Consider the following 57,671-nt stretch of genomic DNA (forward strand, 5'->3'; position numbering starts at 1 on the left):
GTCCCGCCGATCCCGCCTGCCATCCAGAAGGCAATATCCTGGGACAGATGAAACAGAATCGCGATTCCCTGGCTTACCGCCAGCAGCATAGCACTTACAGCGGCGCCGGCAAGGGTCAGACGCAGCGGGGTTAAGCCGCTATGGGAGAGCGAGCCAATCCCGAACACAAGAATGGCCGCTGCTGCTGCGCCGATGAAGCAGTACAGCATGATGTAGAGAAAAGAAGCGGATGGCGCAAAAGCAAAAGCTAACGCCAATCCTGCGCCGGCACCGGCATTCAGACCCAGCAAGCCGGAATCTGCCAGCGGATTGCGGGTCATGCCCTGCATAATTGCTCCTGCGACGGCGAAACAAGCACCAACCAGCGCTCCCGCCAAAGCACGGGGAATCCGCAGTTCCCGAATAATCTGATGCTGCTGCAGATCCGGATTAAACCGGAAGACTGCCTCCCATACCGTCACCAGTCTAATATCCGCGGCACCCACCGAAACGGAAAGTGCCAGACCAAAGACGACAGCGGCAAGGCCGAAAATCAAAATAACTACCGCAGCAACCGGCCTTGTCTTCAGCGGTTGATCTCCTGACGGATTTGTATTGTTAGCTATAGAACGTGTGGATGACACCATAAGTCTTCCCCTTAATAGGATGAGTTCAATGTTGTAATGAGAACAACTATCATTCTCATTATCGCAAATATCTGAATTATGTACAAGCTTTCACAGCTCGCACTTTCACTGTGAACGATTAAGTCAATGTCCTAAAAAAAGGTGCAGGTCTTTGTATCTCAAGATACAAGAACCTGCACATCCCTCCACCGCTGAAGAGTTCTCTCTACACACAGTTAAGGCTGATTATTTCACGAGAAAACTCAAGACATCATCAATGGTTTTGGAGTTGGCAATGGCTCCGCTGTACAGCCAGCTGCTTGCCTCGCTAAGTTCATGAACATTTCCAGCCTTAACCGCAGGGATCCCCTTCCAGATTGCTCCGTTAAGAATGTCAGAGGCTTCGGTCTTGTCACTGTTCACCAGGAAGATATGATCTGCGGTCAGTTCAGCCAATTTCTCCAGCGTGATCGGATTCCAGGTCGCTCTGGATGCCGCAGGAATTTCTGTAACCAGGTTGGGTTGCTTCAACCCCAGATCCCCGTACAATACAGCACCACTGCTGCGTGTTTCATCTACTATAAAGAAGTTCTTCGACACCAGCCACAGAATGGCGACCGAATCATCACCAATGGAGCTGCTGATTTTGGCTTTTGCATCTGCTGCTTTTTGATCGTAATCCGCAATGGCTTGTTCAGCTTCAGTGCTCTTGTTCAGGAGCTCACCGATTTTGAGCAGCGATTTGCGCCAGTCTTTGCTAATCTTGTCACCAAGGACATAAGTAGGTGCAATTTTGTTCAACTGGTCATACAGACCGTTCTGCACACTAGACTCAGACTGCACAATGTGGAAATCCGGGGCAAAGCTGGTCACAGCCTCCAGCGGAAGATCATAGCTGATGGTTGGCACATCTTTAAGATCAGCAATCAGATATTCCTGGGTTCCGTTTGTCACGGACCACTGCGCTACCGGGGTAACGCCCAGTGTTACCAGGTAGTCTTCCATATAAGAAGCAAGTACGCGCTGCGGATTAGCCGGTACCGTGACTTCATGTCCCATGGCGTCTGTCACCGTTTTCTCTGTAGCCGGTGCAGTTGTTTTCGTTGGCGCTGCCGTTGCTTCAGCAGTAGCCGTAGCCGTAGGTGCAGCGGTAGCTTCCGCTCCAGAATTTGCAGCATTCTCATTATTGCCATTGCCGCAAGCGGACAAGAACAAAGTCATAGCCATACATCCGATCAATGCCAGCTTCATGCTGCCTGATCTCTTATTGTTCGAAAACATTAAATACCCCTCCTGTATTTACAAGCATTAATGGTCAAAGGTGTCCGAGGCCTTCGCCTTACTTTTTAAATGATATTGATTCTCATTATCTCTGTCAACAAAATTATTCGTTCTATAAAAAAAGGTTGCCTCCGCAAGCTACGGAAACAACCTCTGCTAACCATATTTATCTGCCTATTTGTGCAAATGATAGGGCACTGTTGCTACAACTATATCTTTTTGATTCATTAGATAAGAACGAATGAACAGGCTGGTCTGATTATGCAGGATCGCCTGCCACCAATGTTTGGTAATGAACTGTGGAATTAATACGGTAATATGGTCTGTAGTAGCGGTCTTCCACTCTACGGTATCGATAAATTTCACCAGTGGGCGGATAATGCTGCGGTAACGGGAACGAAGCACGATCAGGCGTACACCCGGGTTCCATTCCTCCCATTTTTGCTCCATCTTGTGAATTTCCTCTTCATCAAAACCAACGTAGACTGCCACCACATTATCTGTTAACGACTTCGCATAACTGATCGAATGCAGTACAGCGCGTGTCACACCCGCAACCGGAACAACAACGGTACTTCCTTTAATCAGCGGTTTATCCGTAGCAGGACATATGCGAAGCTGATCAGCTATATTCATATAATGGCGGTGAATGCGGTGGAATACGAACATGACAACCGGCAGGAAGATGAAGGCCATCCACACGCTGGAAAACTTGGTAATGATAAAGATAAGCGTAATCGTCAGGGTAGTCAGCATACCGATTGTATTGACTACAAATTTATTCTGCCAGCCTTTCGGCTTCGTTTTGAACCAGTGCACCATCATGCCAAGCTGCGACAGCGTAAAAGGGATAAATACTCCGACTGCATACAGCGGAATCAGCCCTTCTGTATTTCCGTGGAAAGCAGCTACAAGCACAGCCGACAATACTCCGAGAAAGATAATACCATTAGAGAAGCCCAGGCGGTCTCCCCGGACCATGAAGGCATGAGGCAAATATTTATCTTTGGCGAACATGAACGCAAGCAGCGGAAACGCCGAGTAAGCTGTATTCGCCGCCAGGAACAAGATGACGGCTGTTATCCCTTGGATGAAAAAGTACAAACCGCCCCGGCCAAACGTAGATTCGGCAATTTGCGACACGACGGTGGATTTCTCATTAGGAGTAATCCCATACCAGTATGCCAGCAGCGTAATGCCGGTGAACATCAATCCGAGGATGCCTCCCATCAGCATCAAGGTTTTGGCGGCGTTTTTTTCCGCTGGAGCTTTGAAGTTCGGAATGGCATTCGATACCGCTTCTACCCCGGTCAGTGCCGAACAACCGGAACTGAAGGCTTTGAGTAATAGGAACAGGCTGACATTGGAAACGGCGGAACCGATTTCCGGGATTTCGGCATGAGCGCCGCCTGTAATATATTTGTACACCCCGGCAATGATGAGTACAAAGATAGAGACCACGAACAGATACACCGGGATGGCAATAAATGAAGCGGACTCCGTCACCCCGCGGAGATTGATAATCGTCAAGATCAGAATGACGGAGACTGCAATAAGGACAGTATGATTATGAAGACTCGGAAAGGCCGATGTGATCGCATCCGTTCCCGCTGAAGCACTAACTGCAACCGTAAGAATGTAATCTACCAATAAAGAGCCGCCAGCCAAGAGGCCGGTAGGAACGCCCAGATTGCTTTTTGCCACGATATACGCTCCGCCGCCTTGCGGATAGGCAAAGATGGTCTGGCGATAGGAAAAAATAAGGATGGCCAGCAGGCCCAATACGGCTAATGCAATCGGCAATGAATACCAGATGGCGGTGAAGCCAGCGGCCACCAGTACAATCAGAATTTGCTCCGTTCCGTAGGCCACAGACGAGAGTGCATCGGAAGACAGAACAGCCAGTGCTTTCACCTTGGATAACTTTTCATGATCGAGTTCGTTCGACTTCATCGGACGCCCGATCAATAGTCGTTTTACCTTGCTTACCATTGTAGTAACAGTTCCTCTCTTTGTTGAGTTGAAACGGTAATACCGCGCGCCGTTTTCATTGGCAGGTTTCATAAATGCAGGCACAAAAATAAGCATACGGAAATGATCCGCATGCTTACGCATGCTCATTATCCCACCCTTGCTTACGAGGTTAGCTGGCGGATTCGGGCTGTGGTAGCCCTACGGTTCCGGTCATACTGACCTGCCTCCGATTCACCCCATTGACGTTGCCGTCAAGTTTGGTTCCCCCGTTTTTCCTTGCGGAAAATTCAGCGCATATTCAACTTCTCACAAGGACTAATAATAGTCTACAATAGCTTTTCAGTAAAGCGGTGAAAAAAATGAAAAAAGAATGAAAAAACATCCAAAAAGCTCAAATCCAAGATCGGGGATAAGTGGATCTTTCATTCTCTTTCATTATCCCAGCGTTCCGTGATTTTTGAGTGTTTTGGATGTTAATTGTGACAGAAATTAAGGAAATATTTTTGCTCTAAATTCTGCTTAGCCTTTTCTTATTCTGCTGGCTCTTCTTGGCGCCCGGTCCAGAGCAAAATTGCGATTAGAGCAAAAGCAATCAACGCAAGCAGAGGTACCGTAATGAACCCTAAAAAGTTCAAATAATCCTCATTGCAGGGTACACCAATTTTGCATGGCAAAATTTTACTGAGTGCAGGAATTTTCTGCTCTGCGTAATGGTACAGGGAGATGCTCCCGCCTATCAGACATAAAGGCAGCACATAAGGAATGATGCGTTTATCTCCCCGGTACGTGGCAATTCCGAGCAGAATCAGCTGAGGATACATAAAGATACGCTGGAACCAGCATAGCCTGCAGGGTTCATAATGCAGCACTTCACTAAGATACAAGCTTCCTGCTACTGCAATTACGGAAACAAACCAGGCCAGATACAGGCAGTGGCGTCTGCAGAAGGTAGAGAATTTCATCATTTGGCATCCGCCGAATCAAGGGCGATTTGCACCTGCGAGTCGATGGCTTTGATATCAAAAGCCTTGTCTACCTTGACTCCATTAACAAATACAGTAGGAGTAGAGGTCACTTTGCTGTCTTCGGCCAGCTTCATATCTCTCTGCAGTTCACTTTCATAGGTGCGTTCCTCAATGTCTTTACGCAAGAGGTCAAAATCTATCGGCAGGTTCTCTTTCTGCGCCAGGCTTACCAGGTAATCAGCGGTCGCCCACTCTTCGCTCTCCTCGCCCTGATTAGCATAGATTGCGTCATAATAGGTCCAGAAAGCTTCACTGTTCTGATGATAGACAGACAAAGCTGCTAATGAAGCTGTTTCGGAATCCGGTCCGATAAAGGCCATATTTACGAAGTAAAAGGCCGCTTTGCCCGGAGTTACGTATTTTTCAACAAGCTGAGGTTTGATGGTACCGGTAAAGTCTGAACACGCCGGACATTTATAATCCCCGAATTCGACAATTTTGACTGGAGCATCCTCTTTTCCAAGTCTGTGCATCTCGCTGTAATTAAAGTCAGAGTTCCCTTTTGGAATCAGCATGATTAGAGCGACAAAGATAATGATAACTGCTGCTACTGTGCTGAAGATCAGAATTCTCGTTTTTTGCTTCTGCTTTTCCTGTTCTGCCCTGCGCTTCTCCTGCTTGCTCTGTTGGGGAGCCGCGGCACTGTTTCGTTTGTTTTTGCTCAAAGAGAGTTCCTTTCCGTCCACTCAGGACCCGGGTAATGAAAGTCATATAATTTAAAATTATATAATTAAAGTTCTCTCTTTGGCAAACTTCCATAACAAACTTCAGCTCACACCGCCTTTGTTTTCAACTTACTGTTCGGAGTCTCTCCTTCCTTGCTGAAAAGCTGTTCCTTAGCCTGGTCCATCGGATGCAGGGGGATTCTAAAGATGAATTCCGTCTTTCCATCCTGCGGGGAATCGACCCATATCGTACCGTTCATCAAATCAATCAGCTTCTTGCAGATAGCTAGCCCAAGCCCCGTTCCGGGGTATTTCCGGCTGTGAGAGGCATCCGCCTGTGAGAAGGGCTGAAACAGCAGCGGGAGCTTGTCGGGTGGAATGCCGATGCCTGTATCCTTCACTCTAAACTGCAATTGTTCTGAGTTCCCCCCCGTACGGCACAGTTCCACTACTACGTTAATCTCACCTGTATGGGTGAATTTAACGGAATTTCCAATCAAATTCACAAGAATTTGCCGAATTCGAGCGCTGTCTCCAACTAAATAGTCAGGGATGGCCGGTGCAACCTGGAGTGTGAGATTTAATGCTTTCTCCTTACATACGACCTCGTACAGATTCATACATTCCCTGAGCAGCACTGACAGCTGAAAAGGCTCCCTATGCAGCTGCAGGCCGTCAGCCTCCAAGCGGGAAATATCCAGAATATCACTAATCACATTGAGCAAGGCATGACTGCTTCTATTTTGCAGCTTCAACAGATCCTGGTGCTCCTGATGATGAATCTCGTCAGCGAGCAGCTGATTTATTCCGATGATCCCGTTTAACGGCGTTCTGATTTCATGGCTCATAGTAGCCAGAAATTCGCTTTTCATCCGGGCAGCACTTTCAGCCGCTTCTTTGGCAATAATCAGCTCCTGCTGAAACAGGGCAAGCGCAGTCACATCTTCGGCAACGATATAGACAAACCGCTCCTTCTCATTTACCAGCGGAAAAACCGTTGCACTGCAAATTAGCCTGACTCCATTTTTCATTCTCACCATGAGCTCCAGCTTCGCCGAATGCCCTAACGATGCCCGCTTCACTGCCTCCTTAAGTGCAATTTCATCTTCAAGGCTGTACATTATATTTTTGTAGTCTCTCAGTTCTTCTTTACCGTAACCAGTCGTCTGCCGTAATGCCGGATTTGCGCTTACAATCTTCTTGCGTACCGGGTCGATGCAGAGCACTATATCCGGACTGAACTCAAACAACGCTACATAACGTTGCTCGTTAAATTTTGCCGAGATGATTACACGCTTCCGGTCCCTGTACAAAAGTGCCAATACAACCGCTACAATGGCTATAAATGAACCACCAAGAATCATCCCGAGCAGTGAATCCTCCAGAAACAGAGCATCCCCGGCATAGGTAACGCGATCTGAGGAAATGAAAGAAACACCCGCCATCGCTGCATAATGTGTACCGGTCAATGCTCCAGTCAGGGTAAGCACAAGCATTATTTTTTTGGCTGAAAAGATGTTATAGGCATTCTCCAGCCACTTTGGATCATAAGAGGCTGTAATGACAGGAACAACAAGCGAGAACAAGACAGACATTATGATGGAGAACAGACTTTGCTCATAGATTGCAGAATACTGCATAGCCATAATTCCGCTGTAGTGCATGATGAGAATCCCCCCGCTAAAGAGCAGCCCGCCTAAGCCAAGATAGACTCTGCTGCGTGTACGCGGGTTATTAAACAGTTGAAACAGCACAAAGGAAGCCGCGATTGGAATGAGCAGCGAGACAATCATCAGGGGCAAATAATAGGACACCGCAGTTTCCAGCCTCATGGCACGCATACCTATAAAATGCATACTCCACATCCCGATTCCCAGAACAGAAGACATCAATATTATAAAAGGCAACCTTCTTCCGCCCCGTACCAGCCGTTCCGCCAGATCTAGGGCCGCAAAGCAGGATAGAAATGCTATCGCAATGGAAAAGAGAACCAGCATATCATTATAATGATTCTGATGATTTAGCATTTGGACCTCTCCTTTCTCGGTTAGATAAGTACAAAGATGCTAATTACACTTTCTTACCCGACAAGAAACGACTCGAATCGGTCTCCCAATGCTAAATTGTGGTATTGAATTACACACCAAAAAGGCACTGCGCTAATTCTGCGCTAGTGCCTTTTTGGTGTAATGCTTAATAAGTTTATGCTCCAGCTTCCTCCGTCAAAAACTGCAGCTTCAATAACTTAATTCGGGAAATCCGCTTGTTCTCGGTTTCCTCTACCACGAACAGATGGCCGTCGAATTCAACGGTTTGCCCTTTTTGCGGCGGATTGACTTCTAACTTGGAGTATAGCCAGCCGCCTATAGTATCATAGTCTTCCGTCTCCATATGAAGCCCCAGTGAGTCGTTGATCTCTTCGATCAGCATGAGGCCGTCAATGGAAAACTCATCCTCCCCCAGTTGCTCAACACCGGGACGCTCCTCATCGAACTCATCCTGAATTTCTCCGACAATCTCCTCCATAATATCCTCAAGCGTAACCATGCCTGACGTACCGCCGTATTCGTCAATCAGAATGGCGATTTGAGTCTTCGCCCGCTGCATCACCTTCAGGAGCGCACTGATCTGAATGGACTCTGGAACGGTAAGAATCGGACGAATCAATTCATTGTACTTCGGCGCCTGATCCCGGATGAGATCCTTAATGTGGATAAAGCCAAGAATATGGTCCTTATCGCCATCACAAACCGGATAACGTGTTCTCATTCCGTCAAAGGCAATCTCAAGGTTCTCTTCTGCTGTCAGGTGACTGTTTAGACAGATCATTTCGGTTCGGGGGATCATAATCTCTCTGGCCATCGTATCGGCAAATTCAAAGATATTGTCCACCAGAGTCATTTCTGTATTGTCGATCAGCCCGCTCTTGTTGCTCTCCTGCATGAGGATGCGGATTTCTTCCTCTGTATGCGCCGTGGCCAGCTCTGAGGCCGGTGCCAGACGGAAGAAACGCAGCAGTCCGCCTGCTAATCCATTGACGATCCAGATAAATGGATACATGATCCGGTAGAAGACGTTCATCGCACCTGCCGTTAGCAGAAGCACCTTCTCCGCTTTGTTCACGGCAATTGTCTTTGGTGCCAGCTCGCCTAGTACAATATGCAGCACCGTGATGAACATAAAGGCAATAATGAGGGAGATCACATATACGGTTGTTTCACCGAAGCCTAGGCTTGTTACAAGCGGCCCCACAATCGTAGCTATGGCCGGTTCACCCAGCCAGCCGAGTGCGAGCGAGGCAAGCGTGATGCCAAGCTGGCAGGCGGACAGATAAGCATCTAGATTGTGGACAATATTTCTTGCTGCGGGTGCTCTTTTACTGCCCTCCTCAATCAGTGCTTCAATGCGGCCGCTTCGTACCTTGACCATCGCATATTCAACCGAAACAAAAAAGCCATTAAACAGCACAAGCAAAAGAATAAGACCTACATGTAATATACCGGGTAAAGGGTCGCTCAATTTATACTCCTATCCACCGTTCTTCGTATCGGGTGGATAGGCCCACCTCCTTCGATTTTTCAAAATGTTAGCTTGTGAAACGCCAAACGTTCCTTTCAGTATCAATTTCCCAATGCCTTCAACTCCTGACTAGAATCACGGATTATAAATATATACATTATTATATTATTACTCACTCCATAAAAACAGGTGTAAACCGGAGTAAAAATATGATCTAGTTTTCCTTCTTATGGACATACTCCGTATAAAAGGTATAAAACAAGGTTAACGAATGCAAAAAAAGTTGTAGATGCGCTTTTATATATGTTAAATCTTCCGCACCCTCTCCGTCAAACTTGACGCGTTCAGCTTTGCCCTTCTAGCCATGTTTGGCTTAAATGCTACCTGGTAAGACAATGCCCCGCCAGATTCCGGCAGGGCACTGCTTATAGTACAAAAAAACAGCAGCCCCCATTTCCAGGCGGACTGCCGTTTACAAAATGTCTTCTATGGATAGTTGTTCAGGGGGATTAACGGAAGTTGCGGGCGACCGGTGGATTTCCGATGACTCCCGGGTACTGGTAAGTAAGCGGCTCATCGAAGGTGGCATAATCGAAATAAATCATCAGCAGCACAGTTCTCTGTCCGGTAGCTGGATCACTGATAATGATATGATCCCGCCCGGCTGCTTCCAGCACGCCTTTGTAAACCTTGGCATTCCAATCCTTATTGTTCTCATATGTGAAATAAAAGGTCCCGATCTTGCCCAGGTTGAGGCGGAAAATGTTCTCAATGTAGGATTGTTCAAAGGCCGGGGCTGTGGTCGGCATCACGCTTCCTGTAGGCGTCATGGGGCTCCCGCTGGTGACTTGAGGCGGCATGCTGCCCATGAAGCCGCTGGCGGGCATTCCGCCTCCGTTCATGCCAGTGGAAGAAGAAGTACTGCCAATCATATAAGTAACGGGACGGTAAGGTTGACCTATCATTTGTGTAAAACCTCCTAAAAGTTTTGTCAGCATTTGCTTCCTTGATTACACTTCGTGTAGAACATGGTGCGACATCACAATTTTCGCTTGCCATTGTCAGCGCGGGGAGACAGACCACGGAAACACTCTGTCTCTCCCCGCAGGCCGGCTGTACTAATATACAGCCGGGCAATCCGCGCTGGTTGGAGTAAAGAAGCAATGAGCTTTGTAGCGGCCGGTGTTCTGCTGGTTATACCAGGTGGCAGGACAATCGCCTACAGGACGGAAGAACCATAAGGCATTAGAGGCCGGCCAGCGTCGTTCTCCGGCGATGACTCTTTGGGCCAGGCGAATGTCGGCTTCCCGGGCACGCTGATAGAAGTACCCCTTCTGGGGTGCTTCAAAGCCACCTGGACTTTGAAACACCATATCGTTCATATTGCGGATATTGTTGAAGTCCAGGCAATTGCCGAGAATCCGGTTAACCCCGACATTCCCGACCATAAGCATGCCGGCTTCTCCGTCCTCTTCGGCCTCCGCCCGCATCAGCCGCGCAAGCACCTTCACATCTTCCGAGTTCGCTTTGATGACGGCCACACATTCTCCTCCTTTTGCTTCGTAGCAGTTCTGAAGGCATCCGCTTCTTGCCGGACTTCTTGCAAAACCTGCTTCGCAAGCTTCCACATCTCTTGACTGCTCGCTGTATTGTATGTGCATTCGCCTAAGAGGTGACAGTTCACGCCTATTTTCTTCCTGTTATTTGGATTGCATAGTTATGGCTCATAAATCATTTTGCGCGTCATGCCACCGTCAATGATAAGCTGTGCTCCTGTAACGAAATTATTATCCGGTGCCGTTAAATAGAGACAGGCTCTGGCGATGTCCTCCGGTCTGCCTACCCGTCCCGAAGGATGCTGGCTATGGTCAATCTCACGCAGCTCCGCATAATCTCCCGTCTCGATCCAGCCCGGACTGATGCAGTTTACCGTGATGCCATCTTCCCCCAGCGTAACCGCCATGGCATGGGTCAGGGCAGCGATGGCTCCTTTGGACGCCGCATAGGCTTCCGTATTCGGTTCTGACATCAATGAACGGGTTGATGACAGATTTACGACGGCTCCGCCTTGCGGATTATTGCGCATAACTTTGGCTGCTTCCCGGGTTGCCAGAAATACACTGCGTGCATTCGTATTGAGTACTTTGTCCCACTCCTCCACAGACAGCTCGTACAGCGAAGAGGTATGCGGATTCGCAATGCCTGCATTATTGATCAGAATATCAACGGTTCCGTACTTAGCTGCTGCGTGGGCAACCAGTGCAATAATGTCCTCCTCCTTGCTTACGTCGCAAGCGACAAATTCAGCAGTTCCGCCTTGACTGCAGATTTCGGCTGCCGCCATGCCTCCTGTGCTTTTATCGAGTTCTGCGATAATTACGCTGGCTCCCTCGGAGGCATAAGCTTCGGCGATCGCTCTGCCGATACCATGGCCGGCTCCAGTGACAATTACAGTTTTATGCAAATAATTCATCATTTCATAGCTCCTTGTTAGTTATTATTAGGTATAGATCCAGACAATATAAATATCCCCTTGCTTCGCAGACCGGAAACAAGGGGATTGTACAGTAACCTCAGGTCTATTGTAAACCGAGCCAAATTCGTATCACAGACAGTTAAACTAATCAGCTGTGGAGTAATGCAGACTGCGCTGAAACCCGTGATACCTTGTACCTTGGTAAGTCAACACACCTCTGTCTCCTTCTGCGCTCATGCCGAACTCATTTCCGTCCACTTTAAACTCCATCCTGACGCCTTGGTCCGTCTCATAAGTCAAATAGTAGGTTGTACTGGTGCGGCTGCTCTGATTCTCATCCTGAAGCTGCTGCTGGCGGACTTCACTGCGCTTGCTGACGATCCGGGCAGGAACGGTCAACAGGGGTGAGCTGTTGTTCCGGCTCCATTGAAGCAGCCCCCTGCCAGCAGATACAGCGACAATGCCAATCATCAGGGCGAGAAAAATCGGTATTACCGTCCCGGTAAGATCAAACATCCAAGAAGAATCCGGGCCTATCCCCATGACTTATTCCTCCTTAATCCCCATTTTTCAGCTTTCCGCATAACTGCAGTCGCTTCTGTACATGTATATGCCTGTTCCGGTTCATACAGCATCACAAAAAGATGAAAACCATATTCGCCGTCAGCAGACGACAGGCTGCCTACCAAAAAGACCACCCGGCTCTCAGATTTGAGAACACAAGTGGTCTTTAAAAACGTTCATTCTGCCTATCAATATTAAGCATGTACAAGATCTAAGAGTTGCTTGGTTTCGTTCTCTTCTTCCGGAAGCATTCCGTTGTCCGCCCAGCAGGCTCTGCATTGTTCTTCAGTTTCACAGAGGTGTGCATCATCACAGTTATAGCATAATTGCAGAAGGTTTCTAGTCATATAATCCGTTTCAAAAGTTGTCATTGTAATCTCTCCTATTCGGAATGAAAGTTTGTGAAAAAATGAACTTGCTTTCTATGTGTTAAATATATCACACGCTCAGCGCTTTGTCATGTGATTTTTTTCACATTTTTAAAGAAAATTTTAAATACGTTTTTTTGCTTCATTCAACGCCCAGAACATCAATACATTCGGTTGGTATAGCTGTCTTGCAGTGAAGCTTTTACTTTTTCTGCGTTCATACCAGGAAGTTTGGCATGGTCGGATATCACTTGAGCAACATTCGGCAATTCGGCCTTCACAATCCAAGAGTCAGGATTCCACAAGCTGGAGCGCTTTAACGATTTTGCACAATGCATATAACATTCTTCCACTTCAATGACTATACCTACTAGCGGAGTCCGCCCATGAGATTCCATTCGGACAAGCAGATCTTCATCACGGACAATATAAGCATGACCATTCACTCTGAGCGTTTCTTCCAGACCCGGAATGAGGAAGATAAGACCCGCGTTTGGATTGGACAGAATATTCCTTAACGAATCCATTCGGCGGTTACCCGGCCGTTCAGGTATGACTAGATGTTTGTCGTCCAGAACAAGCACAAAACCCGGCGCATCCCCTCTGGGTGAGACATCACATAATCCCTCCGCATCGGAAGTGGCCATGATCAACAATGGTGACTTAGCGATAAACTGGCGGCAATGCTCATCCAGGGCATCAATCGCTTTGTTCTTCACCAGTTCGCTTGGATAACCGAGCATAGCACGCAATTCCTCTTCTGACTTGATTGTATTAAAATCATGCATCTTCTTCACTCCATATGTATGAATTTCATAGATTCACCTGCTACTTATTGTAACACAGGGAAGAATTGATAAAAAAAAAAAGAGACTGCAATCTGCAGCCTCCCTGAAAAACCAACTCACATTACCCGCCAGCTTACGCCCCCATTGGTTGTCTGCAGCAGGATAGATCGTCGATTTTCTTTTTTCTCAATTAAGAGCCAGCCGACATCCTTTGAAATAAACTGCAGCTTTACTATTTCCGGATATTCCAAGAGCTTGGATTGCAGAACGCTGCTGGCTGGAAGTGTTGTCCAGGTTGCTCCCGCATTAATCGTCTTGTACATCAGATTTCCTTTCAAGGCCCAGCCGAGTTGAGAATTTAAAAAGGCAGGAGCCAGGTGGCGGTTGATCCCTGTCTGGATGCCCAGACCGAACGAAGTGAATGTCCAGCTTTCTCCGCTATTGGCGGTAAAATATCCATTATATGTGATGGAAGCTTCCTTATCTTTCTGGCAGGCCACCGGCAACCACCCGGATGTGCTGTTATTGCCGAAGAATTCCGGTTCTCCGGTGATCACTTTGTCGCAGCCTCTCCACTGTTCATTCACTAGAAAATCCGGTCCCTGACTCCAGGTTGCTCCACCGTCTTTAGTCATGTATATCTTGGGCAGTGCTCCGGTCTGGAGTGTCACGAATCCACGGTCTGTATCCTTAAAGATCATCCCGGTCGTCACGCCCGCCATCGGAATTGCATGATTTGGCAGCTTCGGATTATATTGCTCGTTCTGCATAACCATATTCCATGTGGCCCCCCCGTCTGCCGTTGCATACAGCGCTTTGCTAGCTTTAGTGGCATTGATATCCCAGGAGGTCATCAGCCATCCATGGCTCGGAGAGCTGAAGTAGATGGAAGAGATCGTATTCGCATCCGGGAAAGAAGAGATTTTCCAGCTTAGTCCGCCATCGGTTGTACGCAGCACAACGGTTTCCGTTGTTCCAAAAGCACTTCTTATAATCCAGCCGTTCTCCAGATCCGTAAAGAAAATCTCTTGGCTGTACACCGGATTAGACAGAAACTGCACATTCGCGGAAGGTGAAATATTCGCCCAGGTTTCCCCGTTATCTTTGGTCATATAGATCCGAAGCTCATTTTTGGTAACACCCCAGGCCAGTCCTGCAGAATCGGTTAACAATCTGAAATCCGTAAGCCGGGTCTGAATTTGATATTTGGGTGTATCTTTATTGACTAAGTTTTGAGCATCGGGTGTAATCAGGGTAATCGTCTGTCCTTCTTCCGGCGCTTCCGTCGGCTGAGGAGGCTGAGTGGGCTCAGGAGCAGGAGAAGAAGAGCAAGCCGAGAGTATGAGTAGGCTCAGGAGAACCACCAGTAACGTTCTCAGAACCTTGAAATCTGCTGTTTGGGATGACAAAGCTCTCTCTCCTCTTCGGTTATCGTTTATTTTTGATTCAGTTTGCTGTTCTTGTATCCGTATAGAAAATAGATCAATAGTCCGACAGCCAGCCAGATGACAAAGCCGATCCAAGTCTCTCTCCCCAGATTATACATTAAATAAGCGCAGGTTGCCGCACTAAGCAGCGGGATGTATGGTACCCAAGGCACGGTGAACCCTCTCTTCAGATTCGGATGGGTACGGCGCAGCACAATTACACCCAAGGATACCACGAGAAAAGCGAACAGTGTTCCAATGCTGGTCAGGTTAGCCAGCCGGTCCAGTGGAACAAACCCGGTGAGCACGGCGATCAATCCGCCGACCATCCAGGTGCTGCGCACGGGGGTATGCGTCTTGGCGCTTACCTTGGACCAGCTTTTCGGCAGCAGCCCGTCCCGTGAGATCGCGAACAAGAGACGGGTCTGGCCGAAGAGCATAACAAGCAGAACCGTGGTCATCCCGGCAATAGCGCCTACAGAGATTAGACCGGCAATCATATTCTGGTCCACGAATCGCAGGGCGTAGGAAACGGGATCACTGACATTCAGGCTATGATAAGGTACGATCCCTGTCAGAACCAGCGAGACAGTAATGTACAGCACGGTACAGATTGCAAGGGATGAAATGATACCGATAGGCAAATCACGCTGCGGGCGCTTCACCTCTTCCGCAGCAGTAGATATGGCATCAAAGCCGATATAGGCGAAAAAGACGGTAGCCGCCCCATTCACCACCCCATGAAAGCCAAAAGGTAAAAATGGCGTCCAGTTCTCCGGTTTCACATAGAAAAATCCCGTAACTATGAAGAGAAGCACTACAGACAGCTTAATCACAACCATAATTGCATTAAAGCGGGCCGTTTCCTTGACTCCGCGGGTCAACAAATAGGAGATCAGCAAAATAATGATCATGGCGGGCAGATTTACATAAGTTCCTTTGTCCGCATTATAAGCCCCGGAGAGTGCTGTGGGCAAATGCAGGCCGAAACCATCCAGCAGGCCCTGGAAGTAACCGGACCATCCACTGCTTACCGCCGCTGCCGCAACCCCATATTCCAGCACCAGATCCCAGCCCAGAATCCAGGCCAGCAACTCGCCGAAAGCGACATAGCTATAGGCATAAGCGCTGCCGGACACCGGGAGCGTTGAAGCAAATTCTGAATAACACAGTGCGGACAGCACGCAGGCAAACCCGGCGAGAATGAAGGAAAGCACAAGGCCTGGACCGGCATGCTCCGCGGCTGCGACTCCTGTCATAACAAATATCCCGGTGCCGATAATAGCCCCTACACCAAGTGTTGTAAGATCCAGCGCACCCAGTGTCTTGCTCAGTTTAGCTCCATCGGCGCTTTGAGGCGCGGTCAGCGGTTTTTTGCGGAATAAATCCATTCTTAAATTCTCTCCTGTCAATGAAATGAGTATGGAACTCCTAGGGTGCCGTGGTCAGCAGCTTCATGCCCAGTCCGACAAATATAACTCCGGCTGCGATGTTGGCGCCCTCCTGCACACGGGGCTTCTCCAGAAACTTGCTGCTAAAGGCACCGGCAAAATAAGCAAGTGCTCCGAAGATCAGAGCGGTCAGGACAATAAAGATAAGTCCAAGCACAAGCATCTGCATAGGTACAACACCATAGTCATAATTCACGAATTGCGGCAGAAAGGTCAGAAAGAAGATGGCCACCTTAGGATTAAGAATATTCATAATAAATCCTCTACGCAGCAATGCCCTTTCATCCTTCTTCTCGCCCTCGTTCACTACGAGTGTTGCTTTACGGTGCTTCAATGATTTGTAGGCCAGGTAAAATAAATACAGTGCACCGGCAATCTTAAACAGGGTGAACAGCAGCGGTGATGTCTTCACAATGATTGACAGTCCCAGTGCTGCAGCCAACGTATGTACGGTATTCCCCAGTGCCAGTCCGGCAGCGGTGTAGACGCCTGCTTTCCGGCAATTCGTAATCCCCTGGGTAACAGCGAAAATAAGATCCGGACCCGGGATAAGGATCAGTAGAATGGCAGCCCCAAGATACATAAATAGTGTAGCCATACTAAACATAGCTACCTCCTCTCTGCGAAAGCACGTTGTTAGCTTGCCCGTTTTCGGGTAATGGATTAAAAACAAGCTGCTTGAAAACACTAACTCCAGAGCTTATGATGGATAAGATTGGACACAAAAAAATCGAAATTCGGAGGAGATGGAACAATGGCCCCCCCATTTAAGCCCAATCGTGTCGTAGTTATCGGTACCGGTGCAGTCGGTACAACAACCGCATATACGCTGCTTCTGCGCAGACGGATGCCTGAATTGGTACTTATCGATGTCAATCATCAGAAAGCGCTGGGTGAAGCACTGGACATGAACCACGGCATGCCGTTTGTCGGCGGTGTAAAGCTGTGGGCAGGAACCTATGAAGATTGCCGGGAAGCGGATATTATTATCGTAACCGCCGGCGCCTCCCAGAAGCCGGGTGAGACCCGGATTGATCTTCTGCGAAAGAACATCGCGATTTTTAAAGATATCATCCAAAAGATTACGAAATACAATCAGCATGCCATTCTGCTGATTGCTACGAATCCGGTAGATATCCTGGCTTATGCCACTCTTAAGATCAGCGGCTTCGACCGCAGACGGGTCATCGGTTCCGGTACAGTGCTCGACAGTGCGCGGTTCCGCTATTTGATCGGTCTTCATAAAGAAATAGATCCCCGCAGCATTCATGGTCAAATTATCGGTGAACACGGTGACTCCGAGCTTCCGGTATGGAGCCTTGCCAATGTGGCCGGTATCGATTTGGGCTTTGATGAAGCGGAACGCAAGGAGATCTTTGAAGACACCAAGAACGCCGCCTATGAAATTATCGACGCCAAAGGTTCTACCTCATATGCGATTGCGCTTGCCCTGGACCGGATCGTGGTTTCGATTCTGCACAATGAAGGTGCTGTGCTGAATGTCTCCACGCTGCTGAACAACTATAACGGAGTTTCGGATGTGTTCCTCGGTGCTCCATGTGTCGTTGACCGCTCCGGTGTTCGCGAAGTGCTGGATCTGCCGCTGAGTGAAGACGAAAAGGCAATGTTCCAGAAATCTGCAGAGAAGCTCAAAGCGGAAATTTCCAAGCTTGAATTGTAACCATTTTACTGGTTAGCACGGGGCTGTCCTTGTCATTTCGATGACCGGGACAGCCTTATTTTATGCTTCCGGCACGCAAAAGAAACCGCCCTTCAAGCGGATGGAATATTAACCCCGCGAATAGAAGGACGGATTTTCCTTAAGTACTATAACATGAATCTTTTTTGCCTGACAATGACATTAATTTAATGCTTAAAATTTCCAAGAGCGTTCTGGACCCTTGAGACAGAGTTATTTTGTGACTGGCAATTTGTAATACTCTTTCAGCACTTGCTCCGCTTCCTTACCGTAAATATCAAAACCATTGTTGGACGAAGCCTCTTCCAGAGCGTAGAGCTTTGTGCTCCAGTCCCACCAGAAGAAACCGGCGAACCAAGGCTCATTCCAAAAGGTTTCAAGTGCCGAACGATAAAAGTTAGCCTGCTCGCTTTCCGAATGAGGCAGATCCTTATGCGTAAAGTCCCACGGCATAGTGGCACAGCCGAGTGCGCTGCGGCAGCCAATTTCGATAAAAACAAGCGGCTTGTTAAATCTTTCGGCTAAAGCCTTAAGCCGGGGTTTCTGCTTCTCCCAGGCGGTGAGCATATTCTCATAGGAATCCCCCGGCACGGAGGCTACAGGATAATATGCACTGGTTCCGATGAGATCGACCGCATCCAGCCACTGAATCCCTTCTTCTTTACCATGATTGGCATTGTAAACGATGGGGCCGGTATACAGGCTCTTCACCTCACGGATAACTTCCCGCCATTCTGCTTCCCTATATTCTGTAGCTACCATTTCACAGCCAATACAGAACATTTCGCAGCCCAGCTCCTCTGCAAGCTCCGCATAATGCTTCAAGAAATTCGTGTAGGACTCAAACCAGGCTGCCCAATAGGCGTCTCCATCCTCAGGAAATCCGATCCGAGCTCTCCAAATCCCGTCTCTGGAGTTGACTACAGGCTTCAGACAGACCTTCAAGCCCAGCTCCTTCGCATTCCGCACCGCATGTTCGATATCCCGATCTGTCGGCGTGTAACCGTAATCAAAATGAATATCTGTTGAGAACACTGTGTCCTGCCAGGTCCAGAAGGACAAAGCGATCCATTCACTTCCGGTATCCGCCAGCTTTTTCATCGAATCCGCCGCATAATCTTTCCGGTACTCACCTCTTTTTGTCTCCCAGCCATAAGTCATTCCCTTAAAAAAAACTTCCTTCATCCCCAAGTCCTCCTACTAGTTAGTAATAACATGTTATTTCGTGTACCGATTAACCTTAAATAATTACCAGCTATATCAAAGCCTCAATAACAGTTAGAATAAATCAAAAACAAAACAATAACAAGTTATTTTTGTTATTGAAGAGAAGCCCTAACCACATGAGTCATTTAGCGGCATCTGGATAACAGCAGAGGAAAAGAATTGTACACTGAACTTTACGGGCTGCCCCCCTTTTCAAGTTAGCAATTGTGCAAAAAGAGACATAGTTAACTTAACATTAGTTATGTTAACTATTATTCTGGATTTATGCCTTTTACCAGTGCTTCTGATGTAGAAAGAAAATTAAGCATTAGACAAGCCCCCACTAAAAACAGCGGCAGCTGTGGACGATAAAGTCCTGGGTTGTACTTTATTGATTCGGATATCTTTGATCCACTTGTTGCGACGTTTGTTATTTTACTCACCTTCTAATAAATTGCATAATAGAAACCCTTTATTTATAAGGGTTTAAGATGTTGATACAACATGACTTTCATGTGGTTTAACAGGAGAAAGGAGGAGAGAAGAGTGCAGGCTTTGCAAGTAACATGGAAAAAGCACCCAAACTCAGGCGCTTTAAAATAAGCTAGTGCTCTATCCGGCTAGTAATTAAAGAATAGTTGGATATAAGCGTTTCAACTTGATTCTCGCGTCTTGAGTGGTGAACTGCCAGTTTACTTTCGAGCCTGCTGCGTTGCGTTGCTGTGTCCAAGTACTTACTTGTTTTTTGAAACTTTCCATATCAGGAAGTGGTTTTTCCAGGGCCTGCCGCGACATAATGCCAATTTCAATTTCCGCCATGTCCAGCCAGCTCTCATGTTTTGGCGTATGATGCCATTCAAACCGATTCGCAATACGGTGAGCTTCCTCCGGTGAAAATGCCTTATAGAGCGAGGCAGTCGAATGTGTATTGAGATTGTCGGTGATCAGGACCACTTTCTTGGCATGCGGGTATAGGACATCCGATGTATACTTGAGCACCTGGGCGAAATCTACAGCTGTCCGGGTTGTGGTGACGATGGTTTCACGTTTGCCCGCAAGCGGTTCAAAGATCTTAAAGACATCGGCAACGCCGTTACGCTCATACTCCGAATCCACTTTTTCAGGCTGACCCGACGCACAGGAAATTCGGGTTTCTTTGATCAGTTGCTTATTGGTTTCATCGATGCAAACAACCGGACGCTTGGGATCATAGGGACGCTGATAGACATCCAGTACATCCTCCATTTTGGCTACAAATTCTGCACTGGCTTCTGGAATGCACCATTCCTTGACGAGCCACGGTTTAATCTCGTTTTTTTCATAATTTCGCAAACGGTGCTGTCGGTTATATATTCGACCACCTCCAGCCGAATGAGTTCATCCGCGATGGCTTTGTATCGTCCAGCGCGAACGCCCATCCGGTGGCGCGGAGCAGGCGATGGCACAAATTCTCGCTTCGATCTCACCCGTTACCTTACGATGATGGTTTTCTTGTTTCTTTCTGCCTAACTCAAATATTAAGCCCCAGGCTATGCCTGGGAGAACTGAACAGGAAGTACCGTGAGGCATGATGAAAGAAAGTCCCCGTTTGCTATACTGAGAAATGGTTTCGCCAGCCAAATTCTCAAGCAAAGGGGGACGCTACCCATGGGTGGTAGCAGTCTACCCACACCCGGTGGGATTGTAGTTGTCCTATCATATTCATCCCAAAATTTCGTCGAAAAGTCTTCTTCAAGGAGATCAGGAAAGAAGTTGGGGAAATTCTAAGGACGTTATGTGAGTACAAGAACGTAGAACTGGTAAAAGGGAGCATCAGTGCGGATCATGTGCATATGTACGTGAAGATACCACCGAAATTGAGCGTATCCGAATTTATGGGATATCTCAAAGGCAAAGCGCACTGATGGTGTTTGATCGCTTTCCAGAAATGAAGCAAGGGAGCGGCAGACACCTGTGGGCAAGAGGATATTTTGATCAAGCCACCCGTTGAACGGGTGGTTCTGTGACTTGGAGGGAGGAAATCCCGATGAAAGCAAAACGAAAATGGCTGGTATTGCTGGAACGCTGGTGCTGCTGGGTTTGCTGTGCTTCTGCGTGGCAGCGTATGCTGCTCCGTCCGGAGATGTGTCCGGAGCCATTGAAAGCACCTGGAACGATGCCTCGGCCCAGATCAAATCCGTCGTCAATAAAGTGGTGTTTCCGGCCATCGACCTGATCCTGGCGGTGTTTTTCTTCGTCAAGCTGGGGACGGACTATTTTGATTACCGGAAGCACGGACAGTTTGAGTGGGCGGCGCCCGCTATCCTGTTCGCCTGCCTCGTGTTTATGCTGACGGCGCCTCTGTACATTTGGGGGATTTTGGGGATGTAGCAAAAAACAGATCGAATTCTTATAGTCAAGGATTCGGTCTGTTTTAATTAGGATTTCAAATCCGTATTATGCTCATAGTCTCATATGTTTTCTTCAAGCCATGCATGAACTATCTTTACATCCTCTTTTTGCATAAAAGGATGATCACTATTTTGAGAGATTTCCAACTTGCAATCATGTGATTTCGCAAAGTCCTTAACAATTTCCAGAGATTGCATACTGTCTTTTCTGCCGTAAAGGATTGAAGTTGGAATATTCCATTTTTTAACCGGATGTTCCTTTACAAACTTATAATAATCCCAACGCAGCAAATCAACAGAGGTTACAATCTCTTTTTGTATGCGTAGTTGTTCTTCTGTCACACCAAACCAATTAAACATCTGTTTAATTAGATATTCCATGTTTAATACAGGTGATTGGAACAGACAATTGACAAAATTACTATTTGTGTAAGCATTCAAACTGAAATACGCTCCCAAACTGCACCCAAACAAAGAAACATGATCCCAATTTGAAAAGGCATAGTCTCCAATTAGAGTAAGGTCATTAATGCCATTCCAAATGTCACAACGATAACTACTGTCCTTTCGTTCCCCGTGTTCAGGCAAATCGAAACTTAGCGTTTGATATCCTTTTTTCACAGCGATTTCAGCAAAATCTCTAGCATGTTCTTTGCATGACATTTTGCCATGAACATGGACATATACCTTGTCTGATCTATCACCCCAAATAATGGATGGGATGTTGCCAATTTTTATATTTTGAATTTTCATAGATACCTCCGACTGTTGAGGCATTACCCTCCATAGATTTCTGATTGTTAAGTTGCATGATCTTTTTAATTCTCCTTTCTCGACCTTTTATTTAAAAGAAATAAGCCGCAAAATATAAACAGACTAGTGCTCTATCCGGCTAGTAATTAAAGAATAGTTGGATATAAGCGTTTCAACTTGATTCTCGCGTCTTGAGTGGTGAACTGCCAGTTTACTTTCGAGCCTGCTGCGTTGCGTTGCTGTGTCCAAGTACTTACTTGTTTTTTGAAACTTTCCATATCAGGAAGTGGTTTTTCCAGGGCCTGCCGCGACATAATGCCAATTTCAATTTCCGCCATATCCAGCCAGCTCCCATGTTTTGGCGTATGATGCCATTCAAACCGATTCGCAATACGGTGAGCTTCCTCCGGTGAAAATGCCTTATAGAGCGAGGCAGTCGAATGCGTATTGAGATTGTCGGTGATCAGGACCACTTTCTTGGCATGCGGGTATAGGACATCCGATGTATACTTGAGCACCTGGGCGAAATCTACAGCTGTCCGGGTTGTGGTGACGATGGTTTCACGTTTGCCCGCAAGCGGTTCAAAGATCATAAAGACATCGGCAACGCCGTTACGCTCATACTCCGAATCCACTTTTCAGGCTGACCCGACGCACAGGAAATTCGGGTTTCTTTGATCAGTTGCTTATTGGTTTCATCGATGCAAACAACCGGACGCTTGGGATCATAGGGACGCTGATAGACGTCCAGTACATCCTCCATTTTGGCTACAAATTCTGCACTGGCTTCTGGAATGCACCATTCCTTGACGAGCCACGGTTTAATCTCGTTTTTTTCATAAATTCGCAAACGGTGCTGTCGGTTATATATTCGACCACCTCCAGCCGAATGAGTTCATCCGCGATGGCTTGTATCGTCCAGCGCGAACGCCCATCCGGTGGCGCGGAGCAGGCGATGGCACAAATTCTCGCTTCGATCTCACCCGTTACCTTGCGATGATGGTTTTCTTGTTTCTTTCTGCCTAACTCAGCTTCCAGTCCCTCAAATACAAAGCGTTTCGCTATACGTGGTATGTGTCTCGCTGTATGCACTTTGAATGCGATTATACGTCCACTCTGTGTTTTCCGGGCGTTGGTCCAGCTTCAGCAAAATTTGTGCATGCTTGATGCGGTAGCCTTTTCCACCTTTCTGTACGAGTTTCTGCAAGTCATCGCGCTCTTCCTCTGTCAGTGTAACGATATATCGCGGCATCGGTATAACCTCCGCTTATGTTTGGATAATTATACCACCAACACGCAGAACTCTCACTACATTTTTCCGCCGGATGGAGCACTAGTATATTTATTTGATTTTCGAAAAATCAACTTTATAAGTTACTGAAAACTCTTTACCAGTATAAAGATAAATTAATTCTGCTGGCTTACTGAAATCAATTTTGTTGATATCAAAATCTGCAATTAATAATTTTTTATAAGCTGGTGAATCAGGCCAAGAAGAGGTATGATCTGCCGATTCGTTTAATCCAACAATTTCTAGTGGCTGATAAATTTTTGAACCCTGTTTTAAAACAATGTTGAGGGAGTTTGCAAAATCAATGTCATCACCAAATGCTATAACTCTAAATGATAGCACATCAATCTGTGCAAACATCTTTGTAATATCTTTTGCATCTGCTAAAGTAAATTCTTTGTATTCATCAGCAGCAAAATAGGCCTCACTCGCAATCAAAGAATACGGAGTGACAAGTGTTGTCACTGGTTGCAAGAATTTCATTTTATCATCATAGAATAGGGAAGGATTGACTCTTAGAATACTTAAAGTATGTCTCTTTACCCCCTAATCCAATTTTTATTGCATTTTTCATCTGTTGGTCGGATAGGTTGAAAATATTCCCTTTTATTGTTTTGCTAGACAACCTTTGAGTTGTTGTAACCTCTGTCTTTTTTAGAACTAGAGGTTGGCTCAGCAAACACCACAGAAGAGCATAGTAGAGAGGTCGCCAAAAATACAGTTGCAATTTTCTTCAAGTTAAAAACACCTCATTCTATGTAATGATTCCATATTACACCAATTATAGGTATATAGTTTCGGCACAATCTAAAGATCAGTGTTGATTTTTTCAAGCAGATAAGCGATGCCGATTGCATTCGACTAAAATTCCAGCTATGTACCGTACTTGCATGCGCTCTACCTTACAATCATTCTTTTAGAAATCGGATGGTCCTCCTTCAGCTCCAACAGATCCCAAAGATTTCCGTATAAATCCTTAAAGACAGCAACTGTTCCGTACGATTGTTCTTGCGGCTCCCTTACAAATTCAATCCCCTTTGCATTCATTTCCTGATAATCTCTCCAAAAATCATCCGTGTTCAAAAACAGAAACACCCTGCCTCCAGCCTGGTTGCCGATAAACGGTTCTTGTTCAGATTTGGATGCTCTCGCGAGCAATATCGTTGTCCCGGTTGAACCAGGCGGGGAAATAACAACCCACCGTTTGTCTTGTTCAGGCTTATAGGTATCCTCATTGACTGTAAAATTCAGTTTTTCTGTATGTAATACGGCTCAAGCTGAACCTGCAGTCTGGACATGGCTTCTTCCTTCTCCCGGCTTGTAATATGCGTATACACCGTTGTAGTCTGGATGGACGAATGTCCCAGCAGCTCCTGTACGGTACGCAAACCGGCCCCCTTGCGCAGCAGCATCGTGGCAAAGGAGTGACGCAGCTTATGGCTGGAGTACGGCCGGCGGTGAACGATCGGCACTTCCTGCTGAAAACGGCTAAAGGTGTCTGCAGCTATGCCCTGTATTCCCCGTATCGAGAGTCTGCGTCCTTTCTGAGAGATAAACATCGCCTCCTCTTTGCTAAGCCAAGGGGTGAGACGTTCGTTCAAGGCTTGCTGCAGAAAAGGGGCGACATCCTCCGGCACCGGTACATTGCGCCATTTGCGTCCTTTGCCAAATACACGCAGTGTACGCCGTTCTGCATTATAATCACTCAAATTCAGCGTATGGACTTCCCCCACCCGCAGCCCCATATAGGACATCAGTAAGAAAACGGCCAAATTTCGGCTACGGTATTTGCCTTCTACTGCAGACAAAAACCGCTGCAGATCCACTTCATCCAGATAGACCGGCTCACGGTTTTTTTCGGTTTTGGATTTTTTGATCCCGGCTGCCGGATTGCTTGTCAGCATTTCCAGCTCGATGAGTGCCTTAAACAAGCAATTTACCGAGGCATGCTTGCGGTTACGCGTCGCATCACTTACCCCGCGTTCGCGGACCGAGGTCAGATAGGACACTACCTGAAGTTTCTTAACGGATTCCAGACTTCTGCCATTCAGACTCCCAAGAAACTCCCGCACATCGGCTAGATAGGATTTCTGCGTGTACGCCGTAAATCCGGCATCTTTCATCCAGATCAGAAAAGCCTCAAGCTCTTCTTCATAGTCAGTCCCCAGTTCGTTCATGTAGGTCCTCCTCCCCATGATTTCGACAACCTATTGTACCACAGAATTTAATACACCTTTATTTGTATTTCTCCACTTAACTGCATGTTTCTCTACCGTCAGCAAAAATTCATGAAGGGCTGGCGATTTCCATTTTTTTTGATGGTAGACAGTCTGCGTTGCGACCCGCTGCGATTCATCATTCCAGTTGAGCCGGGCCAGCTTGCCGTCTGCTAGTTCGCTTCTCACCGAAATCAGCGGAAGGAAAGAAATGCCGAGGCCGGACATTACACACTGCTTGATCGCCTCGATACTCCAAAATTCCAGCTTGGGATCGGGAAACACTCCTTGGCTGTTCAAATGACGCTCAAATAAGATCCGGTAGGTACAACCTGTCTCTGTAAAGAGGATAGTTTCATTCTTAAGGTGCTGCGGCTCGACACTCTCCTGCTGCAGCAAAGGATGATCCGGCGGTGCAATGAGTGTCATCTCTTCATGAATCAATGTTTCACTGCACAAGTCTTTAAACTCCGCCTCCGGCTGCAGCAGAAAGGCCAAATCCAGCTCACCGGAGCGGACGGATTCAGCCAGCTCCCAGCAAACGCCTGGCTTCAGTGTAATTTGAACCTGCGGATATTGTCCTCGGAATTCCTTAATGATACCAGGCAGTCGAAAAGCAGCCAGCGATTCCGGCGCACCAATCCGCAGGACTCCCGATACCTCATTCTCTGCACTCAGGGCATTCTGGGCCAGCGAATGCATCCGGTGAATTTCCTGCGCATAAGGCAGCAGACGGCGGCCGGCATCGGTCAGGATGATTTTTTTGCTGATGCGGTCAAACAAAGGCTGGCCCAGCTCTGCCTCCAGCGCTTGAATCTGCGCAGTAATACTGGACTGGGCATAGTCCAGCTTTTGAGCAGCACGGGTAAAACTGCCTACCTCAACAACGACTAGAAACGTAAATAAATGCCGCGATTCCATATGCCTATCATCAACCTTCCCCGGAGAATGTATCATCGGTTTTTCAAATGGATAACATTCAAACTTTCCGTTTTTCCTATGGATACATTATCTGATACTCTATAACTAAATACAAGGTAAAAGGAAAGCGGGATTATATTAATGAAGGAAACTCCTACACTGCAACGAAACATCGGTATGCCGCAAGCTATCGCTCTATACATTGGAGCCGTGCTAGGTTCAGGTGTATTAATCGTACCCGGACTAGCCGCGGAAATGGCCGGTCCGGCCTCCCTGTTGGCCTGGGGATTCATGACCCTAATGATATTGCCTCTGGCTTTGTCGATGGGTCTCCTCTCCGCTAAATTCCCAAATGCCGGAGGTGTGTCCCATTTCGTCACGTTGGCCTTCGGGCCCAAGGCCGGAGCTTTGGTGGGCTGGTTTTTTCTGATGTCGGTGCCCATCGGCGGCCCTGTCGCTGCGCTGACCGGAGCCGGGTACATGACTGCCGCTATGGGCTGGGGGGATGGAGCACGAATCACTATTGCCGCCGCGATGCTGGCTATTGGCCTCATCACGAACTGGATAGGCATGCAGGTCGCAGGCAAGGTACAAATTGCCGTCGTTATCGCAATCATTGCTGTGCTGGTGTTCTCGTTTGCCACGTCACTCCCCCGCATGGAAAGCACACATTTCACGCCTTTTGTTCCCCATGGCTGGATGAGCATCGGACAGGCGGCAGCTATTCTTTTCTGGTGTTTCATCGGCTGGGAGGCAGTCTCCCATCTTTCCGAGGAGTTCAAGGACCCGCAGCGCGCTGCCGTTAAAGGGGTCACCATCGCCGCTGTTATCGTTGGTGTGCTCTATTTTCTATCCGCGCTTGCTACAGTTGGAACGCAAAGCTACCTCCGTGGAGGCGCCGATTCCTCGCTCGTCTGGATCATCAGCCAGCCGCTTGGCGCATGGGGCGGCTTCATCGCCGGGCTTACCGGCCTGTTCATCTGCACCGCGACGATTATCGCCTACTCCAGCGCTGCATCACGGGTGGCCTTTGCCTTGTCCCGTCAGGGCTATGCTCCCAAGTGGATGGGACGCCTGTCCAGCCGGTACAAGACGCCCACTGGGGCTATTGGTTTCTTGTTGCTTTGTTTTGCTGCAGTACTGCTTCTTTACGGCAGTGGCCTGCTCTCCATCACCACGCTGATCCAGTTCCCCAATGCCACTTTCATCCTGACATACATTGGAGGCTGTGCTGCCGGAATCCGGCTGCTCAAAGGCAACAGGCTTGGAGTAATGATCAGCTGGATATCTTTTATCGCCACACTGGCGGTGTTTCCGTTTACCGGGTGGGCAATACTGTATCCGCTGCTGATTACGATCGTCTTTATCGTCGTCACCGTGTTGTGCAATAAACGCAGCTCCGGCAGTGATTACTCTCAGACACTGGAACATCGTTAGTCGGCGAGCTGGCCCCTTAAATAGAGCAGGCCGCACCCTCTCTGCTAGGCAAGGAGGATGCGGCCTGTTTTCTTTTGAAAGAACATCTATTAGTCTTGTACTACCCGGATAGTTCTACTCGTTCCACTTGAGGGGAATCCGTAATTCAAACTGCTGCACGTTATCCAAATAACGGAAAGGATGAGCAACAACTTGGAGTTTATCACTCTTTTTAAGCGGTGGGAAGGTCAACTGGAACGTAAGCGAATCTCTGCTGATCCGGACTGGCTGTCCTCTGGAAGATTTAATTTCCCCTTCTTCATTCTCAATGGTAAGCCAGGTATCCTGGCTGTCCGGTTGACTCGTTTCATACGTGACGACCGTCTGCTTCTCTTCATATTGAATATTAGTGATCGTTACCTTTCCACCGTGATTGCCATGAAGAACCAAAGGATATACGCCATTAAGCTGCTTACGCTCCTCCGTCTGTACAATGTCTTCATTATGGACCGGCTCTGTGAGTTTTAAAGTCACATATTCCGGTTTGGGATTCAGCTCTGTAAGCGGGGAAAAGTTAAAATAATAATAATCTGGCGTTGCCCCGTCACCGCCCTGATCACCGTACATTGTGCCTATATCATCCTCAAGTTTAGCGTTGAACTGGTAATAGGGATTCTGTTTTTTGACCACAACCTGTGACGTTACCGGTCCGAGGGTCAATTTCTGGACGGTGTATTCTTCTTTGCCATAAGTGAAACCTATACCTTCAGGGTATATTATTTGTGTCATCTCTTTACTCTTCTTTTTGTCTAATAGGAGTGTAATATCCCAATTTCCTCTTGTAGTGCCGATGCAATCAACAGCCATCTTAAGTTTCAGCTGTTCCGGCAGGTCCTCGTTCCCAAAATTCAGCCGAGTAGTCCCGACAAACGTATGCTCACCGGTAATTGTAAAGTCTTGGGTATAAATGGATGAAGGATTAATTCCAGCAAAGCTGAGCTCGTAATATACGGCGGCTTGTTCCTGTGTGAGCTTAGGTGAGGATTCAGGAAATTCCACTTCATAATTCAGCACCAGCTGAATCCCGTCATAATAAATATTAACTACCTTAAATACAATCCCGTGATCCTCTTTCGATACATTGATTGATTCTGTCAGGTTGTGAGTGTCAATCCGACTCAGGTCGGTGGTATCTACACCTTTATCATAAAGATACTCCAGAAATGGAATGCTGCGCAGCGCCTCAGCCACTTTCGGGGATATAAATCCCGCTCCTATCACTAAACCAGAAGCTACTATTAGGGCTGCCCCGATCCCTATACTCCATTTGAGGAAAGGTGAAAAAGCCCGTTGTCCCACAGAAGCTCCTGCTATACCGGCATTATGGCGATCCCAGATATCTTCGAACTGGATGGAGGGCTTGTTCGCCTGCAGCAGCTGTGTGGCCTCCTGCTGTAAACCAGCGGACACATTTCCAGGGCCCTCATCCTCACGGGAATAATAAAATCTCATTTCAGCCCCTCCTTTAAGGTATGCAGCTCAGGCTCCAGTTCGCAGTATTGCCTCAGTTTCTCCAGCGCGGCATGCAGCCTTGATTTGCAGGTTCCCAGTGGTATGCCTAATACTGAGGCGGTTTCCGGCAGTGGAAGTGCGGCATAATAATGAAGGGTAACGACTTCACGCTGTTTCTGGGACAAGCGGCTTACCGCCGTCCACAGCAGCTGGTCACTTTCACTCTGCAGGGCAATGCTTTCAGCAGAATCATCCGCTGCATCTAACGACGGCGTTCCGGCGAATAGCTGCGACCAGGTTTTCTTACGCAGCATCGTACGTGCTATATTGACTGTTATGCGATACAGCCAAGGCCGCAGCGGCTTTGACGAGTGGTACAGATGATGCTTGGCAAAAGCACGCAAAAACGTCTCCTGAGTAATATCATCCGCCAGTGCCCGCTGTTTGGTAATCATAAGCGCAATGCCATAGACGTATGCGGAATGCTCTTCGAACATTTCCCTGGCCTGCTGTTCAGTAATCGGATAGTCTTTCAATCGTTCTTCCTCCCCGGTTAGTCAATGAATATACGCTTTATCCCTAGCAAACCGTTCGCTTTTGGGCTAAAAGTTTTTAGGGAGGTTAACGGGGGCTGCAACGCGTTTCGTTTCAGGAAGGTCGCATACGGTTATGGATTGAAGAGAGATAGAACCCATATTTCATTAAAGGAGACGATAAACATGCCCGAAAATAAAAAGATCGTTCTCGAACCGGCAGCGCAGAAATTTGCCGATGACAATGCAAAGCCCCCTTTCCTTCCAGACCTCGGTCCTGAAAAGGGCCGAGAAACGGTGGATACCGTTCAGTCCGGTGAAATAAAAAAACCGGAGGCCGATATCCAGGATCTCTCTGTTCCCGGCGGACCAAAAGGTGAGGTTCCGATCCGAATTGTTCGTCCGGTTAACTCTTCTGCTTCAACACTTCCTGTTATCTTATACATTCACGGGGCCGGCTGGGTATTCGGCAACAGCCATACTCATGACCGGCTCATTCGTGAACTGGCGGCCGGCGCGAATGCGGCCGTTGTTTTCCCGGAATACAGCCTGTCTCCGGAAGCCAAGTATCCTACAGCGATTGAGGAAATTTATATGGTGCTGGAATGGATCTCTAAGCATGGATCTGAACATGGTCTTGACGGGGGCCGATTGACTGTAGCCGGGGACAGTGTCGGAGGTAATATGACTGCGGCCATAACGCTGATGGCCAAAGAACGCAAAGGCCCGGCAATCAGCAAGCAGCTGCTGTTCTATCCGGTAACCGATGCTTCATTCGATACGGAATCGTATCACCAGTTCGCCGAAGGTTATTTCCTTCAGCGTGAAGGGATGAAATGGTTCTGGGATCAATATACAACAGATCCGCAGGAACGGGCTCAGATTACCGCTTCCCCGCTGCGGGCCAGCCTGGAGCAGCTCAGCGGTTTGCCGGAAGCCCTGATTATTACAGGAGAAGCCGATGTGCTGCGGGACGAAGGCGAAGCCTATGCCGCCAAACTGCGTGAAGCGGGCGTCCCGGTAACAGCGGCCCGGTTTCAAGGCATCATCCATGACTTTGTCATGCTGAATGCGCTCGCGGATACGAATGCCAACAAGGGAGCACTGCTCTTGGCAACAGCGTGGCTGCGGCAATAGTGCTTAAAGTAACAAAATATATGTAACGTGAAATCAGGCCAGCTTCGGGTGTACTCCGAAGCTGGCCTGATGCCTTAAACACGGCTTAATTACAATAAAGTGTGCAGCTGCTCAGCAGTTATTTTTACACCTAAAATATTTAACCGCCTTCCCGCACAAATCCGCTGAAGCTGTAGCCTGGGTTAGTTCCGATTGTTATTTACGCTGACTGTAAAATTCCGCCGCTTTGACCAGCATGTCCTTCAACGAACTGAAGGAAGTCGTATGACTGACATGCTCATTCAACTGATCCTGGGGCAAGGATTTCAAATCTTCCGCCGAAGATGCAGAGAAACCTCCGCTTTGCAGCAGCTCCTGCAGTGACTCAAAAGGTGTAAACTGTTGCAGAAACGATCCCGATAACAACTGATCCAAAGGGAGTTTCTCCATCAATTGATCCAGCGGCAGCTGATCTAGTGGCAGCTTTTGCAGCAGTTCGCCCACTCCGCCTTCTTTAACCGTATCCACCAGACCTTGTATTTTCTCACCGAATCCTCCGAAATTGAATCCCATAACGAGCCCTCCTATTAAATCTTTAGTTGCCCCTTATTACCCCAATCTGGACTGGTTGAAATATTAGATTACATATTAATTATTATGTTAACCAATAAACAACTTCCTTATTTTAGAAACTTATTAAGCATTAATACGTCTAACTAATATGAACATTCACAAGGAGATGACTCTTTTGCCACAAGTAAAAACAATTCTCACATCACTTCTCGCTGTTTCCCTATTATCATCCGGTACCACCCTAACGTTGCAAGGAATGGCTACAGACACCGCCTATGCAGCATCCAGCGCCACTTCTGTGAAAGCCGCCAAGGACACCTCTCTCCCTTTGAAGTGGTCTGTCGCAACAGATGGCATTGGCATGTATGACAAGCTGCCCATCTTAAATGGAATCCTCTTTTATACCGCCAATAATACACTGTACGCCAAAAATATAGCTACCGGCCAAGTGAAATGGTCCTACAAAAACGGCGGGGAGCCGCAGATCCTTACGAACAGTTCCATCTTCTTTATCGATAATAACGAACAGCTCGTAAAAGTATCCGCTGACACGGGGAAGCTGCTGTGGAAGGTTAAAGTGTCAAAGCGACCGATAGAAGTCGGAGCACAGGCCCGCCTGATTAACGGAAAAGTGTATTTCTCCAATGAAAGCGGCGGTGTAGCTGCCTATCATCCGGTAACAGGCAAGAAAATATGGGAGAATACGAATATCCCCATGTATGTAGGCACCATTTACGGAGAATATAAAGGCGTACTCGTCGTCTCCAGCACCGTCGATAATACACGCACACAATTTTACGGGCTAGATCTTGCTACCGGCAAGAAGTTATGGAGAACTGAGGGCTTATATGGTTATGTAGGTGTTCAGGAGGGACATTTGGTTCTGCAGAAACAAGTCAAAGAACAATATGATGCTGAAGCCGCTCCCGTTCCGGGTCATCTATTAACACTGGTCCAATTGGACCCGGCAACAGGCAAAATATCAGGCCAAGAAGACTACCAGCCTCTGAATGACATCGACAGAATGAGCAATTACTACACTTCCATTCAGAATTCTTATATCTACACGGCGGCTGGGAATCTTGATAAGGATGAATATACGCTAACACGGTTTACACGCGGCCAGAGCAAAGATACAGCAACAAAAAGCTACGAAAGCTATGGCAGATGGCTGGCCGGTCCTACAAACGGAATGGCATTCTTTCAAAAAGGAACCCAAATCACCGGAGTCAATCTTGAGAATGACCGTGTTGTGACGTTCGACAATCCGGCAAGCAAGGTTGAACTGCTGCAGCGGGTCGGCAAGGCTGTATTCACTATTTACGAGAACGGGTACCTCTCCATTAATCATGCAGATACCGGAGCCTTATCCGGGATTATCAAAACCGGAGCCGGCTACCACTATTTTGGCAATGTTACGATCGAAAAGGGAATCGCACTGATCCCGACAGAACATAAATTGCTGGCCGTAGCCCTGCCTAAAGAATTGCAGTAAAAGATCTTTACGTTTAGCGGTTCCTGTGAAGAAACTCCCCGATTCTCCGGGCAGCTTCCAGGAGCCGCTTTTCTTCTTCAACCAGCGCGATTCTGACGAACCCTTCTCCCTGTGATCCAAAAGCATCCCCCGGGATTACAGCAACACCAGTCTTCAGCAGCAGCTCTTGAGCGAACTTGCGTGATCGGCCAACTTCACCTGGAGTTCCCCAAGCCTCCGGAAGCCGTGCCCAAACAAACATTGTTGCTTTAGGCTTAGTAACAGACCAGCCTTCCAAGGACAAAGCTTCAATAAACACATCGCGCCGATGCTCATAAAGCGGGGCTACCTCCAGTTTATCCCCTCCAGCCATCGCCAGCTCCAGCGCAAATGCCGCAGCCTCCTGTACCGGATTAAATACCCCATAGTCCACATTACTCTTCAGTTCACGGAGTGCGCCGACAGCTTGGCGGTTGCCGGTCATAAAACCAACGCGGCATCCGGCCATATTAAAGCTCTTGGAGAACGAATGAAATTCAACCGCCGTCTCTAGTGCTCCAGGTACTTGCAGGATACTTAACGGACGGTAGCCGTCAAACCCCATCTCCGAATACGCCAAATCATGAATAACCAGCACCTCCCATTTCCGGGCTAATGCAATCAGTTTCTCCATGTAAGCCAAATCGGCCGTAACCGCAATCGGATTGCCGGGAAAGCTGAGCAGGATAAAAACCGCCTGCTGCCATATCTCATCAGGAATGCTGTCCAGATCAGGCAGAAAGTCATTTTGCTCCAGCAAAGGGAGTTGCCAGGCCTTGACCCCTGCAATCGCCAGTGAACCGGAATAAATCGGATAACCCGGATCAGGGACAATCGCCAAATCTCCGGGATTGCAAATGGACAAAGCAAGATGGGCCAGCCCGTCCTGTGAACCCATCAGCGCTACCAGCTCTTCCTCATCATCCACTTCAACATCAAACCGCCATTTCATCCAGGCTGCCGCTTGCTTGCGGAACAAGTCGCTTCCCTTGGAAGCGGGATAAGAATAACTGTTCTCTCTGAGAACTGCATCACTTAACGCTTGGCGAATCTCAAGAGCAGGTGCCTGATCCGGACTGCCGATCCCAAGGTCGATGACCTCGATGCCCGACCTCCGTGCTTCTGCTTTCCATTCGGATACCTCCGAGAATATGGATGAACCCAAATACGATAGTTTATCCGATCGCCATCCCCGTTTAGAACTGCTGTATGTCAAAATCAAAACCCCCAGCTGTTTTTCCAATTAGTATAGCATGATTTCTTTCACCCGGTTTTACACAAAGCTCACATCAGAAGGGCGTAAACAATTATAACCATATTATAGTTTTAGTTCCTTATTATTACACAACAAGCCCTCAAATCGGCACAACCACATGGTTAGATGAACCTATTAAAATGGATCTCAGATGAAACAGCGTATAATTTATGTTATACGCTGTTTTTTCAGGGCAAATTTGGGCCATTCTACTGTGGTTTTCACAATCCAGACAATAAGCTCTTTCTCCATAGCTTAGAATCTTGACTAAGTGATAAACAGCCGCCAGAATGATTGGCGGCTGCGTGTGATTACGTATTCACCTTGTGCTCTCCTGTTTATTGAAGATCAGCTTTACTTCGCTGGCAGTTTCAATAACCGGTATAATACCGTCATCCCTTCGGCACGTGTTGTCTTCCCATCCGGTTTAAACATCCCCCCGGGTTGGCCTTCAATGATGCCGAGTGCTGCCGCTTCATTCACGGCTTGCTGTGCCCAGGTTCCCATTCGCCCGGCGTCATGAAATGCCGGGGTCGCGCCAGTTACTGCCGCGCCTGCGTTGCTCAAATGATATGCGCGCATAATCATCACAGCCATTTCCTGCCGCGAAAGGGAATCCTGCGGCCGGTACACCCCGCCGGCTCCTCCTATAATTCCAGCTGCGGCAGCGGCATTTACTCCCACCGCGTACCATGCGTCTTCAGGGACATCCTTGAACACGGCTGCTTCCATTTTAAGATTCAACAGTCGGTCCAGCATCACCGCGAACTCTGCACGGGTCAATATCTGATTCGGAGCAAATAAACCTTCGTCTGTTCCAGTCGCGATATTTCGGGCAGCCATCACTTCAATGGCATGCCGGGCCCAGTGAGAGTTCAGATCTCCAAAGGTCTTGGTGGATTTCGTCAGCAGATAAGCTCCCCATTGAGCCGGCTGGAATTCTATGCTTCCACCCGTAATTTTGCTGTCAAGATACCGCCAGTTCCCCTGTTCATCCTGCACGTAAATCACGAGCTTGTCCGGATCACTTTCTCCACCAGAAACCGATATTTGTGCGTTCAGAGCAAAGGAGTTCTTATCCAACGGATCAAGATTTTTAACCGACGAAGTAATAGTATACAGAATACGGCCTTCTGTATTTGCAGGCTGATCTACCGCTGTCTTTTGGGTAAATGTCAGCGTGACCTCTTCCGCTTCGGCCGACAATAACTGCTGCGCGGCTATCGTCCATTTCGAACCCCGGTCAAGAATTTGCAGTGGTTTACCAAGCTGAACCGCCATGCGGATGACAGATTGCGGAAACCATACAGATATAGCGCCAGTTGCAGAACTATCAACATCTTTAAGATCTATACTTAATACAGCGGCTTCAGCATTGTTCAATTCCTTGAGTGCCCATGCCTCATCTACTTTAAGCAGATCCGGCTTTGCGGCTGGAGGGACAACAGCACTCTGGAACTCGGGATTGTTACCAGCAGGTGGAGCTGTATAAATCTGCCCAGCCGAAACCTTAGCCTGGGCAAAACCGTTAATTTGCCGGCTTTTATTGATTTCATAGACTGCAATATACGAACCCGCTGCAACAGCGATATCTTCCCCCGGCTTGTAGCTGAGTACTCCGGCAGGCAGGAAATCTCCTTTAACCGGAACTGCTATAGCATCGGCTGACACTTGAACAGCTATACTGTTGAGCGGATCATAGGTCGTCGTTTGTACCGTGGCCGTGCCCTGCGTTTTGCCGGGTACAATATCCAATTTGAGCATCGGGATGGGATATGGTGCTACCTCTCCCCGCTGCAGCAGCTTTGAGCTGAAACGGAAGATTGTCCCCTTTTCGTCCGTCTCATAAATTGCGATATACATTCCAGCTTCCACATCGGCTAACTCGAAAGGCAGGGCGGAAACCGGAACCGCTTCAGCAGGTACACGGTCAAGCACAATGTCCGGGGTATCCAAAGGCTCCACAGAAACGATTCGCTTTAACTCATGATAGACTTCATCATAAACTGCAGTTTTGACCAGAGCTCTGCCGGGTGCACCTCCCGGACTAACTTCAATCGGAGTCACAAGCGGAGGAGCCGCAGTGTCAAACGGTGTCACCGCAACCTCCATCGATTTCCCGCTCTCTCCAGCCGTTTCGCTGGCCGAGGTCACTGTTACATAATAGGTGGTGTCATTGGCAAGCTCCTTCACTGATAAATAGGTGCTTGTTGCAACGCCTGCCGGTGCACCGTAGCCCTCCCCTGCGGTACGCAAATAAATATTATAATGATCCGCATTGGGAGAGGCAGACCAGTTCAGTTCAACCCCGCGATCCCGCGCGCTTGCTGTAACATTCAGCGGTACTGCCGGAGCCGAACCACTGTCATCGAACCGCATCACAACCGTCCTGTAATCCCCTCCTGACTGTGCCATATCCGTGAATGCAGCATAGACAATGCCGTCTTCCACGTATAGCGAGGTATGATCCACCGCTCCTTTGGAAAAACTTTTGTTCCCGACAAATTCCCAGCCGGTATCTCCTTTGCCGGTATATTTCATTACAATGGCTTTTCCGCCATTTTCCGCTGACCTGAACAAGATATAGGGTATGCCCTGATCTATAAAAAGACGGGTATAATTCAGGTCGTTATCAGGATTCCCTTCAAAATTTTTGCTGCCGACATAATCCCAGTTCCGCCCGTTAAATTTGACCAGATTCGGCCCCACATCCCGAAAAGCCAGATATGGCGTTCCCTCGTACACAAATACCGATGTCCACTTGACGGCTTTCGCAGTTGTCATGTTCTTGGTAAACCCGCGTCCGCCTAAAGCTACCCACTGGCCGCCATCATACATCATGACAGTTCCCCGGTTGGCGTTATTATCACGGAAAGCGACATAAGGCGTGATTCCGTCTACAAATAATGATACATAGGTTCCTGCCGCACCTACGGATATGATTCCGTCCCCGACAAGCTCCCAGCCAGTGTCGCCTTCACCGCTATATCTCATTACCATCGCACCCGGCTCTTGGCCATGGGCAGGCTGGACGTTAAAAGCAACAAAAGGTATACCGTTCTTATCAATAGCCAGAGCTACATTATCAACCAGCTTGTCGACGATGCTTCTCCCTCCAACGGGCTCCCATTTGGTTGCACCCTTTCCTGTATACTTCATGACCGTAACACTGTTATGGATATCGGTAGATGCGACATACGGCACGTTATGAAAGAAAGCCAGCGAAGTATATCCAACGCCGCCTTCCAGAAATCCTGGGCTTCCAACATACTCCCAACCGGTGGGCGTGTGTTTTTTGACGGACACTTTTCCATTCACTACGATGGCCAAAAAAGGTGTGCCGTCATTTACGATCAAAGAGTTGTCCATAGTGGCAGAGCTGGAAACGGTCCCCAGAGATTCCCATACGTTGAGACCCGGCGTAGCGTTGACCTCTGCAGATTCGGCTTCATCGCTAACCCCATTCTCATTAAAAGCTCTCACCTTGAAGTAGACTGTCTTGCCACTGCTCAATCCTTCGGTCAATGTATAGGCGGTGGAGCTATTCCCGGTAACTACAGCAGCCGGTGTATCCGGATAACTGCTGACTTCCGCATCACGCTGGTAAATGTAGTAACCCGTTGCATCTGCTCCAGTAGCGGCAGTAACCGGATCCCAGCTAATGTTCACTTGTGCATTATTGACCGAAGTAACCTGCACATGCAGTGGAGCAGTTGGCGGCAAGGCCAACGGTGTTATCTTGATTTCATTGGAATAACGTCCATCCACTGTACGGATCATAAACCGGTAGGATGTATTATTTTCAAGCTTCGGAATCACATCACTTCGTCCTTCTCTGCCGACAGAGCTGAATTGTACCCCGTCTTTAAAAATAATGTATCCGGTAGCCTTTTCTGCTGCGTCCCACTCCAGTTGAACTGCCGAATCCCGCACTTGACCCCAGAGTTTGAAATCGGCATCGCTGTATTTGATGATGGATATGGACCCGGTCTTGCCGTCTTCTACGTAGCTGACATATGGTACTCCATCCCTGACTGTCATATCGGATAGACTCTGAACTGTTACGGATAATGATTCTCCAAGCTTATCCCAGGTGTAGCTCCCATCTAGGAGCTTGCTTAAGCTTTTGGCAGATACGGTGTAGGGTTCAGTATAATCCCGATACACGGCATACACCTTTCCGGCATCCGCAGATAAGGTATATGAGCTTACTCTATTCTCGGAAACCTCATTTCCAGCCTTCGTCCAATCTCCCAATATTTCACCCGCTGAATGCTCCATAACTGTCAGCCTGTTGCCGTTGGCGGAACTGTCTACATATCCGAAATATAATATCCCGCCTTCAACGATTAATTTAGGCAGGCTAAGCGCTCCACCAGTGAAATTCTGGTTGCCGATCCGTTCCCATTCCTTGCGGTCCGGATTGTATTTCTTCACAGTTGCTCTCTGTGCACTGTTGCTTGAAATATAGCCTACATATAAAATACCGTCGTCGTCTATTGCAAAAGGGGCATCACCGCTCGGATGACTTCCCTCAGGACTGGGTATCAACGTCCATGCTCCTGCAATGTATTTTTTGATCTGCCACACTTTTTCACCCTTAACGACTCCCGAATACGCCACATATGGGGTTCCATCTACTATCGTTAAGGAAATATGGTCAAGCGTGGTGCTTTCACTGACAAAGACAGGCCCTCCGAGACTCTCCCATCCCTCTTCCGCCAACTTGCTCACATGCAGTTCATTCTTATCTCCCCTATATGCCAAATAAGGTATATCATTGTCGATTACGAAGGAGGTGGTCACCGAAGCCGCCGGCATCGGGATTGCCTCCGGCGGAGTAGGAAGCGTCATCCATTTCACTCCGTCATACTTTTGAATGGAAGGAATGCCGTTTCCGCTTTTATAAGCAGCGAGATATTTAATGTACAGTTCACCCTTGCTGTTATAGGCTATTTCCGGAAGGGCAGCTTTTGCAGCAATTTCCCTATCGCCTTCATATATCCAGGTTCCCTCAGCTTCCAATCCTGCCGCGCTGCTCTGGCTCCTCCCGAAGCCCTGCACCAGCATTGCCGCAGAGAGCAGAACTATCAGCAGGCTCCTGCACCATCTATTTCCCTTCACTCTCACTTTTCCATCTCCCCTTGTTTTTTGTATACGTTACATTGAATTGCCTGCACCTATAAAAAATCGGCCTTCCCTGCAGTATTAAGCAAAGAAGGCCGTTCCTTGGAAAGCTCACTAATGCAGGCTGCAACAGCGGCAATTCCCTAGATCATGACAACTCAGTAAGCATATCCGCCGGTAAAGGTACCAGAGGTATACAAGTCAATGCGGTTAATGTTAGAGAGAAAATAAGGAATATTCGTCTCTTGCGCTGCTAAAGTTCCAAACAGCAATCGAATAACATCCTCACCACTGCCGTTGATATCAGTAGCCAAAATTGCCGGCACCAAGGTTCCGGAGGTGGCAATGTCCGGATTCGGGAAGGTATAGCGGCTGGAGAACAGCTGAGTCCCCGGATTGTTGAAGGTTCTGGTGTAGTTAGGTCCAACCAGCGAGGAGAACGTTACACTAATTACATCGGAGTCTACATCGACACTTAACGCTTCGTTGTCTAGAAGACTCTGGAAGAGTTCGAGAACCGGACTGCCGTAGGCAGTATACGCTGCGTTCGTGAGATTGTTGCGATTGCCTGTATAGTCAAAATAATCTGCATTGGCATTAATATCTGTAGACGTTATTGTCCCTACAAAAGTGCTGTCTAAATACAGATCAATAGAGCTGGTAGGTGCTGCGAAGGCCTCTTCCGGCACGAGTAAACTTGCCGCAGAGACTGACACCGTAAATAAGAGACCAAGAATCATGAGTCCTAATCTTCTGCCGAATATGTGGGTGCGTGATAAACTAATCATCTTCCACTCCTCCTAGATTATATTTGTACAGACGGAAAATTCCGCTGCGCAGCCTCTTCTTGTATCTCTATGAAAATCCGCTATTCCATATTTAATTATGTCTGATTATATCTATTTATATCTATATATAACGTAATATTTGTTACACTCTAGTAAATATTTTCTGAATCAAACTAAAATATAATAAACGATTGTGCTCAACAGGTTTAAAATGAATCCTGTTCAGGCAGAACCGTTAGTTCACTCTAGGCATAAGATAGGATATCAATGGCGAAGGTGGGCGAATTTTATGTCCAAGAATAAACGCGGCAAAGCGCTCTGGCGGATGCCGTCCCGCGGCAGAGGAACCTGCCCGATCTGTGGCAGCACGCGAATCAAGCTGCTCTATATCGGCAAAGGTGTTGCCGGTGAGAAGCTCGAAGTCTGCAAGAAATGCGAGGGCAAACAAGCAGGTTGAAAAGATTAAGCCGGGGAACGTAATCTTCTTTCTGAATCACAAGACAGGAAGAACAAAGGGGAGTGCCGCATCTTCGGCACTCCCCTTTGTTCTTCTAATTAATTCAATTCATGCTGTGGCACCCAATTACGGACACCGTTATCTTCAAGAATTCCCAGAGTAACATCCGAGATGCGGCCTAATTCTATCACTGGCAAGGAGGCATTGAATTAACCTGCTCTCTTCTGCTACATGCTCATTTCAATACAATCTGATGGTATGCTCCCCGCTTGCCGTATCCAGAATCACTTCCCGCTCATGCTTCCAGGTAGGATTGCTCAGCCCAAGCACCTTATCCGGATCCCGATCCTCACCGCGAATCATAACCCAGTAGTCCTGATTTTCCAGCTTATGCATGAATAATCCAAAATATCGGCTCCGGTAAAATTCAGCGAAATATTGGCTTTCCCCAAGTGTAGCGATCCGGTATTTCACAACCAGCAGCTCTTGATTCCGGGGGGATTGCAAATATTCATATTGCCAGCCCATAAACGACGAACAAAAGTATTTCCCCCCGAACAGCAACAGGATTAAGGAAACCGTCAGGATCAGGAGCAGCTGTTTTTGGAGCAGAACCAGTGACACACTTAGCAGGATTACATGATAGAGGACGATATATCCCCCCGATGGGTGAAACCGCGGTCCAGGCGAATAATCCAACAGCCCAAGAAGGACAAGTAGTACATCGGAAGCAAGTAAGATTCCAAGTAAAAAAAATGCTATTTTTTTGCGGGCAGTCAGCTTGGACAACATAAGGCCCTCCCTTTTCCAATCAGACATATGCCTAATGATATAAGCGGGAGCACATGGAATAAAGAGAAATTACCAGGTTTTTCTTTCCTGTTTTATTGTGAATCCGGCAGGTTTAATTGCCAGGTTAGTCATGCTTCACATACGGGTCTCCGGGAAACCCGGTTTGATCCACAGCCTGGAGATGTCCAGAAAACCAAAGGATCCCGTATGCAAGCCGAACAGACTCTGATTCAGCTGGGCTCTTTTGTTCATATGACAGCCATAGAGGACCCAACAATTCTCGCGCAGAATCGCTTCCGTCCGCTCCAGAAGTTCGCCTCTGCCTTCTGCAGGTTGTTCTGCAAAATGCTCCAGTTCCCGCTGTAATTGGTCCCGCTGACTGTCCTGAAGCAACGCGTGCAGATGGTTAGACTTGTTCACAAAGTAATTAATCATTCCCCACTGCCAATCATCTTCGAGCACCTCTTCCGCAAACAGGAAATCCGCTTGCTGCTTGACTTCCTCCATGTTGTATTCCTTGTAGGACATCAGGCAAATATGCAGACCGATTCGCTCCGCACGCTGCTGCAGCCACCCAGCTTCTTCAAGCTCATCCTTTCTGGTAACATAAGCAAGCGTAATCTCTTCTCCGCTGTACCCGCTGGATTCCAGCAGCTTCGCCGCCTCTTCAAGCGAATGCTCTTTCCAGATAATGCGGCGGCTGTACCAAGGCAGGAAGCTGTCTGCCGGTGTAATCCGGTTACCGCCCAGTTCCTTGATCAGCGCAGATGGATCATAAAGAAGACGCATCGCCTGGCGAAAAAACGGATTGTGCTGAATGCCCTCTTTGCGAAAATTCACGATAATATATCTGCAACCCAGCGCCGGATAATCAATACTGTTGCCAGAGCAACCATCCGAATAGGAGCCTGAAACTGCGGCATCCGGCAGCTGGTATTGGCGTGCACCAGAGCTCTGATCCGGCAAATACCAGATTTCGACCCGGTCCAAAAGCGGACGAATGCTGTAGTAATCATCAAAGGCTGCAAGCACAAGCACATCTTCATTCAAATTCATCAGCCGGTAGGGACCTGTTCCAAGGGGTTCCTGGTCATTATCAGCATCAAAGGGCAGAATCGACATGTGAATGGAGCTTAAGAGATGAAGAAAAAAGAGATTAGGCGATGACAGATTGAAGCGGATCCGGTGATCCCCCTCAAGCTCTACTTCTTCAATCCCCCGAAAGTGCCATAATGCCGAACTGTCCAGCTCCACCAGCCGCTGCAGCGTACTTTTCACATCCCGCGAGGTCATCACTCTGCCGTGATGGAAACGAACACCTTTGCGCAAATAGAAGATATAGCTAGTATGGTCGTCATTCGCTTCCCACATATGGGCCAGAGCCGGATGAAAGGAATCGCTGACGGCATCATATGTAACTAAAGTACTGCAGATTTGTCCGATCAGATAGGCTTCAAATGCTGTGTACACAAAAGCGGGGTCAAGCTTCTCCATGCTGCGGTTGCGGGTAATCCGCAGGATATCAAGTCCTGTGGTCGATTCTGTCTCACTCTGATAGCCCATCTGTTTATTTAACAAGGTTAATAACCTTTCCTTTAACGGACCTTTGACCTCAGGCAGCCCAATTAACTCGATGGCCTGCTTTATTTTCCCGCTGCTAATCAGCTCCAAAAGGTAATTCTCCAATATCTCTTCCACAGTGCGTAAAAAAGTCATCACCGAGGTGTGGCCTCTCCCCCGTCCTGCCTGCCACTGAATGAACCCCTTCTCCTCGAGCTTGCGCAGAATAAATTTCACGTTGCGTGGCGTGCAGCACAGCACAGATGCCAGCAGCTCAATTGTCACCGGAATAGGCATATGAATATTAAAGGGATTATTAATCTCCGAGGCAACCCGTAAATAATGTGTGACGTTATTGTCCATGATCCATGCTCCTTTAAAGGTGAAACGGGGAACGCAAACCTTACACTTTTACTTCCCCCTTTTATCATTACAATTATACATAAAGCAGCTTCGATTAGCAGGTTTAAAAATTCAGCAACCAGAGTAGGAGATTCACATTATATGAAACAACATTTGCAGCACATCCATCCCTTAGCCTGGACCATTATTATCGGGACAATGTTCGGACGCCTGGTTACCTCCATGAGCATTCCCTTCTTATCCATCTATCTCACCCAGGTGCTTGGCGCTTCCGCGACACAGACTGGTTTCACGGTAGCTGTCAGCTCACTGGCTGGCGTCCTGATCAGTTTCTATGGAGGTTATATCTCCGATGTTATCGGGCGTAAAATCGTAATGCTGGTCTCGGTCTTCGGCTGGGCCTGTGTATTCTTCGGCTTCTCTGCCGCCCAGCATTTATGGGTATTCTTCCTGGTTAATACGCTAAACGGCCTATGTCGTGCCGTATTTGAACCTACTTCTCGCGCCTTACTGTCGGATATTACCCCACCGGACCATAAACTGCTCGTGTTCAATTTAAGATACGCCGCCGTCAATCTGGGTGTTGTTTTTGGTCCGATTATTGGCCTGCAGCTGGGCTCTGCAAAATCGACCTTCCCGTTTCTGATTGCCGGAATTGTGTATATCGCTTATGGGCTTGTGCTGTTTATGCAGTTCCGCATCCATCATTCCACTCTTCCGCAGCGTTCCGAGGTCCGTGCTCCGAAGCTGCGCGAAGCGCTGGCAACGACCACCCGGGACCGGGTATTCCTGCCCGTACTGCTGGGTACAATCTTCTGTGTGCTGGGATATGGGCATTTCAGCTCCACACTGGCCCAGTATTTAGCAATGAATACCCATTTCACGAACGGAGGACAGGTATTCTCCTATATGCTGTCCCTTAATGCCGTAACCGTACTGGTGGTCCAGTACCCGATTGTCCGCACGGCAAGCCGATTCTCGCCGATTGTCCCTTTGATTCTCGGGAATCTTTGCGTAGCGCTGAGCCTGCTGCTGTTCGGAATTGCTGGTGGAGTGGCACTGCTGATGTTCAGTGTCGTATTGTTCACCATAGGCGAGGTACTGCTCTTTACGATGATGGACATACTCATTGACCGGATTGCCAAACCGGAATGGAAAGGTACGTATTTCGGAACCATAGGCTTTAATAATCTCGGCAATGTAATAGCTCCTATTCTGGGGGGACTGCTACTGGATCAATTCGGCGCCGCGAATGGACCGGCTGTCTTTGTACCCCTGGCCTTAACCACCGCCTTGGGGCTGCCTTTCCTCATTACCGCCCACAAACGACTTAAGATCAGAGAAACGGGCGCTGGTGATGTAAACGTATAGAAACCAAAAAACCGGATAAGCTTAGAAGCTTGTCCGGGTTTACTAATGGTGAACATTGCACACGCAGAGTGGAATTTGTTCGTTTAATCACACATTAAAGACATACTTTGAAAATAGCCCCCAGTAATCGTAATCATATTCTTGCGGATAGCTTATCAAATGTTTTGAACGATAAATCCAAGTTTTAAGCTCCTCTGTTTTTGCACCTTTTTCAACTTTGTCCAATAATGAAGTTAGATCAGCTATATCACTTTCTATCTCTGATGCAACAATATCACCTGTAAAAACGTAAAGACTGCTTAGAAAAAAGGTTTTTTTCTGGCATTTATCATCATCAATAAAACTACATATCATGGGTATATTTTCAACATTATTAACCGCTAACTCCCAGTCTTGGCTTGGAATCTGCTCATCACTATATGCCCATATCTTAATTTCCTCTTGAGTCGGGTTCCACGCATGTTGAATATCTCTGAACAAAATCCAATCCCCTTCAACTATAGTTTACATAATATTATTTATGTTACCTTACTCTTATAAACTTTCTTTCTGGTATACAATGTCATCCGGTTCAAGAGTTCCGTTCACATAAGCATACCTCATCAACACATTTCCAATGAACATCCCGGGGGAAATCTGGATAGACAGTTCAGCCATAAGAACATGATCCTGAATAAAGTATCTGACAATGTTCCCGACAACCGGTTGATCAAACCATATACCTGCATCACTTTCATTGAACTTAAAAGAATAATCCTTGCCTGAAACTGAGATCGTGTACTCCCGCTCGCCGTTTCCCTTTTGCAGCACAGAGGAAATTTTATTTCTTACGCTGTCTTTAGGATCGGAAACCGGAATCTCTGTGAAATCAGCAGTCAATACATGAACCTCCGATTCACGCACACCTGTACCAGTGGATATCGTAAGTACAACAGCAATTTCATCTCCCTCTACGCCGTTCAAATCACTGAGGATGACCTTCGGATAAAAAGAGGGGTTAGAGGTATTGCTCCACTCATAATCTCTGGACTCATTATCGAGCTGAACTGTCAACGGGGAGTAGCCGCTCTCCGGCTTACTGACCCCGTACACAGCGATTTTCTGAGATTTATCTTCCGTCAAAAGAACCTTATGATCACCCGCACTATTATTCTGCTCCGCATTCCGGGACTTGTCCGTTGTACATCCGCTAAGTAAAATAGCCCCTGCTGCTATAGCGATAGCAATCTTGTTCACATCACTCCTCCTCGCATTGACCCCAATAGGATTGATAAAACGTCAATGCTTAAATTATCGCATAAGCTTTTGAGTATAATGTGTAATTTTAGTTGCAAATCATTTAAATTCCAGTAACTATTTGCTGAGCTTGATCATAGGTACTTATGCTGTAAAGCAGTTATTTTCTCCTTAATGTACTCTCTAAGTAGAAACGGCTCAAGAATTTCGGTATCGGTGAGTAGCGCCAGCGCCTTCAGACAGGCATTCTCATAGCTGTACATATTTACGGTCAACACAAGAATTCCCTCCTCTTCACCCTTATGCATAACCTCAAGCCTGTTCACAAGTTCCTGCTTACCCTTTTCTATGCGAAGGACCACCGGATAGTGTTCTTCAGCCCTCCGGCTTTGTTTAAAGCGCTCCTCCCCGCTGCTCCAATACTTCTCCAAAGAAAACTCCGCCGGGATTCCATATTCTTCTTCCAGTAATTGTACCGCTTCGAACCGCTCGCATTTAAAGGTGCGCATCCCCTCTGCCTCCTTGCAATAAGCGACCAGATACCAAGCCCCTTGTTTGACTACGAGGCCGTAGGGCAGCAGTAACCGGGAAGAAATGTCGTTATTGACCTTTCGGTATTGAACGCTAATCTTTTGTGATTTCCACAGTGCAGCACGCAGAGTCTCCAGACACGGCACCGCATTCTGTTCCGTCCACCAAGGGGTATCATCGAAATAAAAGACATTTTGGGCTTTGCGGATATCCTCCTGATAAGCGGCTGGCAAGGACTTTTCCAGCTTTAATAACGCGTTCCTCAACTTGAGGCCCGATTCGCTGTTCCTTCCTGATTGAAAGCCCATTCCCGTTAAATAGAGCTGAATCATCTCGTCCCCGTGCAGCTGCCGCAGGTTGACCGTGTAGCCCTCCATTAGCGAAATCCCGCCACTCGGCCCAGGTGCAGATACCATGGGAATTCCAGCCTCCGCCAGAACGTCTATGTCTCTATAAATGGATCGTACCGAGGTTTCTAGTGCGGCCGCCAAGTCACTTGCTTTCATTTTCCCCCTGGATTCTACCAGTAACAATATCCCAATCAAGCGATGCAAGCGCATATATTCCCTCCTATCCTACCCACGAAATTAATAGGGTTTTGAAGCTTCTCGAATTCTTGCCACTCTGTTGTCAACAATAGCAGTGTACTATGAAATATATCAGAGAGAAGGAGCTGCTGCAAATGAATATTGGCATATTAGGAACAGGTTTCGGAGCATATCATGCCGCCATATTAAAGAAACTGGATAGTGTTGAACGGGTTGTCATCTTCGGGAGGAACGAAGACAAGCTGCATAAGCTGAAGGAAGAGCTTGGGGTTGAGATCACATCGTCTATAGAGGACATTATGCAAGATTCCGGACTGGATATCATTGATATCTGTCTACCTTCTCCACTACATAAGAAATACACTCTAGAGGCACTGAAAGCCGGCAAACATGTATTTTGTGAAACTCCGGTTGTGCTAAGCTTAGAAGATGCGACGGCAATGAGAGAGGCTGAGCTTCAATACGGGAAAAGAATTCTCGTCAATCAGTTCATCAAATTTGATCCGGCCTATCAATATCTGTATGAATCCGCACGACTGGAGAAGTATGGCAAGCTGCTGTATGTGTCTGTCAAAAGAGAAACCCCACCACTTTGGGGGAATCTGGGGCTTGGCACCCTCCCTACAAATCTGATGATCCATGAGCTGGATTTCATCACCTGGCTGCTGGGTTCAACTGCTCCCTCCTCCGTATGGGGAACAAATGGCAGCAAGGAGGAACAAGCGCTGGTCCGTGTATCCTTTGAGGAATCCGGGGTCTCAGCGGAAGTTACCGTTTCTTCGCTTATGCCTGATTCTTACCCCTTTACAGTTGGATATGAGGCTTACTTTGAGCAGGCGAAGCTGGTCTTTCATGAAAGTGATGACATGCAGGGAAACATCGATACTGCATTGTATGAATACAGCAAGGCCGGCAAGCAAGAGATTGTTCTGGAGAAACAAGATCCATACAAGCAAAGTCTCCAGCATGCGATTCACTGTTTACAAAACGGATCGGAATCCGTCCTTTCGCTGAATCAAGCACTCCAGTCCATGGAAATAGCGCTTGATCTGAAGCAGCGGTTAACCGGCTCTACAGACTAAGCACGAAATCAGGGAATTAAAATGTTATTGACTGGGGCTGTGCCCCGGTCTTTTTCCTGGGTTTAGTATGCAAGTTCGGTGTGTGTAAGGTATGCTCTGGAGTATCAAGGGAACGGTGTAGTAAAGAGTTTTTATTGTGAATTTTTCATATGTTGAAATATTATCTATAAATTCAAGTATCAGACTGGGCTAAATAAAAGAAACGGCGGCATCCATGGACGAAATAAAGTCCTAGACTGCCGCTGTTTTTTTGAGCTAACGTATCCCTTTAGCAGAATGACCTGTCTGAGATTGGAATAAAATGCTGCCAACGACACAAATATCAAAATAGATAGACTCCGCCTCTACCGGAAATTTTCTACACGCTCATGCAGAAAGGCATCTAACGTGCGTGGCTCTCTGCCGAGCAAGCGTTTCACAGTGTCATTTGGACTTTCTGGCACCACCGTAGACATGGTTTGAATTTCCACAACGTGGTTCGCGAGCCAAGGAGGCATATGCCCGTGCTCGATAAGATTACGGAGAAGTACTTGGGGTTCCATGTTGATGTAACTTATCGGCCGATTAAGCAGGGCGGATAGTTGACTCGCGATCTGGGGATAACTGAAAATCTCCGAACCAGTAAGCGTATATATTTGGCCTGATACCTCGCGGTTGGTTAGAACTTCTGCGGCAACATCTGCGATATCGCGACAGTCAATGAAGTTACACGGTGAATCGCCCATGGAGCCGAAAAATACATTTTGGGTTGTGATCGTTGGTGCAAGGCGTAATAAGTTTTGCATGAACGCATAAGGGCGCAACACGGTGTGGGTGAGACCCGATTCCCTCAGCGTTTTCTCGATTCCTTGATGCCAGCCCGCCACTGCCACTGGAGAGCTCTGCTCAAAGGCAGGGCTGGATATTTTTACGATGTGTTTGATTCCAGATTCGGCGGCAATCTGAATGATTGAAGTTTCCAATTCGATTTGTCTTGGACTGTTGGACATGGCAAGGAAGAGCTGGCTAGCACCTGTAAACGCGCGGCGCAGCGATTCAGGGTCAGAAGCCTCCACCAATGCGACCTCGATAGTCGATCGGCCTTTTTCTCCGATCTGATCACGCAACTTCTCTGGCTCTCTGCTCAGCGCCCTGACAGGTACGCCATGATCAACCAAACGTTCCAAAAGCGCACTGCCTATCGTACCTGTTGCTCCCATAATAACTATCATTGTTTTCTTCTCCTTTTGGACGAAAAATTAGTTGTGACCGCAAGACGCCACCGCCATGTCACTATCGTGCTTGCTATGAATCCAGACAACGGGAAATCGATCCAGACACGATCGGCCCAGGCCAAGTGATTGCTCGGAATCATAATTTCTAGTGAAACAGATGTCACCCATGCGGCGTATAGGCCAAACGAGGACCCGGCCAATGCGAACACTCCTACCACAACCAAGTGAGGTGCACCGATAACCCATCGCATTTGGCCCACCCGGCTGCTCAACAAAAGGCCAATCATCAAGGCCATCAAGGCCGATGCACCTCCGATTGTGGTCAATGCCCCAATTTGAAGTCCCCTATTGGCAGTAACCAATCCCCCGATACCTGCCATGATGGCAGGAGCAGTATAGGCCATTACAACTTCACGCCATAGTACAAAAGTCTTTTTCTTAGAACCAACAGCCTTGATGCCGTAAACATCATCTGTCTGATTCCCGTATTTCATCTGGTTCATTTAGTTGCTCCCTTCTTCTTTGAAATAGTTCAACGGTTGCTTTCAGCGAGATATAATTAGGTTCCTAACTATATAAGAGTAAAAATAGGCTAGCATCACTAGCCCATTCTACTCATTACTGATGTTTCCTTTTGGTTTCGAGCCTAGTTCGCCCGTAAGTGCTGAGATGCCTTGTGTAACTCGGCCTAGCAAGTCAAGAAATACACTGCGCTCCTCGATATTAAGTAAGCCCACCATTGCTTCCAGCCGAGCGAAATGCTCAGGAGCCATTTCACGGAGCTTCTTCGCTCCTTCCTCCGTCAAAATGACCGATCTCTGACGGCCATCGTCTGAGCTTGATCGCCGAGCTACTAGGCCATCCCGTTCAAGAATGTCGATAAGACCAGTCACTGTAGCACGTGTAACGCCTAGATGCTCCGCTAATTGCGAAGGCAACTCTTCTCCTTCGTTGTCTTCAAGATCTGCCAATAAACGATATCGCCCTGTTGATAAACCGAATCTAGAGAAATGAATCTCCGAGGCATGCCCAAGCTTGGCTCCCGCTGCCATTAGCCTAGACGCGACGAGTATAGCCTGTGCGTCTATGTCTAGGTTATAGCGGTCAATCTGACGCTTGGATTGTACAAGCGATGGAATAGCGTCAATGTCATTTGTTATTTTATTATTGTTGTTCATACATGTAGTATGGTCCCTAATTACTTTTGTGTCAACACATTTTAATAACACATCAACGGTTAATCCAATACAACACTGTTTACAGTATAACGATAAAATAGAAAAGAGCTGCTAAGACAAAACGGTATAGCGCAAACCATTCCAATCGAAGTCGTTTAATCAGTTTGATGAACGTCACTACTGCAATCATTGCCACAATAAAGGATGTCATAAAGCCAATTAACATTAGAAAGAAATCGTCAGAATTCAGCAAATCGCGACTATCGTACAAATCCAGCAAGCTTGCACCAAACATAACAGGCACGGAAATAAGAAACGTGAAATCTGCGGCGGCTTTTTGGCTAGTGCCAAGCAAAAGGCCACCTGAAATCGTCGAACCCGATCTCGAAAATCCCGGCCACAATGCCAAACACTGGAACAGGCCAATCCCGAAAGCCTGTTTATAATTAATCCCATCAATCGTATCAGCGGTTTCAGTTCTCCTACTCCTTGCTGCAATGATCATCAACACACCACCCACAACTAGACCGATCAAGACAGGGGTTGGGCCGAATAATTTGCTTTTTATGGTGTCCTTGAAGAGAAGATATAGGATTAATGCTGGTAACATAGCCAAAATCATATGAATGACATTTAATCCTTTACTTTTAGAAAAATCCATTCTAATCATATTAGCCCCAATCTTCAAATACCTCCTCCAATAAAGAATTAGAACTGCCATCACTGCACCCAACTGTATAACAATTTTAAATGTTATTGCCGCGTCTCCCTCAAAGCTAAGCAAATTGCCTGCTAAAATAAGATGTCCAGTAGACGATACCGGTAAAAATTCAGTTAAGCCCTCAATTATGCCGAGTATGATTGCTTTAATTACATCACTCATCAGTGGAAAGCCCCCTTTCGAAAATAAGCTCATATAACAATTTCCAGTATAAGGGGGGTCATGTCTATATTCCCATCGCTTAATATAACAATATTCAATTTAGTATGACATAATTGTCACATTGCTCATATTCTCTATTGAATAAGTGATCTTTAAACAAAGACGACTAGTTAACATAGTAATGATTATGTTAACTAGTCGTCTACCTCTTCTTTTAAGAGTCAATTCATCGCATGAGCAAAGCTCGTTATCCTGTCCAAAGCTAACCCTGTATTGCCCTTTTTCTTTCCTTTGGCGATCCGGAGGATTAATTTGTCCGTTGCAGACATTTTATCGGTATAAATCTCATCTCCGAATACTTCCTTCACAAGGGCTTTGCTGTACAATTCCTCAGGAAAAGCAAGTCTGAGCTCTTGCTCCGCCTGCTCTCCCTTCAAACCTGCGCAAATGAACAGCCCGAGACGTTTGCTCTTTAACATCTCCTTATTATCTCGGGAAAATTGCGCCATTTCCTTGCGAATTTTCCCGTAATAGACGGAACCGCCTAAAATAATATTGTCATACGCAGTAAGCGGTGGAACTTTGACGTACTTAAGATTGATCGCTTCCACTTCGCCCCGCAGCTGGGATTTCAAGAGATAGGCTGCCTTCTCTGTACACCCGTATTTAGTGGCATACAAAATCAATGTCTTCATTATACCTGCTCCTTGTCAGCTTTCAGAATGGGAATTATCCTGATGCTATCGTTAGCATCGCCTGCAAATGACGTGAAATCAAGGCTTCCTTCTGTTCCTCCGGGGGATTCTCTACAGTCAGTCTGATAATCAACCCGAAGGCTGCGCTCCAAATAACTTGGGCTGTCAGCTCCAGTTCACGCTCACTTTGTGACGCCAAGCCCTTGAACCTGCGGAGTTTTGCGTACAGCATGCCGATTGCATTCCGTTCCTGTAAAGCCCCCATATGCAGCACCGCAGTATGCCTGAGGACTGCCGCAGAATCATTAAGCATTACATTGCGGTATTGTGTCCCTTCCTCTATAGCCATGCGAATAAATTGCGACAACGAGCGGCTCAACGCCTCCTCCGGTAATAATTCTTCACTGTTATGTGCCGTGGCAGCGTTCAGGTTCTGAAGCAGATTGCGGTACCCTTGCTCCAGCAATTGCCCGATGATATCCTCTTTCCCCTCAAAATAGTGATAAATGATCCCCGGTGAATACTCCATACGTTCAGCTATTTTGCGGATCGACAGCTTCTGTATTCCATTCTCGGCCACTAATTGGCCTGCCGTTTCCAGAATCAGTGTCCGCATGGCTTCCCGCTCACGCTCTTGCCGGCCTTCTTTGCTCATGGTGACTCCCTTCAAACTACTACAATAATCCGTTTTTTAAACAATGTAATGTTATTAAACAATGTTCAATACGCAACTCAAATATACATCTGTACAACTCGTATTGTCAACATGCATGAAGCGTTTGAAAGGATCAGCAGCGGTGCATATAATGAAATAGGCTATCTTTACACCGGCTATAAAACAACCGATGCCAAGCTAGCCCATGTACTGCTCTATGAGATAATCCGCTCCAATACACTACATCATCACCCCCGTTATCAGCAAATTTACGCCGATTACGATTACACAAGCACTCGCATGATCTATAAAGTATGAATCACATCTCTTACTCAAACTATAGAGGATAATGATGTTTCAGACTAATCTCCTTATGAAATAGATGTTTAATTATCGTACCTTTTTTTCCAATCGTCAGACCATTCCTTAAAGGTTAGACCTGTGACTTCTTCAAGCGTCATTCCGTCCAGCGAATAGGCGCTTCCCATCAGCAACTCGCCTTCTTTAAGCGGGAACGAAGTCCCGCCAATCACTTCTCCATCTGCCATCAGGATGTTAACATTGGTGGTATGCGTCAGATATATTTTTTCGAGCGGATGATTAGATACGGTGAACTTATAAATGGTTATTTTTTTTCCTACATAATCATCGGGAGAAACGGCTTGAACACCCCACATCTGCTGATAAGGGGTCGATTCCGGACTTCCATACAACAGCTTTTTGGTCAACGTGTATTCAAAAGCCTCGTCTTCTGTGGAGATGATCTTATAGCCTTGCGCCTTAACATAGTCATGTGCAGTTTGTTCTTCCCTTGCAAGTTCTTTACTGCAGCCCATTAGAATCAGTAACATAAAGCCGATCCATATGCCAAAATATCTGCGTGTTCTCATTTCTCCCCTCCATTCTTCAGATCAAGCAGGTGCTGGAGTTGCCACTCACGTTCTTTGGCCGTGTTGCTAATTCTATCTGCGGGGTAAGAGCTGTAGGTTATAGCTTTGGCAGCGTAGGTTGCTGCGTGAACAGCGTGTCCGGCTACATGAGCGGAGGCTGCGGCCTGGCCTGCAGAACGGGCTGCGGCGCATGCAGCATCCCCTTCGGCTTCACGGGCCGCAGCATGAGCGGCAAAAGCGGCTGTACGTGCTTCACTCATCGTTAACTCACCGCGCAACCAGGCACGCCCGGCCTCAACAGCTTCCCGAAGACGCTTGTCATCCGGGTGCCTCTCTTCAAAAAACTGGAGTACCCGCTCAGCGCAATCAACAGCCCATAAGACAAGTGTTTTGTGCTCAACTTTATTTTGAAGATCACTAATCGTTTTCCCCTTGTCGGTATCAATAAATTTCACGTTCCCCATTTTGGAACCTCCTTGAATGGATGTTAAGTTAACATAATATTATATATGTCAACCAACAGTTGAAGCTTAAAGTATAGGATGTTCGGAAACAGACCATTCCACGTAGTTGGATTCTATCCAATCCACATTATATACCGAGAAAAAAGACGCGCCGGATTCTGACGGCACGTCTACATATACTCTATCATGGAGCCGTCATCTTGTGCTGGCATGAGTTAATTAGGTATGCCCCTTTTACTACCTGTGCTAGTCGATGTCTTCGATCTTCCATTCTCCCTGCTTGCCCGGCAGCAAAACAATCGTGAACCCCCGGTCGGCAATATATCCTTCATCATCCATCAGGTAATAATCCACTTGAAAGCCGGCCCATTTCTCGTTTTTAAAGGGAATCCACTATTGCCTACATCCGGTATCTGTACAAAGACACCGGGTACAATTGGAGTTTTTTTCTCCATATATTGTAGATCTTTAAGTATGTTAACAAATACCGGAAGCAGATGCTCACGCTGTTCTGCCATAGTATGGATCTCAGCGATGTAGCGCTTTCCCTTCGCCTCAACGGAAAATACATCAACTGTCGCATTCCCAGTCCTGCAATTGCCCATATATTCCTTGTACCTCAGCAACCCCGCGTCACTGTTTGTTAGACTCAGCTTGGCTTCTTCGGCAAAGAGAGAAATAAAGTTCTGCTCATCCGCAGTCCCCCAGGCCGTTACCCCACCGGCTTCAAAACGTTTCATCGTTTCCGGCATCAACACTCCAAGCGGCAAGGTCCGATGGGAGGAAAAATCAGCCGAGACTTCTTCCCCTTCAATGATGTAAGACCTCCCACCGCCACTATATTCCGGAACGTCAGCCTGCATTACTGCGATGGACCTGTCAGCAGGCTGATCTGTGGCTTGTACAATAGCCCTTCTGTCCTTCGCAGCTGCCGTTGGCGAGGGTTCAGAAGTTGAGGATACTCCGGTCTGAACCGCTTCTTGCGCTGCATCAGAAGGCACATTCGCAAGCTTGTCATTATCATTGTTACAACCCGTAAATAACGCAGACGATAGCGCAATACAGACGACCCATAATTTTTGTTTCAATTTATTTTTTAATCCTATTAATACTTAATGTACTGAAGTACTGACTTGGGTTACCTTGCTTTGGATTAAAGCGCTCTTTAAATTCTCCATGCGTATAGCTGCCGATCACACGGTGCCAAAAGTTGCGTGCAGGCGTATTGGCGCGGATCTGCGACACCTTCCAGTCACCCGGAAACATATCAAACAACCGGTGGGCTGCCCATGTGCCTACACCGCTGCGGCGGTATTTCTGCATCACAAAAAATTCAGTCATGTAGTATTGCCCTTCCGGGTTGCGAAGCAGACGGTCCACCAGTGCGAATCCGGCAATATGCCCATCCACCGTAAACAAATAAGCGAATTTATTGTTGCCGCTGTTCCAGTAAGCTTCAAGTCCGGGATACGCCGGAAAGCCGCCATCACGGTCTACCTCAAGATCCAGGTAACGGGTAAAGTCATACAGATAGAATTGCATGAGTCTGCTGATCGTCTGCTTTTGCTCCTTGGGAACCAGTTCGATTCCAAGCTCCATTAGGTTCACCTCTGCCATTCGCGTTTACTTCACATCATATAACTTTGTCACTTCTGGAGCAAGCCGCCTGCCTCTCATTCCCGGTGCAGCACAAAACATGATAAGATAGATTAGACCGCAACACTTCCGAGGGCCAAGTGGATATTCCGCTAATCCCGAACAATCCCTATGAAAAAAGCTTGCGTCATGCTCTCCAGTGTCTGCAGAATGGAACAGATTCAACTCTTTCCTTACAACATGCGCTGAAATCCTTGGAGATGGCGTCCATGCTGACGGATCAGCTTACAGCTCTCATGCATACTTGAATGGAAGTACATCGCGATTGAATCCGTTGACTTTTGCCGCCCGTTATGTGATTTCATCCTTTTTCCTGGTGATTGTGATTAGGTAAAGATATGTGTTGTAGGTGGGCGAATGGGCTAGATGGAGTATTAGATTTTGATTTTTCTATTGTGAATTTTTCATATAATGAATTTTTATAGTTAGGTGGAGAAAGAGGACTTATTCGTTGATGCCGACGGCTCGTGATTTATTTCTTTTAGACAAAACCGGAAGGTTGTTACCATAATTATTATTATGTTGACTTATGAGGGCTATTTAGAGGAATGGAATTCGTTACCTTCCCAAAATCAATACAGCGTCAGCACTTCAAGCAGAAACCTATACATCCTTATATTTGAACAGAATCATCTGTTCTTGCTGCCGCTCTTTTGCTCTTTCATCGCATCCGTATGATACTCCTTGCCATTGGCTTGCTTCCCCTCAACTCCGGGACATTGTAAGCACGAATTTGTCTAGCTTATCCACCGATAATCCACCTCCAGCTTCGTGCCCCTTCCCCTTGACCATGCGCAGAATCCATCTGTCCAATGTTGATATTTTCTCCGGATCAATCTCATCACCCAGGATCTCCTTGGCGAGTGCCTTGTTGTACAAAACCTCAGAATAAGCTTGCTTCAGTTCCTCCTCCGCCTTCTCCCCTGTCATTCCTGCACAGACGAACAACCCCAGCCTCTTGTTTTACAGCTCCTGCTGATATTTGGACGTAAACAACGCCATTTCCTTGCGGATTTTGCCAAAGTAGATGGAGCTGCCCAGAATTACCGTGTCATATGAAGCCAGAGCCGGCACGTCGGCATATTTTAGATTCATAACCTCAGCCTCTCCAAGCCTGGATTTCAAAAGCATTGCGGCCTTCTCTGTACATCCATATATTCTATGGGTAATGAGTTTGAAGACTATCCCGGTTCCTGTACATTGCTCAATACAAGGTACAAACAAACAATAACACCCAAATGAAACGCAGGGAACGCTACCAACTCTACTGTAGATACACTTACTCCCGCCCTCAGCATCCCAATGATCATGGCTGTGATGGAGGTTAGGAGAGCAGCGGCTTTCACTATGACTACAGAAGCAAGCAGATAACCATAAGGCCGCCTGCGAATGAGCAGTAACCCGGTAATTGCCGTGAGCGGAACAACAATAGCTAAATCGAGTGCCTGAATCACTAATGTGCTGTAATGCTCCAAACCTACAGGGGCTGTCCCTTGCCGTAAAGAACTAGCAAGCCTGCCCAGCCATAACATCATAATCATAAACGCGGTAAACAGCAGGAAAACACCGATGCTTGTGGCCGGTAAACTGTGTTTAAAATAACGTTCTACCTTCTCCCGCTCGAGGGACAACAGTGTCAGAATA

General features: G+C 47.3%; 54 protein-coding genes, 3 pseudogenes and 1 riboswitch (2 of these 58 cut by a window edge). Of the genes and pseudogenes, 9 read left to right on the forward strand and 48 right to left on the reverse strand.

The annotated features are described in order from the left end of the window. The 16 genes from ACAN56_RS01695 to ACAN56_RS01770 all read right to left on the reverse strand — a co-directional run. Positions 1-626 carry the 5' portion of a FecCD family ABC transporter permease gene (locus ACAN56_RS01695; RefSeq protein ID WP_052092121.1) on the reverse strand. The gene continues 436 nt to the left of window position 1, outside the view, so 626 of the gene's 1,062 nt are visible here — the first part of the coding sequence; its start codon is at positions 624-626; its stop codon lies off the left edge, out of view. Positions 627-851: 225 nt separating this feature from the next. Next, a complete protein-coding gene (locus ACAN56_RS01700; protein WP_379140019.1) occupies positions 852-1,886 on the reverse strand; it encodes an iron-hydroxamate ABC transporter substrate-binding protein in 1,035 nt (344 codons plus the stop codon). A 174-nt stretch (positions 1,887-2,060) separates the two neighbouring features. Beyond that, a complete protein-coding gene (locus tag ACAN56_RS01705) occupies positions 2,061-3,878 on the reverse strand; it encodes an APC family permease (RefSeq protein ID WP_038599932.1) in 1,818 nt (605 codons plus the stop codon). 125 nt (positions 3,879-4,003) lie between these two features. Continuing rightward, a riboswitch (cyclic di-AMP (ydaO/yuaA leader) is annotated at positions 4,004-4,163 on the reverse strand. A 227-nt stretch (positions 4,164-4,390) separates the two neighbouring features. After that, the gene (locus tag ACAN56_RS01710; protein WP_340899807.1) at positions 4,391-4,822 is read right to left on the reverse strand and encodes a disulfide oxidoreductase; all 432 of its coding nucleotides are present in this window, start codon (positions 4,820-4,822) and stop codon (positions 4,391-4,393) included. After that, positions 4,822-5,550, reverse strand: coding sequence for a DsbA family protein (locus tag ACAN56_RS01715; protein WP_052092123.1), 729 nt, complete (start codon positions 5,548-5,550; stop codon positions 4,822-4,824). Before ACAN56_RS01715 ends, ACAN56_RS01710 begins: the two co-directional genes overlap by 1 nt. A gap of 107 nt (positions 5,551-5,657) precedes the next feature. Continuing rightward, entirely contained in the window at positions 5,658-7,577 is a 1,920-nt protein-coding gene (locus ACAN56_RS01720) for an ATP-binding protein (protein ID WP_379140021.1), read from the reverse strand. A gap of 175 nt (positions 7,578-7,752) precedes the next feature. Beyond that, positions 7,753-9,069, reverse strand: coding sequence for a hemolysin family protein (locus ACAN56_RS01725; RefSeq protein WP_038592697.1), 1,317 nt, complete (start codon positions 9,067-9,069; stop codon positions 7,753-7,755). Positions 9,070-9,578: 509 nt separating this feature from the next. Then, complete coding sequence (gene gerQ, locus ACAN56_RS01730) at positions 9,579-9,971, reverse strand: spore coat protein GerQ (protein WP_379140413.1); 393 nt, start codon at positions 9,969-9,971, stop codon at positions 9,579-9,581. A gap of 216 nt (positions 9,972-10,187) precedes the next feature. After that, positions 10,188-10,610 carry a cell wall hydrolase gene (locus ACAN56_RS01735; protein WP_379140023.1) on the reverse strand — a complete coding sequence of 141 codons (423 nt, stop codon included), beginning with the start codon at positions 10,608-10,610 and terminating at the stop codon, positions 10,188-10,190. 176 nt (positions 10,611-10,786) lie between these two features. Next, positions 10,787-11,542 (reverse strand): SDR family NAD(P)-dependent oxidoreductase, encoded by a 756-nt coding sequence (locus ACAN56_RS01740; RefSeq protein ID WP_379140415.1) that lies wholly within the window; start codon positions 11,540-11,542, stop codon positions 10,787-10,789. A 147-nt stretch (positions 11,543-11,689) separates the two neighbouring features. Beyond that, positions 11,690-12,082 carry a DUF2500 domain-containing protein gene (locus ACAN56_RS01745; RefSeq protein WP_038599942.1) on the reverse strand — a complete coding sequence of 131 codons (393 nt, stop codon included), beginning with the start codon at positions 12,080-12,082 and terminating at the stop codon, positions 11,690-11,692. A gap of 221 nt (positions 12,083-12,303) precedes the next feature. Further along, positions 12,304-12,480 (reverse strand): hypothetical protein, encoded by a 177-nt coding sequence (locus ACAN56_RS01750; RefSeq protein ID WP_179091757.1) that lies wholly within the window; start codon positions 12,478-12,480, stop codon positions 12,304-12,306. A 158-nt stretch (positions 12,481-12,638) separates the two neighbouring features. Beyond that, positions 12,639-13,265 (reverse strand): pyridoxamine 5'-phosphate oxidase family protein, encoded by a 627-nt coding sequence (locus ACAN56_RS01755; RefSeq protein WP_379140026.1) that lies wholly within the window; start codon positions 13,263-13,265, stop codon positions 12,639-12,641. Positions 13,266-13,381: 116 nt separating this feature from the next. Next, entirely contained in the window at positions 13,382-14,674 is a 1,293-nt protein-coding gene (locus ACAN56_RS01760) for a WD40/YVTN/BNR-like repeat-containing protein (RefSeq protein ID WP_379140028.1), read from the reverse strand. Between the two features lie 26 nt (positions 14,675-14,700). Beyond that, positions 14,701-16,083, reverse strand: coding sequence for a branched-chain amino acid transporter BcaP (gene bcaP / locus ACAN56_RS01765; protein ID WP_379140030.1), 1,383 nt, complete (start codon positions 16,081-16,083; stop codon positions 14,701-14,703). Positions 16,084-16,123: 40 nt separating this feature from the next. Further along, positions 16,124-16,750, reverse strand: a complete 627-nt coding sequence (locus ACAN56_RS01770; protein ID WP_038592716.1) for a LysE family translocator — start codon at positions 16,748-16,750, stop codon at positions 16,124-16,126. Between the two features lie 147 nt (positions 16,751-16,897). Between ACAN56_RS01770 and ACAN56_RS01775 the strand changes: the two genes are divergently transcribed. Beyond that, positions 16,898-17,824 (forward strand): L-lactate dehydrogenase, encoded by a 927-nt coding sequence (locus tag ACAN56_RS01775; protein ID WP_038592719.1) that lies wholly within the window; start codon positions 16,898-16,900, stop codon positions 17,822-17,824. Between the two features lie 231 nt (positions 17,825-18,055). On the opposite strand, the gene ACAN56_RS01780 is transcribed toward ACAN56_RS01775, so the two are convergent. Both ACAN56_RS01780 and ACAN56_RS01785 read right to left on the reverse strand, forming a co-directional pair. Beyond that, positions 18,056-19,027, reverse strand: a complete 972-nt coding sequence (locus ACAN56_RS01780) for a glycoside hydrolase family 113 (RefSeq protein ID WP_379140033.1) — start codon at positions 19,025-19,027, stop codon at positions 18,056-18,058. A gap of 648 nt (positions 19,028-19,675) precedes the next feature. Then, positions 19,676-20,380 carry an IS630 family transposase gene (locus ACAN56_RS01785; RefSeq protein ID WP_340898014.1) on the reverse strand — a complete coding sequence of 235 codons (705 nt, stop codon included), beginning with the start codon at positions 20,378-20,380 and terminating at the stop codon, positions 19,676-19,678. A gap of 341 nt (positions 20,381-20,721) precedes the next feature. Here ACAN56_RS01785 and tnpA point away from each other — a divergent pair. Both tnpA and ACAN56_RS01795 read left to right on the forward strand, forming a co-directional pair. Further along, positions 20,722-20,952, forward strand: a pseudogene (tnpA, locus tag ACAN56_RS01790) (IS200/IS605 family transposase); the annotation flags it as partial. A gap of 103 nt (positions 20,953-21,055) precedes the next feature. After that, positions 21,056-21,418: a DUF3852 domain-containing protein gene (locus ACAN56_RS01795; RefSeq protein ID WP_231578283.1), complete on the forward strand. Its 363-nt coding sequence runs from the start codon at positions 21,056-21,058 to the stop codon at positions 21,416-21,418. A gap of 80 nt (positions 21,419-21,498) precedes the next feature. On the opposite strand, the gene ACAN56_RS01800 is transcribed toward ACAN56_RS01795, so the two are convergent. From ACAN56_RS01800 to ACAN56_RS01825, 6 genes and pseudogenes are all read right to left on the reverse strand, one after another. Continuing rightward, complete coding sequence (locus ACAN56_RS01800) at positions 21,499-22,191, reverse strand: alpha/beta hydrolase (protein ID WP_379140035.1); 693 nt, start codon at positions 22,189-22,191, stop codon at positions 21,499-21,501. A 146-nt stretch (positions 22,192-22,337) separates the two neighbouring features. Continuing rightward, positions 22,338-23,449 (reverse strand): annotated as a pseudogene (locus ACAN56_RS01805) (IS630 family transposase). Between the two features lie 84 nt (positions 23,450-23,533). After that, entirely contained in the window at positions 23,534-23,965 is a 432-nt protein-coding gene (locus tag ACAN56_RS01810) for a hypothetical protein (RefSeq protein WP_379140037.1), read from the reverse strand. A 414-nt stretch (positions 23,966-24,379) separates the two neighbouring features. Continuing rightward, positions 24,380-24,745 (reverse strand): annotated as a pseudogene (locus ACAN56_RS01815) (VOC family protein); the annotation flags it as partial. Continuing rightward, positions 24,730-25,659 carry a tyrosine-type recombinase/integrase gene (locus ACAN56_RS01820; RefSeq protein ID WP_379140039.1) on the reverse strand — a complete coding sequence of 310 codons (930 nt, stop codon included), beginning with the start codon at positions 25,657-25,659 and terminating at the stop codon, positions 24,730-24,732. The gene ACAN56_RS01820 and the pseudogene ACAN56_RS01815, both read right to left, overlap by 16 nt. A 30-nt stretch (positions 25,660-25,689) precedes the next feature. Continuing rightward, positions 25,690-26,619 carry a LysR family transcriptional regulator gene (locus tag ACAN56_RS01825; RefSeq protein WP_038592742.1) on the reverse strand — a complete coding sequence of 310 codons (930 nt, stop codon included), beginning with the start codon at positions 26,617-26,619 and terminating at the stop codon, positions 25,690-25,692. 141 nt (positions 26,620-26,760) lie between these two features. On the opposite strand from ACAN56_RS01825, the gene ACAN56_RS01830 reads away from it, so the two are divergent. Next, a complete protein-coding gene (locus ACAN56_RS01830) occupies positions 26,761-28,056 on the forward strand; it encodes an APC family permease (protein ID WP_379140041.1) in 1,296 nt (431 codons plus the stop codon). A 114-nt stretch (positions 28,057-28,170) separates the two neighbouring features. Here ACAN56_RS01830 and ACAN56_RS01835 read toward each other — a convergent pair whose 3' ends face one another. Together ACAN56_RS01835 and ACAN56_RS01840 are read right to left on the reverse strand one after the other, a co-directional pair. Further along, positions 28,171-29,547 carry a DUF4179 domain-containing protein gene (locus ACAN56_RS01835; RefSeq protein ID WP_379140043.1) on the reverse strand — a complete coding sequence of 459 codons (1,377 nt, stop codon included), beginning with the start codon at positions 29,545-29,547 and terminating at the stop codon, positions 28,171-28,173. Beyond that, entirely contained in the window at positions 29,544-30,083 is a 540-nt protein-coding gene (locus ACAN56_RS01840; RefSeq protein WP_379140045.1) for an RNA polymerase sigma factor, read from the reverse strand. The genes ACAN56_RS01835 and ACAN56_RS01840 overlap by 4 nt, the downstream gene beginning before the upstream one ends. Positions 30,084-30,266: 183 nt before the next feature. Between ACAN56_RS01840 and ACAN56_RS01845 the strand changes: the two genes are divergently transcribed. Next, the gene (locus tag ACAN56_RS01845) at positions 30,267-31,217 is read left to right on the forward strand and encodes an alpha/beta hydrolase (RefSeq protein ID WP_379140047.1); all 951 of its coding nucleotides are present in this window, start codon (positions 30,267-30,269) and stop codon (positions 31,215-31,217) included. Between the two features lie 195 nt (positions 31,218-31,412). Here ACAN56_RS01845 and ACAN56_RS01850 read toward each other — a convergent pair whose 3' ends face one another. Continuing rightward, positions 31,413-31,769, reverse strand: a complete 357-nt coding sequence (locus tag ACAN56_RS01850) for a hypothetical protein (RefSeq protein WP_052092128.1) — start codon at positions 31,767-31,769, stop codon at positions 31,413-31,415. A 175-nt stretch (positions 31,770-31,944) separates the two neighbouring features. Here ACAN56_RS01850 and ACAN56_RS01855 point away from each other — a divergent pair, with 175 nt between their 5' ends. Beyond that, positions 31,945-33,264, forward strand: coding sequence for an outer membrane protein assembly factor BamB family protein (locus ACAN56_RS01855; RefSeq protein WP_379140050.1), 1,320 nt, complete (start codon positions 31,945-31,947; stop codon positions 33,262-33,264). A 13-nt stretch (positions 33,265-33,277) separates the two neighbouring features. Here the strand turns inward: ACAN56_RS01855 and ACAN56_RS01860 are convergent, their stop codons facing one another. The 3 genes from ACAN56_RS01860 to ACAN56_RS01870 form a co-directional block, all read right to left on the reverse strand. Continuing rightward, positions 33,278-34,498 carry an aminotransferase class I/II-fold pyridoxal phosphate-dependent enzyme gene (locus tag ACAN56_RS01860; protein ID WP_379140052.1) on the reverse strand — a complete coding sequence of 407 codons (1,221 nt, stop codon included), beginning with the start codon at positions 34,496-34,498 and terminating at the stop codon, positions 33,278-33,280. Between the two features lie 393 nt (positions 34,499-34,891). Beyond that, a complete protein-coding gene (locus ACAN56_RS01865; protein WP_379140054.1) occupies positions 34,892-39,667 on the reverse strand; it encodes an S-layer homology domain-containing protein in 4,776 nt (1,591 codons plus the stop codon). Between the two features lie 155 nt (positions 39,668-39,822). Next, positions 39,823-40,452 (reverse strand): hypothetical protein, encoded by a 630-nt coding sequence (locus ACAN56_RS01870; protein ID WP_379140056.1) that lies wholly within the window; start codon positions 40,450-40,452, stop codon positions 39,823-39,825. A 289-nt stretch (positions 40,453-40,741) separates the two neighbouring features. On the opposite strand from ACAN56_RS01870, the gene ACAN56_RS01875 reads away from it, so the two are divergent. Further along, the gene (locus tag ACAN56_RS01875; protein WP_179091874.1) at positions 40,742-40,909 is read left to right on the forward strand and encodes a hypothetical protein; all 168 of its coding nucleotides are present in this window, start codon (positions 40,742-40,744) and stop codon (positions 40,907-40,909) included. Between the two features lie 240 nt (positions 40,910-41,149). On the opposite strand, the gene ACAN56_RS01880 is transcribed toward ACAN56_RS01875, so the two are convergent. Beyond that, the gene (locus ACAN56_RS01880; RefSeq protein ID WP_379140058.1) at positions 41,150-41,701 is read right to left on the reverse strand and encodes a hypothetical protein; all 552 of its coding nucleotides are present in this window, start codon (positions 41,699-41,701) and stop codon (positions 41,150-41,152) included. A gap of 135 nt (positions 41,702-41,836) precedes the next feature. Continuing rightward, positions 41,837-43,624, reverse strand: a complete 1,788-nt coding sequence (locus ACAN56_RS01885; protein WP_379140059.1) for an ABC transporter substrate-binding protein — start codon at positions 43,622-43,624, stop codon at positions 41,837-41,839. Positions 43,625-43,765: 141 nt separating this feature from the next. Here ACAN56_RS01885 and ACAN56_RS01890 point away from each other — a divergent pair, with 141 nt between their 5' ends. Next, on the forward strand, positions 43,766-44,995 hold the full coding sequence (locus ACAN56_RS01890) for an MDR family MFS transporter (protein WP_379140060.1): 1,230 nt from the start codon (positions 43,766-43,768) through the stop codon (positions 44,993-44,995). A gap of 87 nt (positions 44,996-45,082) precedes the next feature. Here ACAN56_RS01890 and ACAN56_RS01895 read toward each other — a convergent pair whose 3' ends face one another. The 3 genes from ACAN56_RS01895 to ACAN56_RS01905 all read right to left on the reverse strand — a co-directional run bounded on the left by ACAN56_RS01895 (position 45,083) and on the right by ACAN56_RS01905 (position 47,322). Next, the gene (locus tag ACAN56_RS01895) at positions 45,083-45,475 is read right to left on the reverse strand and encodes a hypothetical protein (RefSeq protein WP_379140062.1); all 393 of its coding nucleotides are present in this window, start codon (positions 45,473-45,475) and stop codon (positions 45,083-45,085) included. Positions 45,476-45,529: 54 nt separating this feature from the next. Then, the gene (locus ACAN56_RS01900; RefSeq protein ID WP_379140063.1) at positions 45,530-46,231 is read right to left on the reverse strand and encodes a hypothetical protein; all 702 of its coding nucleotides are present in this window, start codon (positions 46,229-46,231) and stop codon (positions 45,530-45,532) included. 134 nt (positions 46,232-46,365) lie between these two features. Beyond that, positions 46,366-47,322, reverse strand: coding sequence for a helix-turn-helix transcriptional regulator (locus ACAN56_RS01905; RefSeq protein WP_379140065.1), 957 nt, complete (start codon positions 47,320-47,322; stop codon positions 46,366-46,368). 122 nt (positions 47,323-47,444) lie between these two features. Between ACAN56_RS01905 and ACAN56_RS01910 the strand changes: the two genes are divergently transcribed. Further along, complete coding sequence (locus ACAN56_RS01910; RefSeq protein ID WP_379140418.1) at positions 47,445-48,392, forward strand: Gfo/Idh/MocA family protein; 948 nt, start codon at positions 47,445-47,447, stop codon at positions 48,390-48,392. A gap of 344 nt (positions 48,393-48,736) precedes the next feature. Here ACAN56_RS01910 and ACAN56_RS01915 read toward each other — a convergent pair whose 3' ends face one another. The 13 genes from ACAN56_RS01915 to ACAN56_RS01975 all read right to left on the reverse strand — a co-directional run. Beyond that, positions 48,737-49,603 (reverse strand): SDR family oxidoreductase, encoded by an 867-nt coding sequence (locus tag ACAN56_RS01915; RefSeq protein WP_379140067.1) that lies wholly within the window; start codon positions 49,601-49,603, stop codon positions 48,737-48,739. Further along, positions 49,600-50,109: a hypothetical protein gene (locus ACAN56_RS01920; protein ID WP_379140069.1), complete on the reverse strand. Its 510-nt coding sequence runs from the start codon at positions 50,107-50,109 to the stop codon at positions 49,600-49,602. The genes ACAN56_RS01915 and ACAN56_RS01920 overlap by 4 nt, the downstream gene beginning before the upstream one ends. A gap of 108 nt (positions 50,110-50,217) precedes the next feature. Continuing rightward, entirely contained in the window at positions 50,218-50,784 is a 567-nt protein-coding gene (locus ACAN56_RS01925; protein WP_038592786.1) for a MarR family winged helix-turn-helix transcriptional regulator, read from the reverse strand. Between the two features lie 79 nt (positions 50,785-50,863). Then, on the reverse strand, positions 50,864-51,667 hold the full coding sequence (locus ACAN56_RS01930) for an undecaprenyl-diphosphate phosphatase (protein WP_038592788.1): 804 nt from the start codon (positions 51,665-51,667) through the stop codon (positions 50,864-50,866). Between the two features lie 221 nt (positions 51,668-51,888). Next, positions 51,889-52,362 (reverse strand): flavodoxin domain-containing protein, encoded by a 474-nt coding sequence (locus ACAN56_RS01935; protein ID WP_379140071.1) that lies wholly within the window; start codon positions 52,360-52,362, stop codon positions 51,889-51,891. Between the two features lie 34 nt (positions 52,363-52,396). Next, positions 52,397-53,017: a TetR/AcrR family transcriptional regulator gene (locus ACAN56_RS01940; protein ID WP_379140073.1), complete on the reverse strand. Its 621-nt coding sequence runs from the start codon at positions 53,015-53,017 to the stop codon at positions 52,397-52,399. 386 nt (positions 53,018-53,403) lie between these two features. Then, the gene (locus tag ACAN56_RS01945; protein WP_379140074.1) at positions 53,404-53,907 is read right to left on the reverse strand and encodes a hypothetical protein; all 504 of its coding nucleotides are present in this window, start codon (positions 53,905-53,907) and stop codon (positions 53,404-53,406) included. Further along, positions 53,904-54,371 (reverse strand): putative immunity protein, encoded by a 468-nt coding sequence (locus tag ACAN56_RS01950; protein WP_379140076.1) that lies wholly within the window; start codon positions 54,369-54,371, stop codon positions 53,904-53,906. The genes ACAN56_RS01945 and ACAN56_RS01950 overlap by 4 nt, the downstream gene beginning before the upstream one ends. Positions 54,372-54,709: 338 nt before the next feature. Beyond that, positions 54,710-55,459, reverse strand: coding sequence for a hypothetical protein (locus ACAN56_RS01955; RefSeq protein ID WP_379140077.1), 750 nt, complete (start codon positions 55,457-55,459; stop codon positions 54,710-54,712). Between the two features lies 1 nt (position 55,460). After that, positions 55,461-55,988, reverse strand: coding sequence for a GNAT family N-acetyltransferase (locus tag ACAN56_RS01960; RefSeq protein ID WP_342435681.1), 528 nt, complete (start codon positions 55,986-55,988; stop codon positions 55,461-55,463). Positions 55,989-56,732: 744 nt separating this feature from the next. After that, on the reverse strand, positions 56,733-56,975 hold the full coding sequence (locus ACAN56_RS01965; RefSeq protein WP_379140078.1) for a hypothetical protein: 243 nt from the start codon (positions 56,973-56,975) through the stop codon (positions 56,733-56,735). A gap of 15 nt (positions 56,976-56,990) precedes the next feature. Next, positions 56,991-57,251, reverse strand: a complete 261-nt coding sequence (locus ACAN56_RS01970; RefSeq protein ID WP_379140080.1) for a flavodoxin domain-containing protein — start codon at positions 57,249-57,251, stop codon at positions 56,991-56,993. Beyond that, positions 57,209-57,671, reverse strand: partial view of a hypothetical protein gene (locus ACAN56_RS01975; protein ID WP_379140081.1) — the 3' portion only. Its footprint extends 416 nt past the window's final position; the window shows 463 of its 879 coding nt (coding positions 417-879); the start codon falls outside the window, past its right edge; its stop codon occupies positions 57,209-57,211. The genes ACAN56_RS01970 and ACAN56_RS01975 overlap by 43 nt, the downstream gene beginning before the upstream one ends.

Origin of the sequence: Paenibacillus paludis (assembly GCF_042610515.1) — a bacterium.
Classification (GTDB): domain Bacteria; phylum Bacillota; class Bacilli; order Paenibacillales; family Paenibacillaceae; genus Paenibacillus_AQ.

What these genes read in the sequence shown, in the direction of transcription:
- ACAN56_RS01720 (WP_379140021.1), bottom strand. Translation starts at nt 7,577, where the DNA reads ATGCTAAATCATCAGAATCATTATAATGATATGCTGGTTCTCTTTTCC.
- ACAN56_RS01880 (WP_379140058.1), bottom strand. Translation starts at nt 41,701, where the DNA reads ATGTTGTCCAAGCTGACTGCCCGCAAAAAAATAGCATTTTTTTTACTT.
- ACAN56_RS01935 (WP_379140071.1), bottom strand. Translation starts at nt 52,362, where the DNA reads ATGAAGACATTGATTTTGTATGCCACTAAATACGGGTGTACAGAGAAG.
- ACAN56_RS01845 (WP_379140047.1), top strand. Translation starts at nt 30,267, where the DNA reads ATGCCCGAAAATAAAAAGATCGTTCTCGAACCGGCAGCGCAGAAATTT.
- ACAN56_RS01850 (WP_052092128.1), bottom strand. Translation starts at nt 31,769, where the DNA reads ATGGGATTCAATTTCGGAGGATTCGGTGAGAAAATACAAGGTCTGGTG.
- ACAN56_RS01820 (WP_379140039.1), bottom strand. Translation starts at nt 25,659, where the DNA reads ATGAACGAACTGGGGACTGACTATGAAGAAGAGCTTGAGGCTTTTCTG.
- ACAN56_RS01775 (WP_038592719.1), top strand. Translation starts at nt 16,898, where the DNA reads ATGGCCCCCCCATTTAAGCCCAATCGTGTCGTAGTTATCGGTACCGGT.
- ACAN56_RS01885 (WP_379140059.1), bottom strand. Translation starts at nt 43,624, where the DNA reads ATGGACAATAACGTCACACATTATTTACGGGTTGCCTCGGAGATTAAT.
- ACAN56_RS01940 (WP_379140073.1), bottom strand. Translation starts at nt 53,017, where the DNA reads ATGAGCAAAGAAGGCCGGCAAGAGCGTGAGCGGGAAGCCATGCGGACA.
- ACAN56_RS01925 (WP_038592786.1), bottom strand. Translation starts at nt 50,784, where the DNA reads ATGAACAACAATAATAAAATAACAAATGACATTGACGCTATTCCATCG.
- ACAN56_RS01875 (WP_179091874.1), top strand. Translation starts at nt 40,742, where the DNA reads ATGTCCAAGAATAAACGCGGCAAAGCGCTCTGGCGGATGCCGTCCCGC.
- ACAN56_RS01945 (WP_379140074.1), bottom strand. Translation starts at nt 53,907, where the DNA reads ATGAGAACACGCAGATATTTTGGCATATGGATCGGCTTTATGTTACTG.
- ACAN56_RS01915 (WP_379140067.1), bottom strand. Translation starts at nt 49,603, where the DNA reads ATGATAGTTATTATGGGAGCAACAGGTACGATAGGCAGTGCGCTTTTG.
- ACAN56_RS01830 (WP_379140041.1), top strand. Translation starts at nt 26,761, where the DNA reads ATGAAGGAAACTCCTACACTGCAACGAAACATCGGTATGCCGCAAGCT.
- ACAN56_RS01800 (WP_379140035.1), bottom strand. Translation starts at nt 22,191, where the DNA reads ATGAAAATTCAAAATATAAAAATTGGCAACATCCCATCCATTATTTGG.
- ACAN56_RS01755 (WP_379140026.1), bottom strand. Translation starts at nt 13,265, where the DNA reads ATGCATGATTTTAATACAATCAAGTCAGAAGAGGAATTGCGTGCTATG.
- ACAN56_RS01835 (WP_379140043.1), bottom strand. Translation starts at nt 29,547, where the DNA reads ATGAGATTTTATTATTCCCGTGAGGATGAGGGCCCTGGAAATGTGTCC.
- bcaP (WP_379140030.1), bottom strand. Translation starts at nt 16,083, where the DNA reads ATGGATTTATTCCGCAAAAAACCGCTGACCGCGCCTCAAAGCGCCGAT.
- ACAN56_RS01930 (WP_038592788.1), bottom strand. Translation starts at nt 51,667, where the DNA reads ATGAGTGATGTAATTAAAGCAATCATACTCGGCATAATTGAGGGCTTA.
- ACAN56_RS01700 (WP_379140019.1), bottom strand. Translation starts at nt 1,886, where the DNA reads ATGTTTTCGAACAATAAGAGATCAGGCAGCATGAAGCTGGCATTGATC.
- ACAN56_RS01750 (WP_179091757.1), bottom strand. Translation starts at nt 12,480, where the DNA reads ATGACAACTTTTGAAACGGATTATATGACTAGAAACCTTCTGCAATTA.
- ACAN56_RS01705 (WP_038599932.1), bottom strand. Translation starts at nt 3,878, where the DNA reads ATGGTAAGCAAGGTAAAACGACTATTGATCGGGCGTCCGATGAAGTCG.
- ACAN56_RS01710 (WP_340899807.1), bottom strand. Translation starts at nt 4,822, where the DNA reads ATGAAATTCTCTACCTTCTGCAGACGCCACTGCCTGTATCTGGCCTGG.
- ACAN56_RS01890 (WP_379140060.1), top strand. Translation starts at nt 43,766, where the DNA reads ATGAAACAACATTTGCAGCACATCCATCCCTTAGCCTGGACCATTATT.
- ACAN56_RS01780 (WP_379140033.1), bottom strand. Translation starts at nt 19,027, where the DNA reads ATGAAGGAAGTTTTTTTTAAGGGAATGACTTATGGCTGGGAGACAAAA.
- ACAN56_RS01920 (WP_379140069.1), bottom strand. Translation starts at nt 50,109, where the DNA reads ATGAACCAGATGAAATACGGGAATCAGACAGATGATGTTTACGGCATC.
- ACAN56_RS01905 (WP_379140065.1), bottom strand. Translation starts at nt 47,322, where the DNA reads ATGCGCTTGCATCGCTTGATTGGGATATTGTTACTGGTAGAATCCAGG.
- ACAN56_RS01950 (WP_379140076.1), bottom strand. Translation starts at nt 54,371, where the DNA reads ATGGGGAACGTGAAATTTATTGATACCGACAAGGGGAAAACGATTAGT.
- ACAN56_RS01825 (WP_038592742.1), bottom strand. Translation starts at nt 26,619, where the DNA reads ATGGAATCGCGGCATTTATTTACGTTTCTAGTCGTTGTTGAGGTAGGC.
- ACAN56_RS01870 (WP_379140056.1), bottom strand. Translation starts at nt 40,452, where the DNA reads ATGATTAGTTTATCACGCACCCACATATTCGGCAGAAGATTAGGACTC.
- gerQ (WP_379140413.1), bottom strand. Translation starts at nt 9,971, where the DNA reads ATGAACGGAGGCGGAATGCCCGCCAGCGGCTTCATGGGCAGCATGCCG.
- ACAN56_RS01770 (WP_038592716.1), bottom strand. Translation starts at nt 16,750, where the DNA reads ATGTTTAGTATGGCTACACTATTTATGTATCTTGGGGCTGCCATTCTA.
- ACAN56_RS01810 (WP_379140037.1), bottom strand. Translation starts at nt 23,965, where the DNA reads ATGAAATTCTTGCAACCAGTGACAACACTTGTCACTCCGTATTCTTTG.
- ACAN56_RS01910 (WP_379140418.1), top strand. Translation starts at nt 47,445, where the DNA reads ATGAATATTGGCATATTAGGAACAGGTTTCGGAGCATATCATGCCGCC.
- ACAN56_RS01960 (WP_342435681.1), bottom strand. Translation starts at nt 55,988, where the DNA reads ATGGCAGAGGTGAACCTAATGGAGCTTGGAATCGAACTGGTTCCCAAG.
- ACAN56_RS01740 (WP_379140415.1), bottom strand. Translation starts at nt 11,542, where the DNA reads ATGAATTATTTGCATAAAACTGTAATTGTCACTGGAGCCGGCCATGGT.